This window comes from Aeromonas sobria (assembly GCF_006243315.1).
Classification (GTDB): domain Bacteria; phylum Pseudomonadota; class Gammaproteobacteria; order Enterobacterales; family Aeromonadaceae; genus Aeromonas; species Aeromonas sobria_A.
Window position 1 is genome coordinate 1 of the sequence record NZ_NKWE01000055.1, and the last position, 57,045, is coordinate 57,045.

General features: G+C 59.8%; 50 protein-coding genes, 1 tRNA gene and 1 pseudogene (1 of these 52 only partly in view). 28 read left to right on the forward strand and 24 right to left on the reverse strand.

Features of this window, described 5'->3' with window-relative positions; genetic code table 11:
• Positions 1-424: 424 nt before the first annotated feature.
• The 4 genes from CF137_RS17705 to CF137_RS17720 all read left to right on the forward strand — a co-directional run bounded on the left by CF137_RS17705 (position 425) and on the right by CF137_RS17720 (position 5,178).
• On the forward strand, positions 425-1,423 hold the full coding sequence (locus CF137_RS17705; RefSeq protein ID WP_042018409.1) for a BMP family lipoprotein: 999 nt from the start codon (positions 425-427) through the stop codon (positions 1,421-1,423).
• Between the two features lie 85 nt (positions 1,424-1,508).
• Positions 1,509-3,092, forward strand: a complete 1,584-nt coding sequence (locus CF137_RS17710) for an ABC transporter ATP-binding protein (RefSeq protein WP_068978138.1) — start codon at positions 1,509-1,511, stop codon at positions 3,090-3,092.
• Positions 3,092-4,210, forward strand: coding sequence for an ABC transporter permease (locus CF137_RS17715; protein ID WP_068978139.1), 1,119 nt, complete (start codon positions 3,092-3,094; stop codon positions 4,208-4,210). Before CF137_RS17710 ends, CF137_RS17715 begins: the two co-directional genes overlap by 1 nt.
• Positions 4,211-4,212: 2 nt before the next feature.
• Entirely contained in the window at positions 4,213-5,178 is a 966-nt protein-coding gene (locus CF137_RS17720; protein ID WP_042018403.1) for an ABC transporter permease, read from the forward strand.
• An 87-nt stretch (positions 5,179-5,265) separates the two neighbouring features.
• Here the strand turns inward: CF137_RS17720 and mgtE are convergent, their stop codons facing one another.
• The 6 genes from mgtE to CF137_RS22005 all read right to left on the reverse strand — a co-directional run bounded on the left by mgtE (position 5,266) and on the right by CF137_RS22005 (position 11,863).
• Entirely contained in the window at positions 5,266-6,690 is a 1,425-nt protein-coding gene (gene mgtE, locus CF137_RS17725; protein WP_101318609.1) for a magnesium transporter, read from the reverse strand.
• A gap of 273 nt (positions 6,691-6,963) precedes the next feature.
• Positions 6,964-8,292 carry an HslU--HslV peptidase ATPase subunit gene (gene hslU, locus CF137_RS17730; RefSeq protein WP_101318599.1) on the reverse strand — a complete coding sequence of 443 codons (1,329 nt, stop codon included), beginning with the start codon at positions 8,290-8,292 and terminating at the stop codon, positions 6,964-6,966.
• An 81-nt stretch (positions 8,293-8,373) separates the two neighbouring features.
• The gene (gene hslV, locus CF137_RS17735; protein ID WP_005355550.1) at positions 8,374-8,907 is read right to left on the reverse strand and encodes an ATP-dependent protease subunit HslV; all 534 of its coding nucleotides are present in this window, start codon (positions 8,905-8,907) and stop codon (positions 8,374-8,376) included.
• A 188-nt stretch (positions 8,908-9,095) separates the two neighbouring features.
• A complete protein-coding gene (locus CF137_RS17740) occupies positions 9,096-9,941 on the reverse strand; it encodes an SPOR domain-containing protein (RefSeq protein WP_139720715.1) in 846 nt (281 codons plus the stop codon).
• Between the two features lie 3 nt (positions 9,942-9,944).
• On the reverse strand, positions 9,945-11,690 hold the full coding sequence (gene argS, locus CF137_RS17745) for an arginine--tRNA ligase (RefSeq protein ID WP_139720717.1): 1,746 nt from the start codon (positions 11,688-11,690) through the stop codon (positions 9,945-9,947).
• Positions 11,687-11,863 carry a hypothetical protein gene (locus CF137_RS22005; protein ID WP_157830680.1) on the reverse strand — a complete coding sequence of 59 codons (177 nt, stop codon included), beginning with the start codon at positions 11,861-11,863 and terminating at the stop codon, positions 11,687-11,689. The genes argS and CF137_RS22005 overlap by 4 nt, the downstream gene beginning before the upstream one ends.
• Before the next feature lie 136 nt (positions 11,864-11,999).
• Between CF137_RS22005 and CF137_RS17750 the strand changes: the two genes are divergently transcribed.
• The 3 genes from CF137_RS17750 (at position 12,000) to CF137_RS17760 (ending at position 13,955) form a co-directional block, all read left to right on the forward strand.
• The gene (locus CF137_RS17750) at positions 12,000-12,566 is read left to right on the forward strand and encodes an LON peptidase substrate-binding domain-containing protein (RefSeq protein WP_139720720.1); all 567 of its coding nucleotides are present in this window, start codon (positions 12,000-12,002) and stop codon (positions 12,564-12,566) included.
• A gap of 140 nt (positions 12,567-12,706) precedes the next feature.
• The gene (locus CF137_RS17755) at positions 12,707-13,276 is read left to right on the forward strand and encodes a sigma-70 family RNA polymerase sigma factor (protein WP_068978146.1); all 570 of its coding nucleotides are present in this window, start codon (positions 12,707-12,709) and stop codon (positions 13,274-13,276) included.
• A complete protein-coding gene (locus tag CF137_RS17760) occupies positions 13,269-13,955 on the forward strand; it encodes a ChrR family anti-sigma-E factor (RefSeq protein WP_139720722.1) in 687 nt (228 codons plus the stop codon). The genes CF137_RS17755 and CF137_RS17760 overlap by 8 nt, the downstream gene beginning before the upstream one ends.
• Positions 13,956-14,021: 66 nt before the next feature.
• Here CF137_RS17760 and bacA read toward each other — a convergent pair whose 3' ends face one another.
• The 5 genes from bacA to galE all read right to left on the reverse strand — a co-directional run bounded on the left by bacA (position 14,022) and on the right by galE (position 19,282).
• A complete protein-coding gene (gene bacA, locus CF137_RS17765; protein WP_068978148.1) occupies positions 14,022-14,837 on the reverse strand; it encodes an undecaprenyl-diphosphate phosphatase in 816 nt (271 codons plus the stop codon).
• A 114-nt stretch (positions 14,838-14,951) separates the two neighbouring features.
• A complete protein-coding gene (gene galM, locus CF137_RS17770) occupies positions 14,952-15,941 on the reverse strand; it encodes a galactose-1-epimerase (RefSeq protein WP_162515975.1) in 990 nt (329 codons plus the stop codon).
• Between the two features lie 64 nt (positions 15,942-16,005).
• Positions 16,006-17,154: a galactokinase gene (gene galK / locus CF137_RS17775; RefSeq protein ID WP_139720724.1), complete on the reverse strand. Its 1,149-nt coding sequence runs from the start codon at positions 17,152-17,154 to the stop codon at positions 16,006-16,008.
• On the reverse strand, positions 17,151-18,209 hold the full coding sequence (locus tag CF137_RS17780; RefSeq protein WP_139720817.1) for a UDP-glucose--hexose-1-phosphate uridylyltransferase: 1,059 nt from the start codon (positions 18,207-18,209) through the stop codon (positions 17,151-17,153). Before CF137_RS17780 ends, galK begins: the two co-directional genes overlap by 4 nt.
• Before the next feature lie 59 nt (positions 18,210-18,268).
• Positions 18,269-19,282, reverse strand: coding sequence for a UDP-glucose 4-epimerase GalE (galE, locus tag CF137_RS17785; RefSeq protein ID WP_139720726.1), 1,014 nt, complete (start codon positions 19,280-19,282; stop codon positions 18,269-18,271).
• A 201-nt stretch (positions 19,283-19,483) separates the two neighbouring features.
• On the opposite strand from galE, the gene CF137_RS17790 reads away from it, so the two are divergent.
• From CF137_RS17790 to CF137_RS17815, 6 genes are all read left to right on the forward strand, one after another.
• Positions 19,484-20,491, forward strand: coding sequence for a substrate-binding domain-containing protein (locus tag CF137_RS17790; RefSeq protein ID WP_042018364.1), 1,008 nt, complete (start codon positions 19,484-19,486; stop codon positions 20,489-20,491).
• A gap of 189 nt (positions 20,492-20,680) precedes the next feature.
• Complete coding sequence (locus tag CF137_RS17795; RefSeq protein ID WP_139720728.1) at positions 20,681-23,740, forward strand: beta-galactosidase; 3,060 nt, start codon at positions 20,681-20,683, stop codon at positions 23,738-23,740.
• A gap of 242 nt (positions 23,741-23,982) precedes the next feature.
• Positions 23,983-24,969 carry a galactose/glucose ABC transporter substrate-binding protein MglB gene (gene mglB / locus CF137_RS17800; RefSeq protein WP_042018362.1) on the forward strand — a complete coding sequence of 329 codons (987 nt, stop codon included), beginning with the start codon at positions 23,983-23,985 and terminating at the stop codon, positions 24,967-24,969.
• A gap of 53 nt (positions 24,970-25,022) precedes the next feature.
• Positions 25,023-26,543 carry a galactose/methyl galactoside ABC transporter ATP-binding protein MglA gene (mglA, locus tag CF137_RS17805; RefSeq protein ID WP_101348328.1) on the forward strand — a complete coding sequence of 507 codons (1,521 nt, stop codon included), beginning with the start codon at positions 25,023-25,025 and terminating at the stop codon, positions 26,541-26,543.
• Positions 26,544-26,559: 16 nt separating this feature from the next.
• On the forward strand, positions 26,560-27,570 hold the full coding sequence (gene mglC / locus CF137_RS17810; RefSeq protein ID WP_042012355.1) for a galactose/methyl galactoside ABC transporter permease MglC: 1,011 nt from the start codon (positions 26,560-26,562) through the stop codon (positions 27,568-27,570).
• Between the two features lie 331 nt (positions 27,571-27,901).
• On the forward strand, positions 27,902-28,714 hold the full coding sequence (locus CF137_RS17815) for a Cof-type HAD-IIB family hydrolase (protein WP_204787384.1): 813 nt from the start codon (positions 27,902-27,904) through the stop codon (positions 28,712-28,714).
• 90 nt (positions 28,715-28,804) lie between these two features.
• Here the strand turns inward: CF137_RS17815 and trmA are convergent, their stop codons facing one another.
• Positions 28,805-29,938 (reverse strand): tRNA (uridine(54)-C5)-methyltransferase TrmA, encoded by a 1,134-nt coding sequence (trmA, locus tag CF137_RS17820; RefSeq protein WP_139720732.1) that lies wholly within the window; start codon positions 29,936-29,938, stop codon positions 28,805-28,807.
• A gap of 171 nt (positions 29,939-30,109) precedes the next feature.
• Here trmA and CF137_RS17825 point away from each other — a divergent pair, with 171 nt between their 5' ends.
• The gene (locus tag CF137_RS17825) at positions 30,110-31,252 is read left to right on the forward strand and encodes a DUF5610 domain-containing protein (protein ID WP_139720734.1); all 1,143 of its coding nucleotides are present in this window, start codon (positions 30,110-30,112) and stop codon (positions 31,250-31,252) included.
• An 89-nt stretch (positions 31,253-31,341) separates the two neighbouring features.
• Positions 31,342-31,875, forward strand: a complete 534-nt coding sequence (locus CF137_RS17830; RefSeq protein ID WP_101326480.1) for an ATP--cob(I)alamin adenosyltransferase — start codon at positions 31,342-31,344, stop codon at positions 31,873-31,875.
• 99 nt (positions 31,876-31,974) lie between these two features.
• Here CF137_RS17830 and malZ read toward each other — a convergent pair whose 3' ends face one another.
• From malZ to CF137_RS17870, 8 genes are all read right to left on the reverse strand, one after another.
• Complete coding sequence (gene malZ, locus CF137_RS17835) at positions 31,975-33,804, reverse strand: maltodextrin glucosidase (RefSeq protein ID WP_139720737.1); 1,830 nt, start codon at positions 33,802-33,804, stop codon at positions 31,975-31,977.
• A 5-nt stretch (positions 33,805-33,809) separates the two neighbouring features.
• Positions 33,810-34,658, reverse strand: coding sequence for an HDOD domain-containing protein (locus CF137_RS17840; RefSeq protein ID WP_101318635.1), 849 nt, complete (start codon positions 34,656-34,658; stop codon positions 33,810-33,812).
• An 83-nt stretch (positions 34,659-34,741) separates the two neighbouring features.
• Positions 34,742-35,158, reverse strand: coding sequence for an META domain-containing protein (locus CF137_RS17845; RefSeq protein WP_101326477.1), 417 nt, complete (start codon positions 35,156-35,158; stop codon positions 34,742-34,744).
• 373 nt (positions 35,159-35,531) lie between these two features.
• On the reverse strand, positions 35,532-36,893 hold the full coding sequence (gene yegD / locus CF137_RS17850) for a molecular chaperone (protein WP_139720741.1): 1,362 nt from the start codon (positions 36,891-36,893) through the stop codon (positions 35,532-35,534).
• A 210-nt stretch (positions 36,894-37,103) separates the two neighbouring features.
• On the reverse strand, positions 37,104-38,093 hold the full coding sequence (locus CF137_RS17855) for a 2-hydroxyacid dehydrogenase (RefSeq protein WP_139720743.1): 990 nt from the start codon (positions 38,091-38,093) through the stop codon (positions 37,104-37,106).
• A 74-nt stretch (positions 38,094-38,167) separates the two neighbouring features.
• Entirely contained in the window at positions 38,168-38,638 is a 471-nt protein-coding gene (locus tag CF137_RS17860) for a CreA family protein (RefSeq protein ID WP_101318633.1), read from the reverse strand.
• 72 nt (positions 38,639-38,710) lie between these two features.
• Positions 38,711-39,565 (reverse strand): type 2 periplasmic-binding domain-containing protein, encoded by an 855-nt coding sequence (locus CF137_RS17865; RefSeq protein ID WP_101348320.1) that lies wholly within the window; start codon positions 39,563-39,565, stop codon positions 38,711-38,713.
• 105 nt (positions 39,566-39,670) lie between these two features.
• Complete coding sequence (locus CF137_RS17870; RefSeq protein WP_042018339.1) at positions 39,671-40,057, reverse strand: TraR/DksA family transcriptional regulator; 387 nt, start codon at positions 40,055-40,057, stop codon at positions 39,671-39,673.
• A gap of 490 nt (positions 40,058-40,547) precedes the next feature.
• On the opposite strand from CF137_RS17870, the gene CF137_RS17875 reads away from it, so the two are divergent.
• From CF137_RS17875 to CF137_RS17915, 9 genes are all read left to right on the forward strand, one after another.
• Positions 40,548-41,879 carry a glutamine synthetase family protein gene (locus CF137_RS17875; RefSeq protein WP_101348319.1) on the forward strand — a complete coding sequence of 444 codons (1,332 nt, stop codon included), beginning with the start codon at positions 40,548-40,550 and terminating at the stop codon, positions 41,877-41,879.
• A 284-nt stretch (positions 41,880-42,163) separates the two neighbouring features.
• Positions 42,164-43,525 (forward strand): aspartate aminotransferase family protein, encoded by a 1,362-nt coding sequence (locus CF137_RS17880; protein WP_139720745.1) that lies wholly within the window; start codon positions 42,164-42,166, stop codon positions 43,523-43,525.
• Between the two features lie 53 nt (positions 43,526-43,578).
• On the forward strand, positions 43,579-44,676 hold the full coding sequence (locus tag CF137_RS17885) for a polyamine ABC transporter substrate-binding protein (protein WP_139720819.1): 1,098 nt from the start codon (positions 43,579-43,581) through the stop codon (positions 44,674-44,676).
• Positions 44,677-44,830: 154 nt separating this feature from the next.
• Positions 44,831-45,880 (forward strand): polyamine ABC transporter substrate-binding protein, encoded by a 1,050-nt coding sequence (locus CF137_RS17890; RefSeq protein ID WP_240037872.1) that lies wholly within the window; start codon positions 44,831-44,833, stop codon positions 45,878-45,880.
• 78 nt (positions 45,881-45,958) lie between these two features.
• Positions 45,959-47,113, forward strand: coding sequence for a polyamine ABC transporter ATP-binding protein (gene potA / locus CF137_RS17895; RefSeq protein WP_101326469.1), 1,155 nt, complete (start codon positions 45,959-45,961; stop codon positions 47,111-47,113).
• On the forward strand, positions 47,110-48,015 hold the full coding sequence (locus CF137_RS17900; RefSeq protein WP_139720750.1) for an ABC transporter permease subunit: 906 nt from the start codon (positions 47,110-47,112) through the stop codon (positions 48,013-48,015). The genes potA and CF137_RS17900 overlap by 4 nt, the downstream gene beginning before the upstream one ends.
• Positions 48,012-48,857 (forward strand): ABC transporter permease subunit, encoded by an 846-nt coding sequence (locus CF137_RS17905; protein WP_414731112.1) that lies wholly within the window; start codon positions 48,012-48,014, stop codon positions 48,855-48,857. Before CF137_RS17900 ends, CF137_RS17905 begins: the two co-directional genes overlap by 4 nt.
• Before the next feature lie 45 nt (positions 48,858-48,902).
• Complete coding sequence (locus CF137_RS17910) at positions 48,903-49,607, forward strand: MOSC domain-containing protein (protein WP_139720752.1); 705 nt, start codon at positions 48,903-48,905, stop codon at positions 49,605-49,607.
• A gap of 156 nt (positions 49,608-49,763) precedes the next feature.
• A tRNA-Pro gene (locus CF137_RS17915) sits at positions 49,764-49,840 on the forward strand.
• A 510-nt stretch (positions 49,841-50,350) separates the two neighbouring features.
• Here the strand turns inward: CF137_RS17915 and CF137_RS17920 are convergent.
• Together CF137_RS17920 and CF137_RS17925 are read right to left on the reverse strand one after the other, a co-directional pair.
• Positions 50,351-50,878, reverse strand: coding sequence for an AbiTii domain-containing protein (locus CF137_RS17920; RefSeq protein ID WP_101326464.1), 528 nt, complete (start codon positions 50,876-50,878; stop codon positions 50,351-50,353).
• Positions 50,879-51,001: 123 nt separating this feature from the next.
• On the reverse strand, positions 51,002-51,466 hold the full coding sequence (locus CF137_RS17925) for a thioesterase family protein (RefSeq protein WP_162515976.1): 465 nt from the start codon (positions 51,464-51,466) through the stop codon (positions 51,002-51,004).
• A 184-nt stretch (positions 51,467-51,650) separates the two neighbouring features.
• Between CF137_RS17925 and recQ the strand changes: the two are divergent.
• A pseudogene (gene recQ / locus CF137_RS17930) lies at positions 51,651-53,579 on the forward strand (ATP-dependent DNA helicase RecQ); the annotation flags it as partial.
• Positions 53,580-53,670: 91 nt separating this feature from the next.
• Here the strand turns inward: recQ and CF137_RS17940 are convergent.
• Positions 53,671-53,973 (reverse strand): c-type cytochrome, encoded by a 303-nt coding sequence (locus CF137_RS17940; protein WP_139720758.1) that lies wholly within the window; start codon positions 53,971-53,973, stop codon positions 53,671-53,673.
• Positions 53,974-54,078: 105 nt separating this feature from the next.
• On the opposite strand from CF137_RS17940, the gene CF137_RS17945 reads away from it, so the two are divergent.
• From CF137_RS17945 to CF137_RS17955, 3 genes are all read left to right on the forward strand, one after another.
• On the forward strand, positions 54,079-55,506 hold the full coding sequence (locus CF137_RS17945) for a protein adenylyltransferase SelO (RefSeq protein WP_139720760.1): 1,428 nt from the start codon (positions 54,079-54,081) through the stop codon (positions 55,504-55,506).
• A gap of 10 nt (positions 55,507-55,516) precedes the next feature.
• A complete protein-coding gene (locus CF137_RS17950) occupies positions 55,517-55,804 on the forward strand; it encodes a DUF3630 family protein (RefSeq protein ID WP_139720762.1) in 288 nt (95 codons plus the stop codon).
• Between the two features lie 159 nt (positions 55,805-55,963).
• Positions 55,964-56,638 carry a 7-cyano-7-deazaguanine/7-aminomethyl-7-deazaguanine transporter gene (locus tag CF137_RS17955; RefSeq protein WP_042018319.1) on the forward strand — a complete coding sequence of 225 codons (675 nt, stop codon included), beginning with the start codon at positions 55,964-55,966 and terminating at the stop codon, positions 56,636-56,638.
• A gap of 270 nt (positions 56,639-56,908) precedes the next feature.
• On the opposite strand, the gene rraA is transcribed toward CF137_RS17955, so the two are convergent.
• Positions 56,909-57,045 carry the 3' portion of a ribonuclease E activity regulator RraA gene (gene rraA, locus CF137_RS17960; protein WP_042018316.1) on the reverse strand. 349 nt of this gene lie beyond the right edge of the window, so only the last 137 of its 486 coding nucleotides appear in the window; its start codon lies off the right edge, out of view; its stop codon occupies positions 56,909-56,911.

Here is a 57,045-nt window from a genome sequence, read left to right on the forward strand (position 1 = left end):
CGATGAGGGCTCGCGGGGGCGCCGGTGCGGCCAGTTTTGGCTGGCGCAGCAAGATGAGCGCCGGGAGGTTTCCAGCTGCAGCCAACCCTTGCTCGCGCTGTTTATGGGGATTTTGCGAGCCTGATCACGGGCTGATCGGGGTGAGAGGTGAATAAGTGGGGAAAACGGTTTACAGTAACTTGCTGAACAATAAGCGAAATGTCGTTTGGGTCTTTTAATTGTCAGCATAAAAAACTGAAAAGTAGCTAAAAAACAACTCCTTATAAGGTTATTTGCTTATAATTCAAACCGTTAACGCAAACGTTTTTCCCTTATCATTTGCTTGACCCGCATCGGGGCTGACTTAGAGTAACCCTGCGTGCTAGATAGCCTGTTTTAACAGGCAAGCAAGTTCCCTCACTTAATAACAATCAAGGATACGATCGTGACTAAAGTGCTCAAGCTGGCCACTGTGGCCGCCCTCACTCTGACTGCCCTCTCTGTTCAGGCTGCCGCCGAGCCAGCCGTGATTTATGACACCGCGGGCAAGTATGACAAGTCATTCAACGAAGCCGTGTTCCGTAACGGCGTCGAGCTCTTCAACAAGGACAAAGGGGTCAAAATCAAAGAGTTTGAACCCCAGAACGAAGCCCAGCGCGAGCAGGGTCTGCGTCGTCTGGCCAGCCGTGGCAACACGCCGATCGTGGCAGTCGGTTTCAACATGGGTTCTGCGGTAGAGAAAGTGGCTGGCGAGTTCCCGAACATCCAGTTCGCCATCATCGACATGGTGGTTGACAAGCCGAACGTGCAGTCACTGATCTTCAAGGAGCATGAAGGCTCCTTCCTGGTGGGTGCGCTGGCGGCTATCGCCTCCAAGAGTGGCAAGGTCGGCTTCGTGGGCGGCATGGATATCCCGTTGATCCGCAAATTCCAGTGCGGTTACGAGCAGGGTGCCAAATACGTCAATCCGAAGATCGACGTGCTGCAAAACATGACCGGTTCTACCCCGGCGGCGTTTGCTGACCCGGCCAAGGGTGCCGAGCTGGCCAAGTCCCAGTTCGCCAAGGGTGTTGATGTGGTCTATGCCTCTGCTGGCGGTACCGGCATCGGTGTTTACCAGGCAGCCAAAGACGAAGGCAAACTGGCCATCGGCGTAGACTCCAACCAGAACCACCTGCAACCGGGCACCATGCTGACCTCCATGGTCAAGTCGGTCGGTCTGGCTGCATACAAAACCTGGGATGACGCTGCCAAGGGCCAGTGGAAGCCGGGTATCCAGAACCTCGGTCTGGCTGAGGGCGGTGTGGATTGGGCGCTGGATCAGTACAACGAGAAGCTGATCACCCCGGAAATGAAAGCCAAGGTGGATGCCATCAAGGCCGACATTATTTCAGGCAAGATCAAAGTTCATGACTACATGAGCGATAACACCTGCAAATACTAATTAGATAGTTGCTACGACTCTCAACGCACGACCGGCCCGCACGGGCCGGTTTTTAGTCTTCTTTCATGAAACGCAGGGCTGCATCATGGACCAGACAGATCGCTATGCCATCGAATTAAGAGGTATCGATAAGCGGTTCGGCGAAGTGTACGCCAACAAGCTGATCGACCTTAAGGTTCGCAAAGGCAGTATCCACGGCATTGTCGGCGAAAATGGCGCCGGTAAATCCACCCTGATGAGCATCATTTATGGTTTCTACCATGCCGACAAAGGCGAGATGCTGATCGACGGGAAACCGTTCAAACCCCATGGCTCACAAGATGCGATTGCCGCAGGCGTGGGCATGGTGCACCAGCACTTTATGCTGGTGAACAACTTCACTGTTTTGGAAAACGTCATCCTCGGCGCTGAGAACGGCTGGCACCTCCAGCAGAGCGTGGCGTCGGCCGAAAAACTGCTGGGCGAGCTGGCGCGGGATTATGGCCTCGACGTGCCGCTGCACGAGAAGGTCGAAGATCTGCCGGTTGGCTTGCAACAGCGGGTCGAAATTCTCAAGGCGCTCTATCGCGGTGCCCGCATCTTGATCCTCGACGAGCCGACCGGGGTACTGACCCCGCAAGAGGCGGATCACCTGTTCGAGGTGTTGAAAAAACTGCGGGACCAGGGGGCGACCATCATCCTCATCACCCACAAGCTGCGGGAGATCCTGGCCATTACCGATCAGGTCTCGATTATGCGCCGGGGCGAGATGGTGGCCCACGTTGCCACCAAGGATACCGACAAGGAACAACTTGCCGAGCTGATGGTGGGTCGCAAGGTGCGGCTCAAAGTTGACAAGGGGCCAACCCAACCGGGGGAGGCCAAGCTCAAGGTCGAGGGGCTCAGTTACTTCGACGCCAGCAAGGTGGAGCGGGTCAAATCGGTCAGCTTCGAGGTGCGGGCCGGTGAAGTGGTCGGCATCGCTGGCGTCTCTGGCAACGGCCAGTCCGAGTTGCTCAGCCTGCTTGGCGGCATCATCAAGCCGAGCAAGGGTAGCTTCACCATCAGCAGCCAGAGCGGGATCAACAAGGTGAGCGCAGAGCATCCGGCGGATCCCGAGCAGGTGCGCAATTACGGCCTTGGCCATGTGCCGGAAGACAGGCACAAGATGGGGCTGATCAACCGCTTCGAGGCGAAAGAGGCCTTTATCCTCGGTTATCACCGCCGCCCGCAATACAACCGGGGGTGGCTGCAGAACAAGGAGGCGATCCAGCAGGATTGTCAGGCCAAGATGGAGAAGTGGGACGTGCGCCCGCCTCATCCCGATCACAAGACCGCCAACTTCTCCGGTGGCAACCAGCAGAAGCTGGTGATCGCCCGTGAAGTGGAGCAGAACCCGGATGTGCTGTTGATCGGCCAGCCGACCCGCGGGGTCGACATCGGTGCCATCGAGTATATCCACCAGCAGATCATCGCCATGCGCGACAAGGGCAAGGCGGTGCTGCTGGTCTCGGTGGAGCTGGACGAGATCATGAGTCTCTCTGACCGGATCCTGGTGATTGCCGATGGTCGCATCGTCGGCGAGCTGGATGGTGCCAAGGCTGATGAGCGCACCATTGGTTTGATGATGGCGAACATAGTGCCGGACGAAGTTGCTGGTTTGTCTGGCGTAGCCAAGGAGGCCCACTGATGAGCCAAGTTCGTATTCCTGCCTGGGTCTCCGTGGGCGTCTTGTCTGCGGTCAACATCCTGCTGGCCTTCCTGGTGTCGGCCATTTTGTTCTACTACCTCGACATCAACCCGATCGATGCCGCCAAGATCATGTGGTACGGCGCGTTCGGCACCGGTGAAGGGGTCGGTTTCACCCTCTACTACGCAACCGGCTTTATCTTTACCGGTCTGTCGGTGGCGGTCGCCTTCCACGCCGGTCTGTTCAACATCGGTGGTGAAGGTCAGGCCTATATCGGCGGCCTCGGGGTCGGTCTGGTCTGTCTGACCCTCGGCGATGTGCTGCCGTTTGCCTTGTTGTTGCCGCTCTCCATCATTGCCGGTGGTCTGTTCGGTGCGGCCTGGGCCTTTATTCCGGCCTGGCTGCAAGCCAAACGCGGCAGCCACATCGTGATCACCACCATCATGTTCAACTTCATCGCCGCCTCGCTGATGGCTTATCTGCTGGTGGAGGTGTTCAAGCCGCCCGGCTCGATGGCGACCGAGAGCAAGGTGTTTGCCGAGGCCAGCTGGCTGCCCAAGATGAGTGCGCTGGCGAGCACCTTCGGCATGGAGATGCCCAACAGCCCGCTCAACATCAGCTTTATCTGGGCGCTGATTTGCGCGGCACTGGTGTGGGTCTTTATCTGGCACACCCGCTGGGGTTACGAGATCCGCTCGGTCGGGGCCAGCCAAAGTGCCTCTGCTTATGCCGGTATCTCCTATCCCAAGGTGGTGATCCTGGCCATGGTGATCTCCGGCATGTTGTCGGGCTTCTTCGCCCTCAACGTGCTGCAGGGTGAGCTGCACCAGATCAAGCTCAACTTCGTGGAAGGGTTTGGCTTCACCGGTATCGCGGTGGCGCTGATGGGGCGCAACCATCCGGTCGGCGTCATCATCGCCAGCCTGCTGTTCGGTTTCCTCTATCAGGGGGGCGCCGAGCTCAGCTTCGAGTTCGGGGTTGACCGCAACATCGTCGTGGTGTTGCAGGGTCTGGTGATCCTGTTCTGTGGCGCCCTTGAGCACATGATGCGTCCGCGCATCGAGCAGCTCTATCTGGCGTTTGCCAACCGTTCAGCCGCGCAAGCCAAGGGAGTCTGATCATGTTTGAAATTCTGATCCTGATGCTGGATGCCACCATTCGTACCGCGCCGCCGCTCATTCTTGCCGCCATGGCAGGCATGTTTTGCGAGCGCTCCGGGGTGGTCAACATCGCGCTGGAAGGCAAACTGCTGGCGGCGGCGTTCGCCAGTGGGGCGGCAGCTGCGGTCTCCGGTTCTGCCTGGGTGGGTCTGGGGGCCGGGGTGGGTGTCTCCATCCTGTTCGCTCTGATGCACGGTTTTGCCACCATCACCCACCGTGGTGATCAGGTGGTGAGCGGCATGGCCATAAACATTCTGGCGGCCGGTCTGACCGTCACCCTGGGCCGTTACTGGTTCGATCAGGGTGGCCAGACCCCGGCACTGTCCGGTGATGCCCGGTTCGCCCCCATCGAGTTCCCCTATGCCAAGGAGCTCTATGATGTGCCGGTGATCGGCCAGCTCTACAGCGAGCTGCTCAGTGGTCACTCCCTGCTGGAGTACGTGGCATTCGCCTGCGTACCGCTGGCCTGGTGGGTGATGTTCCGTACCCGCTTCGGGTTGCGGCTGCGGGCGGTGGGCGAGGCTCCGGCAGCGGTCGATACCGCCGGTATCTCGGTGGTGCGGATGCGCTACACAGCGCTGATCATCGGCGGCTTGCTGGCGGGTATCGGCGGCACCTATCTGGCGGTGGCCCAGACGGCGCAGTTCATCCCCAACATGAGTGCGGGCAAGGGCTTTATGGCGCTGGCGGCACTGGTGTTTGGCAAGTGGCGCCCCTGGAGTGCCTTGGCAGCCTGTCTGCTGTTTGGTTTCCTTGATGCAGTCGCTATCCGGCTGCAGGGGGTGACTATCGGTGACTTCGCTATTCCGGTACAGGCCATCGAGGCACTGCCTTACATCCTGACGGTGTTCCTGCTGGCGGGTTTTATCGGCCGCGCAGTGGCGCCCAAGGCGCTCGGCACCCCTTATGTGAAGGAGCGGGAGTAGCGCCCTTTATCGCGATACTCCCGACCACACAGATAGCAGCAGGCCCACTTCGGTGGGCCTGTTTTTTGATGATGCAGAGGTGGCTTGTTACAGCAGGAACAGGGTTGCCAGCCCGAGGAAGATAAAGAAGCCGCCGGTGTCGGTGATGGCGGTGATCATCACGCTGGCCCCTACCGCCGGGTCGCGGCCAAGGCGGGTCATGGTCATGGGGATGATGACCCCCATCAGGGCCGCCACCAGCAGGTTGAGTACCATGGCCAGGGTCATGACGCCCCCGAGCGCAGGATCCTGATACAGCAAGAAAGTCACGAATCCCATAATGCCACCCCACACCAGACCGTTAATCAGGGCCACACCCAGCTCGCGCACTAACAGGAAAGAGAGGTTGCCCGCCTGAATGTGTTGCAGTGCCAGCGCTCGCACTATCATGGTGATGGTCTGGTTGCCGGTGTTGCCGCCGATCCCGGCGACGATGGGCATCAGGGCCGCCAATGCTACCAGCTGCGAAATGGTGTGCTCGAACATGCCGATCACCCGGGAGGCAACAAACGCGGTGCAGAGGTTCAGGGCCAGCCAGGCCCAGCGGGTTTTGACCGCCTTGCCAACCGGGGCGAACACATCTTCATCCTCGCTGATACCCCCCATCCGGCGCAGGTCGGTATCGCTCTCTTCATAGACCAGATCGACTACCTCTTCGACCGTGATACGGCCCATCAGCTTGCCCTTGCCATCCACCACGGCGGCGGAGAGCAGGTCATCCCGCTCGAAGGTACGGGCGGCGGCTTCGTCGTTGTCTTCCGGATCAAAGGTGACCGGATCTTGCGTCATGACCTCCTTGACCAGAGTGGCGGGCTTGTTGAGCAGCACAGTGGTCAGGGGCAGCTCCCCCAGCAGGTGGTTGCGCCGGTCGATGACGAACAGCTTGTCAGTGTTGGCGGGGATCTTGCGACGCAGTCGCAGATAACGCTGCACCGTGGCCAGACTCACCTCGGGGCGGATGGTGATGATCTCGAAGTCCATCATGGCGCCAACGGTATGTTTACCGTAGCGGATCACCTCCCGTACCTGATCCCGCTCTGCGGGGGCCATGTAGGTGAGCAGCCGTCCCATCAGGTTGCGTGGCAGGTACTGGCCCAGATAGATCTGGTCATCGATATCCAGAGTGCGCAGGGCGTGCAGCAGCTCCTTGTCGCTCATGCCGCTGATCAGGCTGTCCCAGACGGTTTCGGATGCTTCTACCAATATCTGGCCACGGCGTGCCTCATCCACCAGTGCCCACAGGGCATGACGCTCATCGGGCGGCAGTGACTCCAGCGCATCGGCGACGTCGGCTGCCGGCAAGTTGTTGGCCAGCCCGCTCAATTCGCTGGTCTGGTCCCGCTGCTCGGCATCTTGTTCGACCTGCGGGTCGAGCAAGCTATCGGTGAGGGCGTCGTCAGTCAGTAGCAGGCTAAGGATGCGGGATCTGTCTTCCGCGCGCTGCCGGGCGCTGTTCTTGATGGGAAGAGACATGGATGAATTCCTGAAAGAGTGGCCAAGGGCGCAATCCCCATAGGATACCAGACTTAAAACAGCTGGTTATGACGATGAGCAGAGTAAAACACGCAGCCCGGTCTGGCGGGGCTCATCAATGGCGCGGTGGGCTGGGGAAAGCCGTGGCTGGAGCTGGCGGAGCTAAAAAGACAAACGCCTCCACAAGGGAGGCGTTTAATATCGCAAAGCGACTGGCTTGGCGGTCGCCACAGCCCGGAACCGGAGTCCCGGGCGGCGCAGTGCTGGCCACTCTTACAGGATGTAGCGGCTCAGGTCTTCGTCTTCGATCAAGGCGCCGAGGTGGGCGTTGACGTAGTCGGTGTCGATGACGAAGGTCGCACCCGATTGCTCGGAGGCATCATAAGAGATGTCTTCCATCAGCCGCTCCATCACGGTGTGCAGGCGGCGGGCACCGATGTTTTCGGTGCGCTCGTTGACCTGCCAGGCCGCTTCAGCCAGTCGGCGGATGCCCTCTTTGGTGAACTCGATATTGACCCCTTCGGTGCCCATCAATGCCTTGCTCTGGGCGGTCAGGGAGGCGTTCGGCTCGGTCAGGATCCGCTCGAAATCATTGGTGGTCAGCGCGGTCAGCTCGACCCGGATCGGCAGACGGCCCTGCAGTTCGGGGATCAAATCTGACGGCTTGGCGATCTGGAAGGCGCCGGAGGCGATAAACAGAATGTGGTCGGTCTTGACCATGCCGTGCTTGGTGTTGACGGTGCAACCTTCGACCAGCGGCAGCAGGTCGCGCTGAACCCCTTCACGGGAAACGTCGGGGCCTGAGCTTTCGCCACGCTTGCAGACCTTGTCGATCTCATCGAGGAACACGATGCCGTTGTTCTCGACGGCGGCGATCGCTTTTTGCTTCAGCTCTTCCGGGTTAACCAGCTTGGCCGCTTCCTCTTCGATCAGCGCCTTCATGGCCTCTTTGACTTTGATCTTCTGCTTTTTCTTCTGGCTCTGGCCGAGGTTCTGGAACAGCCCCTGCAGCTGGTTGGCCATCTCTTCCATCCCCGGCGGGGTCATGATTTCGACCCCCATCGGGCTGGCGGAGAGCTCCAGTTCAATCTCTTTGTCATTGAGCTGACCTTCCCGCAGTTTCTTGCGGAAGATCTGGCGAGTGTTGGAGTTGTCTGCTTTCTCCTCCTCACCCCAGGTATTGCGCGGGTTGGGCAGCAGGGCATCGAGGATGCGCTCTTCGGCGGCTTCCTCGGCACGGAATTTCATCTTCTCCATCTCGGTCTCGCGCACCAGCTTGATGGCGACATCGGTCAGATCGCGGATGATGCTGTCTACTTCCTTGCCGACATAGCCCACTTCGGTGAACTTGGTCGCTTCGACCTTGATGAAGGGGGCGTTGGCCAGCTTGGCCAGACGGCGGGCAATCTCGGTCTTGCCGACCCCGGTCGGGCCGATCATCAGGATGTTTTTCGGGGTCACTTCATGGCGCATCTCTTCATCGAGTTGCATCCGGCGCCAGCGGTTGCGCAGGGCAACGGCGACGGCGCGCTTGGCATCGGCCTGGCCAATGATGTGTCGATCCAGCTCGTGGACGATTTCTCTTGGAGTCATCTCGGACATGATAGGGTTCCTGTATCCGGGGCGGGCAGGGCCCACCCCTTGAAGAATATGGTCGTAGGCTCGTGCCGTTATTTGGCAGCCTTATTTAGCTAAATAGTCCAGCACTTCGATGGTGTGGTTGCCGTTGGTAAAGACGCAGATATCGCCCGCAATTTTGAGGGACTTCTCGACAATGGTCCTGGCATCCAGCTCGGTGTTTTCCAGCAGGGCGATGGCGGCGGATTGGGCGAAGTTGCCGCCGCTGCCGATGGCGATGAGATCGTGCTCCGGCTGCACCACGTCACCGTTGCCGGTGATGATGAAAGATTTGTGTTCGTCGGCCACGGCCAACAGCGCCTCGAGGCGGCGCAGGGCGCGATCGGTGCGCCAATCTTTGGCCAGCGCCACGGCGGCGCGCTCCAGATTACCCTGATGGGCCTGCAGTTTTGCTTCGAAACGCTCAAGCAGGGTGAAGGCGTCGGCGGTACCGCCAGCGAAACCGGCCAGCACCTTGCCGTTATAGAGACGATGAACCTTGCGGGCGTTGCCCTTCATGACGGTGTTGCCAAGAGAGACTTGGCCATCGCCACCGATGACGACCTGACCGTTGCGGCGAACTGAAACTATGGTAGTCACTTTACTTACCTCGCTTGAGCCGAATGACGGCCTGACTGTGCATGGCAAGAAAGATGGGGATGGCAAAGCGGCTTTTCAACCCTGCCTTTTATCGGGATAAATGCGGTAACGGGATGCTGAGGGGGTGAGCGGCGCCAAAAGAGCAGGGCCGGGTGTTGCCACCCGGCCCTGCGTCATTGGTAAGCGGATTACCCTTTCTTGGGAATGCAGCCGCTGATGCCGGAGCCCTGCAACTTGCTGTTGGCCGCGTCGGCGGCCGCCTTGCCGTTGAAGGGGCCGACCATCACCTTGTAGACGGTGCCATTGGCGCCATTGATCACCTGCAAGCTGGAAGAGAGCCCTGCGGTGAAGGCGATGCGTGCTTTGAGCGACTCTGCAGAATCCTGCGAGCGCAAGGCGGCGCACTGCATCATATAGCGGCCATTGTCGGCCGCGGCCGGCTGGGCCGGGGCAGTGGCAGGCTGGGCTTTGGCGGCAGCGGCGCGCTCCCGTTCCAGCTCGGCGCGGATCTCCCGCTCCATCCGCTCCCGGTCGGCCTTGCGGTCGATCGCCTGCTCTTGCGCGCTGGCAACCGGTGCACCCGAGGTGGAGGGAGTGGTCGCCGGATTGGGCAGATAAGGCTTGGGTTGGCCAATCGGAGTACCCGGCTGGGGGATGTCGGTCGGCACCGGTTGCGGCAGCTTGCTCGGTTGCAGGGTCAGGGTCTCTGCCGGTGGTGGTGGCAGCACACCCGGCTGGGTGGGCGGCTCTATGATATCGACCTGCTTGTTCTCCAGCCGCTCGATATAGCTCCACTTCTCCTGTGGCAGCCCGTTATTCTGCGCTTTTGGCTTGTTGGCCTTTACCTGCTCTTCAATGGTGGGGGCGTCGTTGCCCTTGCCATTGATCATGTAAAGGAAGCCGCCAAAGCCTGCCAGCAGTGCTGCGACCAGCAGGATTGGAATAACAGGAAAGCGGCGAGGGGCCGCTTTCTTGGTATTGCGGCCACCCGCCCGACGTCGCGGGCGGCTGCCGACATAATCCCGGGTTGCCATCTATTACATGCGCTCCAGGGTATGGATACCCAGTACGCCGAGGCCCAGCTTGAGCACTTTGGCGGTGGCGGCGCACAGCAGCAGACGGCTCTGACGGCTTGCTTCGTCCACGCCATCCTTGTTGATCGGGCAGGCTTCATAGAAGGTCATGAAGTTGCCGGACAACTCGTACAGGTAGGTACAGAGCAGGTGCGGCATGCCTTTGTCAGCCACGCCGTTGACCGCATCGGAGAACTGGATCAGCTTCTGGGCCAGTACCTCTTCGGCCTCTTCGTTCAGGGTCACGTTGCCGGTCAGCGTGCTGGCATCGATGTTGGCCTTGCGGAAGATGGACTGGATCCGGGTGTAGGCATACTGCAGGTAAGGGGCAGTGTTGCCTTCAAACGACAGCATCATGTCCCAGTCGAAGATGTAGTCGGTGGTGCGGTTCTTGGAGAGATCCGCATACTTCACCGCGCCCATGGCGATGGCGTTGACCACGTTGGCCTTCTCTTCGGCGGAGAGGTCGCTGTTGCGGCTCTCCAGCAGAGCAGCGGCTCGCTCTTCGGCTTCGTTGAGCAGATCAACCAGCTTGACGGTGCCACCGGAGCGGGTCTTGTAGGGACGACCATCCTTGCCCAGCATCATGCCGAAGGCGTGGTGCTCGAGCGGGACGGATTCCGGCACATAGCCCGCCTTGCGGGTGATGGTCCAGGCCTGCATCAGGTGCTGGTGCTGACGGGAGTCGATGAAGTACATGACACGGTCGGCGCCCAGGGTTTCGTAACGGTATTTGGCACAGGCGATGTCGGTGGTGGTGTAGAGGAAACCACCATCGCTCTTCTGGATGATGACGCCCATGGCCTCGCCATCCTTGTTCTTGAACTCGTCCAGGAAGACCACGGTGGCCCCTTCGCTCTCGACCGCCAGCCCCTTGGCTTTCAGGTCGGCCACGATTTGCGCCAGCATGTCGTTGTACATGGACTCGCCCATGATGTCTTTGTTGGTCAGGGAGACATTCAGGCGGTCGTAGTTGATCTGGTTCTGTTCCATGGTCATGTCGACCAGCTTCTTCCACATGGTGCGGCAGTACTCATCGCCACCTTGCAGCTTGACCACGTAGTTACGGGCGCGCTCGGCGAAGGCTTCGTCTTCGTCGTAGCAACGCTTGGCCTGGGTGTAGAAGGCTTCCAGATCCTTGAGCGCCATGTCGCTGGCGTGCTCGTTGGCCATCTTCTCCAGATAGGCGATCAGCATACCGAACTGGGTACCCCAGTCGCCGATGTGGTTGGCACGCACCACCTTGTGGCCGAGGAACTCCAGCGCGCGAGCGGCTACGTCACCAAGTACGGTAGAGCGGATGTGGTGTACCGCCATCTCTTTGGCCACGTTGGGGGCTGAGTAGTCCACCACCACGGTCTGCGGGGTCGGCAACTTCACATTGGCGTTGGCAGAGGTCACCATGGCCTCGACCTGACCGGCCAGCCAGCGCTGGTCGAAGAAGAAGTTGATGAAGCCGGGACCGGCGATCTCGACTTTGGCGATCAGGTCGGAGGCAGGCAGATGCTCGATGATGGCAGTGGCCAGCTCACGCGGGTTCTTGCGGGCCGGTTTGGCCAGCAGCATGGCCAGGTTGGTAGCCAGGTCGCCGTGAGCTTTTTCCTTGCATCGGTCTACTTGCACGCGGGCTTCCAGGTCCGCCGGCAGGATGCCTGCTGACTTGAGATTGGCTACCGTTTGTTCAAGTAGATGATGAATATGCTCTTTCATAACTGACCACCAAGGTTGCGCGTCGAAAAATGACTGATATATAAGGGCGTGAATTTTACCCGCATCGGCCCGAGAAAACTATAGGGATGACCCGCCGCTCGCTGTCGGGCGGATATTTCACTGCTTTTGGCGCCAATATCCGGAAGATTGACCGTAATATGGTGCTTATCCATTTCTACTGCATATCGAAGCGGGTTGTCCAGGCTATTTTCCCCTGATTGTTAAGGGTTTTTCCTTTCCCGATGACGGGAATGATCTCCTCCCTCTGGCCCGGCGTATCAACAGAGGTTACCAACCGAGGAGTTTGCGATGCGACTGGCGCTGTTTCCCCTATCTGCCCACCTGCTGCCCGGCGGCATCATGCCGCTGCGGATCTTCGAACCGAGATACCAGCGGATGATCGCCGAGGCGGGGGAGTCCGGCTTTGCCCTCTGCATGGTGGACCCTCGTCAGCCCGATGCCCTGCGCAACATGCTGCCCATCGCCACCCGGGTCACCATCATCGATTTCGACCAGCTGCCGGACGGCATGCTGGGGATCACGGTACAGGGGATGGAGCGGGTGCAGATAGATGATCTGTGGCAGGAGCCAGACGGCCTGCGCATCGGCGAGGTGACGCCGCTCACGGCCTGGCCATCACAGCGGCTCCATCCCGATCAGCAGCCGCTGGTGGAGGCGCTGCAGGAGGTGTTTGCCGACTACCCCGACTATGCCGCTCTTTATAGCGAGCCGCGCTGGGATGATGGCAACTGGGTGGCGCAACGCTGGCTGGAGGTGCTGCCGATCCCCCCCGAGCAGAAGCAGTTGTTGCTGGTGGCCGCCGACAATCAACCGGCCATGGCCCTGCTCAAGGGGGTGCTGGTGGCCAGCCACTGATTTTTTCTGACCCGCTGATCCGCCAGCGCCGCAAGGTCGTAATAGTCATCACCACAGCACGCTCGACAGCACATCAAAGGGATGGCGCAATGGCATATACTGGCCAACCACACTCGACCATACGCAGGACATCACCCGTGATGGATAACCCTAATGGCGACCTGAAAGCCCTGTTGATCAGGGTGGCAGAGCACGCCGACAAGGCGGCCTTTGCCCACCTGTTCCAGCACTTCGCGCCGCGCATTCGCAGTTACGGCCTGCGCCATCTCGGCAGCGAGGCCAACGCCATGGAGCTGGTGCAGGAGACCCTGCTGCTGGTGTGGCAGAAGGCGCGCCTCTACCACCCCGAGAAGGGGGCGCCGACCACCTGGATCTATACCGTGATGCGCAACCAGTGCTTCGACATGCTGCGCCGTCGTCGCGCCAGCAAGGAGGATCTCTGTGCCGAGGAGCTGTGGCCGGTGCTGGAGTTTCAGGCCGAAGAGGAGCATCTGAGCGGCGGTGAGGATGCGGTGCTGACCCGCCAGATGGCCCACTATCTGGGCACCCTGCCGGAGCCGCAACAGCAGGTGGTGCGCGGCATCTATCTGCAGGAGTTCTCCCAGCAGGAGCTGGCGGAGCGACTCGGCGTGCCGCTCGGTACCATCAAGTCCCGCCTCAGACTGGCGTTACAGAAACTGAAAGAGCAAGTGGAGCAAGGCCATGATTAAAGCCCATCCGACCGACCCAATGCTGCGCGCCTTCGCCGCCGACGAGCTCCCTCTGCCGCTGGCGGTGGGGCTCTCCGCCCACTGTGAACTCTGCCCCGATTGCGCCGCCCGACTGAAAACATTCGAAGAGGAACTGGCGCAGCAATATCTTGACTCGCCTGCAGCGCCTGAGCTGGCCCCCCGCGATGATGCGGCGCTGGATGCCGGATTTGACGCCATGCTGGCGGATATTCTGGCGCAGCCGCTGCCTGAGCCAGCAGCCCCCGAGCTGCCCCGTGCCCAGCCCACCGAACTGGAGGTAGCCGGGCACGCCTACCCCTTGCCACGGGTGCTGGCCCGCTACCGTTCGCCCAAGTGGCGCCATATCGGGGCCATTCGTCAGCAGAGTCTGCCGCTCGACGAGATGGGGGCCCGCGCCAGTCTGCTCCATATCGAGGCCGGTGGCCGCATCCCCGAGCACACCCATCAGGGTTATGAGCTGACCCTGCTGCTGGCGGGCACTATCGAGGATGGGGATACCCGTTACAAGGCGGGAGATTTCATCTGGCGCGATGCCAGCCACTCCCACAGTCCGCACACGCCGGACGGCTGCCTCTGCTACACGGTGCAGGATGCGCCGGTGCAATTCACCAAGGGGTTGTCGCGGTTGCTTAACGGTATCAGCCAGCACCTCTACTGAGCACCATGACGCCATAGAAAAAGGGACCAAGTTGGTCCCTTTTTTCATTCCATTGCTGGCTGCCGGTCAGGCGACAAACACCAGATAGACGGCGAACGCCACGATAAAGCGGTAGATGGCGAACGGGATAAAGTCGATCCGGCGGATCAAGGCCAGGAAGGTCTTGATCGCAAACATTGCCACCACGAAGGCGGTGATAAAGCCCACCGCAAACATCGGGAAGTCGGCCATCGAGAGAAAGTCGCGGCTCTTGTAGAGATCCAGCCCGCTGGCCGCCACCATCATGGGCACCGCCATGAGGAAGGAGAACTCGGCGGCTGCGTGACGGCTGATCCCCATCAGCATGCCACCACTGATGGTGGCGCCGGAGCGGGAGAAACCGGGCCACAGGGCCAGACACTGGAACAGGCCGATACCGAATGCCTGTTTGTAGCTGATGTCATCCAGGGTTTCGGCGGTGACGGCAGGGCGGCACTTCTCGGCGATGATCAGCAAGATACCGCCAGCCACCAACGCGTACATCACGGTCTCCGGGCCAAACAGGTTGGCTTTGATCCAGCTGTGTACGGCGAGGCCGATGACGATAGCAGGCAGCATGCCGAGGATGATATGCACCAGCGACAGGGTGGCGTGATCCTGAGACGGTTTCTGGCCAAAGTGGATGCCAATCAGGCCGAACAGACGGCGCCAGAAGACGGCGACCACGGCGAGGATGGAGCCAAGCTGGATCACCACTTCGAAGGTGGCGGCCTTGGGCCCTTCAAAGCCCAGCAGATGGCCGACGATAATCATGTGGCCGGTGGAGGAGACAGGGAGAAACTCGGTCAGCCCCTCGACGACGCCCAGAATAAAGGCGACCAGCAGGCTATAGGTGTCAGTCATCGAACAGAATCCTTGCTACGTTGATGCAAAAAAAGCCCCGACAGTGAATTCGGGGCGGCTTATCTTGCTCGATTGTGACTGCTGAGGCTATGTAAAAATCGTGAAACCTTTAAGTCAGTCGCGGATAAAACGGTAGCGGGTCTGGTGGTGATAACGCCCGCCCGGCAGCAGCCAGGGGTTGCCCAGCTCGGGTCGATTGGGGCTGTCCGGCAGCTCTTGCGCCTCAAGACAGAAGCCGTCGTGATCCCGGTGCGACTGGCCGCTGCGGTTCGGGGTATTGGTCAGCCAGTTGCCGGTATAGAACTGCAGCGAAGGCTGGTTGGTGTAGACCTCCATCGCCAGCTGCTTGTCGCCCGAGACTACCCGAGCGGCCCATTCTGATGTCGGGCCGTTGAGCAGAAACGCATGATCGTACCCCTTGGCCTGTTGCTGCTGGGGATGACTCAGCCACTCCTGGCCGACAAGGCGCTCGTAACGCAGATCGAATGGCCCCTCCACCGGAGTGATGGCGATCGGCAGACCGCTCGGGTCGCTGGGCAGGAAGTGGTCGGCATTGATGCTGATGAGGTGGTCACGGACATCGCCGCCATCGGCTTGCCCATCGAGATTGAAGTAGGCGTGGCTGGTGAGGCTGACCGGCGTCGCCGCATCCGTGCTGGCCATAAAATCGACCACCAGATCGCTCTGCTCCAGCCGGTACTCCAGGGTTACCCGCAGGTTGCCGGGAAAGCCCTGATCCCCCGCTCGGGAGAGCAACACCAGCTTGACCCGATCCGCTTCCAGCTCCTTGATTTGCCACTGCTGACGATGAAAGCCTGCCTGCCCGCCGTGCAGGCAGTTGGGCGCCTGATTGGCATCCAGTGGCCAGCGCTCGCCATCGCGCACCAGCTCGGCGCCGCCAATGCGGTTGGCAAAGCGGCCCGCCACCGCACCCAGCCACACCTGTTGGGTGGGATAGGCGTCGTCGGCACAGCCCAGCAGCACTTCACGGCGCTGACCCGCTACCGGCAGGGTGAGGGAGGTGAGGGTGGCGCCGAAATCGAGGCCGCGCAGGCGCAGCCCCTCCTCGTTTTCCAGCTCGAATGGGGTCATGGCGCTGCTCATAACTTGCCTGCACCTGTGCTGCCGATCCGGCAGACGTAGCCGTCGGCCTGCATCATAAATGGGCTCATCGTTTTCCCGCCCCCGCGCTGGCGCGGCAGACGTAGCAGTCGGCCTTGCGGCCGGAGAGGGCCGGATACTCAGCCTCAACCGCGGCGATCACCTCGGCCACTTTCTCCGGGCGCAACAGGGCGACCACGCAGCCACCGAAGCCGCCGCCGGTCATCCGTACGCCGCCATCTGTGCCGATCCTGGCCTTGATGATCTCCACCAGACCGTCGATGGCGGGCACTGTGATCTCGAAGTCATCGCGCATGGCGGCGTGTGATTCGGCCATCAGCTCGCCGAGGAGGGTCAGATCGTGGCTGGCCAGCGCATCGGCCGCCGCAAGAGTGCGGGCGTTTTCGCCGACCACGTGGCGGGCGCGGCGGTAGCAGTCCTCATCCAGCCCGGCTTTGCCCGCTTCCAGTCCAGCCAGATCCAGGTCACGCAGCGCCTTGACCCCGTAGTGACGGGCGGCCGTTTCACACTGCTGGCGACGGGTGTTGTATTCGCTATCCACCAGACCGCGGCGCACGTTGGAGTTGACGATCAACACCGCCAGATCCGTCGGCATGGGGATGAGGCGGGTCTCCAGCGAGCGGCAGTCGAGCAGCAGGGCGTGGTCGCTCTTGCCGCTGGCGGAGATCATCTGATCCATGATGCCGCAGTTGCAGCCGACGAACTTGTTCTCCGCCTGCTGGCCGTTGAGGGCTATCTCCGCCTGGCTGATGTCGAGCCCCAGCGCCTCTTTGAAGGCCTGGCCGATAGCCACTTCCAGCGAGGCAGAGGAGGAGAGGCCCGCCCCCTGCGGCACGTTGCCGGAAACCACCAGATCGAGGCCGCGCAGGGCATGACCACGCTCTTGCAGATATTTCACTACACCGCGGATGTAGTCGCTCCAGCGCTGGTCGGCGTGGTGTTCGATGGGTTGGCCGAGATCGAACTGGTCGCGCTGGTTGTCATAGTCGGCAGCGATCACCTGCACCAGCTGGTCATCGCGCAGGCCGATGGCGACGCAGGTCTCGTAGTCGATGGCGCAGGGCAGCACGAAGCCGTCGTTGTAGTCGGTATGTTCACCGATGAGGTTGACGCGACCGGGGGCGCGCACCAGCAGATCGGGCGCTTTGGCAAATTGCTCGGCAAAAACGGTGCTGACGCGTTGGCTGGGGGTCATAGGGCCTCCTCATTGGTTTGGCTGGTCTGGTTGTAGTGAATGGGGCTCAGGGCACGCAGCCGCTCGGCAGCCTGCTCGGGGGTAAGGTCTCGCTGGGTCTCGGCCAGCATCTCGAAGCCGACCATGAATTTGCGCACGGTGGCGGAGCGCAGCAGGGGCGGATAGAAGTGGGCGTGCAGCTGCCACGCCTCGGGGCACTCCGACTTGGGCGGCGCAAAATGCCAGCCCATGGAGTAGGGGAAGCTGCACTCGAACAGGTTGTCGTAACGGCTGGTGAGCTCCTTGAGCGCCACCGCCAGATCCTGCTGCTGGGCCTTGGTCAGGTTCAACATGGAGGGGACGTGCGCCTTGGGCAGCAGCAGGGTTTCAAAGGGCCAGGCGGCCCAGAAAGGGACCACCGCGAGCCAGTGCTCGGTCTCCACCACGATGCGCGAGCGATCCGCCAGCTCCCGCTCCACATATTCGAGCAGCATGGGGCGGCCATGCTCGGCCAGCCAGTCGCGCTGGTGCTGCTCTTCGCGGGCGATCTCGTTGGGCAGGAAGTCGCTGCCCCACAGCTGGCCGTGGGGGTGCGGGTTGGAGCAGCCCATGACAGCCCCTTTGTTTTCAAATACCTGCACCCACTGCCACTGGGCTGACAGCTCGGCGACCTGATCCATCCAGGTGGTGATCACCCCTTCGATGGCGGGCAGCGGCAGCTCGGGCAGGGTCTTGCCGTGATCCGGCGAGAAGCAGATGACCCGGCTGGTGCCACGGGCGGCCTCCAGCTTCAGCAGGGGGTCGCTGGCGCTGTCGGCGGCCGGGGTATCCTGCATCAGGGCGGCGAAGTCGTTGGTAAAGACGAAGGTGCCCTTGTAGTCGGGATTGGTGTCACCGGTGACCCGGGTGTTGCCGGCGCAGAGGAAGCAGTCGGGATCGTGGGCCTGTTTGGGGGCCTGACTCACCTTCTCCACCTGACCCTGCCAGGGGCGTTTGGCCCGGTGGGGGGAGACCAGCACATACTGGCCGGTCAGCGGGTTGAAGCGGCGATGGGGATGATCGACGGGGTTGAACATCATCTCTCCTGAATAAGATATTGAAAAAAGAGTCGTTTATTAACGGGGCGCAGGAGTGCCTACTCCTCGTAACCATTCGGATTGGCCGATTGCCAGCGCCAGCTGTCGGCGCACATGGCGTCGATATTCCGGGTCGCCTGCCAGCCCAGATCGCGCTCTGCCTTGGCCGGGTCGGCCCAGCAGGCGGCGATGTCGCCCGCGCGTCTTGGCTCGATGCGAAACGGCAGCGGCTTGCCGCAAGCATTGGAGAAAGCGGCGACCAGCTGCAACACGCTCTGGCCCTGACCGGTGCCCAGGTTGTAGCTGTGCACGCCACCCTTGCCGACGCAGTGCTGCAGTGCCTTGACGTGCCCCTCGGCGAGATCCATCACATGGATGTAGTCGCGCACGCCGGTGCCGTCCGGGGTGGGGTAATCGTTTCCAAAGACCGACAGGCAGTCGCGACGGCCGATGGCCACCTGAGTCAAAAATGGCATGAGATTGTTGGGGATGCCCTGGGGGTCTTCCCCCATGGTGCCCGATTCATGGGCGCCGACCGGATTGAAGTAGCGCAGCAGGGTCATGCTCCAGTGGGGCTCGGCCAGCTGCAGATCTTCGAGGATCTCCTCGATGATCAGCTTGGATCGTCCGTAGGGGTTGGTGGCGCTGCGGGGGAAATCCTCGCGGATCGGTAGGCTGGCGGGATCGCCATAGACGGTGGCCGAGGAGCTGAACACCAGATTGTGCACGCCAGCCCGTTTCATCGCCTGCAGCAGGATGAGGGTGCCGCCGAGGTTGTTCTCGTAGTAATCCAGTGGAATGCGGGTCGATTCACCGACCGCTTTCAGGGCGGCAAAATGGATCACCGCATCGATCTGCTGTTCGGCAAAGATCCGGTCCAGCAGGGCGGGATCGCGAATATCCCCTTGATAGAATGCGGGCTCCTGACCGCTGATGGCGGCGATCCGCGTCAGTACACTGCCCTTGCTGTTGCCGAGGTTGTCGACCACCACGGGGTTCATGTCTGCCGCTTGCAGGGCCAAACAGGTGTGGCTGCCGATATATCCGCAGCCGCCGGTGACCAGAACGTTCATCTTGCTCTCCACTGAAAACGTGTCTGGAAGGAGTCTAGCGAGGGGGGAGCGAGCAAACTGTGAACTTGCTTGCAAAATTGTGTAAACGATTACACTCCTTTCAAAATAGCCATGGCCGCACATATGTTCTTCATCACTGTTTTTAAAGGGTTTGCTGGTTATAATGCAGCTCTATTGCACAGTGAAATGAGTGAAAACAGCATGAGCACCATCAAGGATGTCGCCCGTTTGGCCAATGTGTCAGTGGCAACGGTTTCACGGGTGATGAACAACTCACCCAAGGCCAGCGCCGCTTCTCGCGAGGTGGTGCAGAAGGCCATGGCCGAGCTGGGCTACACCCCCAACGCCAACGCGCGGGCGCTGGTGAGCCAGACTTGCGACACCATGGGGGTGGTGGTCGGAGACGTGGCAGATCCCTTCTTTGGTGCACTAGTGAAGGGGGTCTCCGCGGTAGCGGTAGAGCAGAACCTTCACCTGCTGATGGGTAACGGTTTTCACAAGGCACGTCAGGAGCGCGAAGCGATCGAGCTGCTGATCGGCAAGCGCTGTGAGGCGCTGGTGGTGCACAGCAAGGCCCTCAGTGACGAGGTGCTTTGCGACTACGCCAATAGAGTGCCGGGTATGGTGCTGATTAACCGCGATATTCCAGCCCTCAAGGGGCGCTGTATCTCCCTCAATAACCGGCTGGGAGCCGCCACTGCGACCCGTCATCTGATTGACTTGGGTCACCGCCATATCGCCTTTATCAGCTCGGATCACGCCATCGAGGATGCCACCTTGCGCCTGCAAGGCTATCAGGACGGGCTGATGGCGGCGGGTCTGGCGGCCGATGCGGAGCTGATCGAGAGCGGTACGCCCAACGAGGAGGGGGGCGAGCGCGCCATGCTCAACCTGCTGGCCAAGGGGCTCAAGGTGACCGCCGTGGTGGCCTATAACGATGCCATGGCCGCCGGTGTTATCTCGGTGTTGGCAGATAACGGTCTGCGGGTGCCGGAAGAGGTCTCGGTAGTGGGCTTCGATGACATCATCTATGCCAGATACCTGAGACCCAAACTCTCAACCATGCGCTACCCCATCGAATTGATGGCGGCCCAGGCGGCCAAGCTGGCGATTCAGCTGGCGGCAGGGGAGAGTGAGGCGACCCAGAGCCGGATCTATACCCCGACCCTGATCAATCGTCACTCGGTGGCACCGGTTCGGGCCGGATAGCCACCTTTTGCGGCCCTGTTCGGGGCCGTTTCTTGCACAGTTATTGTTTTACTGGTTTTTAATCATTTTTACTCCGTTTTACTTAACAAAACGAGTGTAATCGTTTACATCTGTGTGAGCGAGATCGCCGTTCCCTGCGCCATATTTCTCTAGACTGCATACGTTTTCTAATCTGCGGGGAGAGAGTGAATGTTGAGGGAGATAGTGGCGCGTCAGGATTGGCAGACCCAAGCGATTACGTCGGTAAACCGGCTGGCTGCCCATACCCCCATGTTCAGCTGGCGCAGCGCGGCGGATGCCAGAGATGATCGGGCCTCTTCCTCCCGTCTCTTGCTCGATGGTGAGTGGCGCTTCTCCTTCTTTGCCGCCCCCGAGCGGGTGCCCGAGAGCTGGCTGGCGCAGGATCTGGCGGATGCCACTCCCATTACCGTGCCGGGCAACTGGCAGCTGGATGCCGCCTATCCGGCTGCGCGGCCGCTCACCGATGGCCCCATCTACACCAATATCAAATACCCCTTTCCCTGCGATCCGCCGCGGGTACCGACCGAGAACCCCACCGGCTGCTACTCCCGCGAGTTTGAGCTGCCTGCCGACTGGCTGGCCAGTGGCCAGAGCCGGATTATCTTCGACGGGGTGAGTAGCGCCTTCCACCTCTTCTGCAATGGTCGCTGGGTCGGTTACTCCCAGGACAGCCGGCTGCCCGCCGAGTTCGACCTGACCCCGTATCTGCAAGTGGGAAGCAACCGACTGGCGGTGCTGGTGCTGCGCTGGTCCGATGGCGCCTATCTGGAAGATCAGGATATGTGGTGGCTGTCGGGGATCTTCCGCTCCGTCAGCCTGTTGCACAAACCGGCCCGCCATCTGATGGATATGCGGGTGACCCCCGAGCTGGATGCCTGCTATCGGGATGGCCGTCTCAAGATTGCACTGCAGGTGGCCAATGGGGCCGGTCTGTCGGTAGAGGCCAATCTCTATGACGGCAGCGAGCGGGTAGCGACCCTGCGCCAACCGGTCGGTACCCAAGCCATTGATGAGAAAGGGGCTTGCGACGATGGCGCCGAGCTGACGCTCGATGTGGCTGCGCCGCACCAGTGGAGCGCCGAGACGCCCCATCTCTATCGCCTGACCCTGACCTTGCTGGATGAGCAGGGCCAAGCCATCGAGAGCGAGGGGTGCGATGTGGGCTTCCGGGTGGTGGAGATCCGTGGCGGCCTGCTGCGGGTCAACGGTCAGCCGCTGCTTATTCGCGGTGCCAACCGTCATGAACACCATCCCGCCAAGGGGTATGCCATCGATCGCGCCACCATGGAGCGGGATCTGCTGCTGATGAAGCGGCACAATTTCAATGCGGTGCGCTGCTCCCACTACCCCAACCATCCCGACTTCTATCGCCTCTGCGATCGGCTCGGCCTCTATGTGGTGGATGAGGCGAATCTGGAGACCCACGGCATGACCCCGATGGGGCGGCTGGCGCGGGATCCCGCCTGGAGCAATGCCTTTCTGGAGCGAGCGACCCGCATGGTGGCACGGGATTTCAACCACCCCTCGATCATCATCTGGTCGCTCGGCAACGAGTCGGGTTACGGCCCGGCTCACGATGCCATGTATGGCTGGATCAAGCGCAGCGACTCGAGCCGTCCGGTGCAGTACGAGGGGGGCGGGGCCGATACTCCGGCCACCGACATCATCTGCCCCATGTATGCCAGAACCCATCAGGATCAACCCTTCCCGGCGGTGCCCAAGTGGGCGCTGGCCAAGTGGATCGGCCTGCCCGGCGAGCACCGGCCGCTGATCCTCTGCGAATATGCCCACGCCATGGGCAACAGTCTCGGGGGCTACGCCCACTACTGGCAGGCGTTTCGCGATCATCCACGTCTGCAAGGCGGGTTTGTCTGGGATTGGGTCGATCAGGGGCTCGATAAATTCACCTCCGATGGCCGCCACTACTGGGGCTATGGCGGCGATTTTGGCGATCTGCAAAACGATCGCCAGTTCTGCTGCAACGGCCTGCTGTTCCCGGATCGCACCCCCCATCCCGCGCTGTTTGAGGCAAAACGTGCCCAGCAGCCGTTCCGCTTCACCCTGCTTGAGCACACCCCGCTGCGGGTGCGGATCGAGAGCGAATACCTGTTCCGCACCACCGATAACGAGCGGCTTTGCTGGCAGCTGTGCGAGAACGGCCACGTGCTGCAGCAGGGGGAGATCTCCCTCACGCTGGCGCCGCAAGGGGTTATCGAGTTGACCCTGAGCGAGACGCTGCCCGGCTTTGCGGCAGGCTCACTGGCCTGGCTCGATCTGGCCATAGTTCAGCCACAGGCCACCCTCTGGTCACAGGCGGGTCACAAGGTCGCCCGCCAGCAGTTCACCCTGCCGACCCCCCTTGCCCTGCCAGCTCCCGCCGCTGCGGCCACCCTGACCGAGCAACCGGATGGTTGGTGGGTCACTGCCGCAAACAGTCAGTGGCGGCTCGACAAGCAGAGTGGCCGCATCACCAGTTGGCAAAAATCGGGGCAGGAGCAGTTGCTGGCCCCGGTGATTGATCACTTCTACCGCGCGCCGCTCGACAACGATATCGGCACCAGCGAGGCGGATCACGCCGACCCCAACTCCTGGCTTGCCCGCTGGCAGGGCTGCGGCCTCGGCCAGTGGCAGCACCGCTGTTTGGGGATCACGGTCACTGGGGGGGATATCCGGGTCAGCCACGGCTACTTCCACCACGATGAGTTGCTGCTGGTGAGTCACTGGCATCACCGCTTTGCCGACGATGGCGCCATGAGGCTGGAGATAGAGAGCGAGCTGGCGCAGGCGCTGCCTTCGTTGCCCCGGATCGGCTTGCTGATCCATCTGGCCGAGGTACCGGCGCGGGCCGAATGGCTGGGCCGTGGCCCTCACGAGAACTATCCGGATCGCCTGCTGGGCGCCGATCTGGGGCGCTGGAGCCTGCCGCTGGATGCCATGCACACCCCTTATGTTTTCCCGAGCGACAACGGCTTGCGCTGCGATACCCGCCAGCTGCAGCTGGGCAGCATGACGGTGAGCGGGGCGTTTCATTTCAGTGCCAGCCGTTTCAGCCAGCAGCAGCTGGCGACCGCCCGTCACCAGAGCGATCTGGTGGCCGAAGAGGGGCTGTGGGTCTGCCTCGATGGCGCTCATATGGGAGTGGGGGGAGATGACTCCTGGAGCCAGAGCGTGCGTCCTGAGTATCAGTTGGTCGGGCGCCGTTACCGCTGGGGTTGCACCCTTGGTTGAGTCGCTTTTGACAACAGGGCCGCAACGACTAGCCTCAATGCAGAGAGACACTTGAGTCTCAATTCATCACTGATTTATATCTGTTTGAAAATTAAATAAAAATAGCAATGTAACAGAGTGTAATCGTTTTCATTTTGTCGTCACGATCACAGAAGAAATGACAACAAACTGATTACATTACTTGGCGATTGTTCAATTGCTCGCCACCCTACAACACAGATAGATACATCGGAGCACACATAATGAAAAAACTGACCACAGTTGCCGCCCTGCTGATGGGCATGATGGCTGGTGCCAATGCTCAGGCTGACACCCGCATCGGGGTAACTGTTTACAAATATGACGACAACTTCATGGCGGTCGTGCGCAAGGCCATCGAGAAGGAAGCGGCAGCCAATCCGGGTGTAGAGCTGCTGATGAACGACTCCCAGAACGACCAGTCCAAGCAGAACGACCAGATCGACGTGCTGCTGGCCAAAGGGGTGAAAGCACTGGCCATCAACCTGGTTGACCCGGCGGCGGCCCCTGTGGTGATCGAGAAGGCTCGTGGGGAAGATATCCCGGTGGTGTTCTACAACAAGGAGCCGAGTGCTACCGATCTGGCCAGCTATGACAAGGCCTACTATGTGGGCACCGACTCCAAGGAGTCAGGGATCATCCAGGGTCAGCTGATTGCCAAACATTGGAAAGCCCATCCGGAGTGGGATCTGAACAAGGATGGCGTGATCCAGTTTGTGCTGCTCAAGGGCGAGCCGGGCCACCCGGATGCAGAAGCCCGTACCTCCTATGTCATCAAGACCCTGAATGATGGCGGCTTCAAGACCGAGCAGCTGCACATGGATACCGGTATGTGGGATACCGCCATGGCCAAAGACAAGATGGATGCCTGGATCTCTGGCCCCAACGCCAACAAGATCGAAGTGGTCATCGCCAACAATGACGGCATGGCAATGGGCGCAGTCGAGTCACTGAAAGCCCAGGGCAAGAGCGCCATTCCGGTGTTCGGCGTCGATGCGCTGCCGGAAGCGCTGGCCATGGTCAAGAGCGGCGCCATGGCGGGGACCGTGTTGAACGATGCGGCCAACCAGGCTAAAGCCACCTTCGAGCTGACCAAGAACCTGGCTGAAGGCAAAGCGGCGGGTGAAGGCACCAACTGGAAGATCGACAACAAGGTGGTGCGCGTTGCCTACGTTGGTGTGGATAAAGACAACCTGTCTCAATTCGAGTAATTCCCCCCTCCAGGGCAAGGGCGATCCCCTTGCCCTTTTTTCCACCAGATGTGATGGCTGATATGACAACACAGCAACAATCAGAATGGCTGTTGGAGATGATTGACGTCAGTAAGAGCTTTCCCGGCGTCAAGGCACTCGATAATGTCAATTTACGGGTCCGTCCTCATTCTGTGCATGCGTTGATGGGCGAGAATGGTGCGGGAAAATCCACCCTGCTCAAGTGCCTGTTCGGCATTTACGAGAAGGATCAGGGCAAGATCTTCTTCAAGGGGCAGGAGATCAACTTCAGCTCCTCCAAGCAGGCGCTGGAAAATGGCGTCTCCATGGTGCATCAGGAACTCAACCTGGTGTTGCAGCGTACCGTGATGGACAACATGTGGCTCGGCCGCTACCCCACCAAGGGGTGGTTCATCGACCACGGCAAGATGTATGACGATACCAAACGCATCTTCGACGAGCTCGACATCGATATCGATCCCAAGGTGAAGGTCGCGACCCTGTCGGTCTCCCAGATGCAGATGATCGAGATCGCCAAGGCGTTCTCCTACGACGCCAAGATCGTCATCATGGACGAACCCACCTCCTCCCTGACCGAGAAAGAGGTGAACCATCTCTTCAAGATCATCAACAAGTTGAAGGATAAGGGGTGCGGCATCGTCTACATCTCTCACAAGATGGAGGAGATCTTCCAGCTCTGTGACGAGATCACCATATTGCGCGATGGCCAGTGGGTGGCAACCCAACCGCTCAAGGGCATGACTATGGATCAGATCATCGGGATGATGGTTGGCCGTGAACTGACCCAGCGCTTCCCGGAAAAAACCAACCAGCCGCAAGAGGTGATCCTCGAGATCGAACACCTGACGGCGAAGAACCAACCCTCCATTCAGGATGTGACCTTCAACCTGCACAAGGGGGAGATCCTCGGCATCGCCGGGCTGGTGGGGGCCAAGCGCACCGATATCGTCGAGACCCTGTTTGGTATCCGCGATCGCAGCCAGGGCAGCATCAAGCTGCACGGCAAAGAGGTGGCCAACCACAACGCCCACGAAGCGATTCGCAACGGCTTTGCGCTGGTGACGGAAGAGCGCCGCTCCACCGGTATCTACTCCCGGCTCGATATCGCCTTCAACTCCCTGATCGCCAATATGGACAGCTACAAAGGTTCCATGGGGCTGCTCAGCGACAACAAGATGAAGAGCGATACCCAGTGGGTTATCGACTCCATGCGGGTCAAGACGCCAACTCAGCAGACCCAGATCGGTTCCCTCTCCGGGGGCAACCAGCAGAAGGTTATCATCGGTCGCTGGCTGCTGACCCAGCCGGAGATCCTGATGCTCGACGAGCCCACCCGCGGCATCGACGTGGGGGCCAAGTTCGAGATCTACCAGCTGATCCTGGAGCTGGCGAAAAAGGACAAGGGGATCATCATCATCTCGTCAGAGATGCCGGAATTGCTGGGGATCACCGACCGCATCATGGTGATGAGCAATGGCCGGGTCGCCGGGATCGTCAATACCAAAGAAACTGACCAGAGCGAGATACTGCGCCTGGCATCTCTGTACCTCTAGAGACAGGAAGACATTTATGGAGTCGGCTAAAAATTTCAATCTGATGCAGGCGCTCAAGGAAAACGCCATCTATTTGGTGCTGCTGGTGCTGCTCATGGTCATCGTGATCCAGGAACCCTCCTTCCTGAGCCTCACCAACTTCAGCAACATCCTGACCCAGTCCTCGGTGCGGGTCATCATCGCGCTGGGGGTGGCGGGCATCATCATTACCCAGGGGACGGATCTGTCGGCCGGTCGTCAGGTCGGTCTGGCGGCGCTGATTGCGGCGACCATGTTGCAGGCGCTGACCAACGTTAACAAGGTGTTCCCTACGCTGGGGGAGGTGCCCATTCCGGTGGTGATCCTGCTGGTGTGTGCGGTGGGGGCGTTGATCGGCCTAGTCAACGGTTTGATCGTGGCCTACCTGAACGTAACGCCGTTCATTACCACCCTGGGCACCATGATCATCGTCTACGGCATCAACTCCCTCTACTTTGACTCGGTAGGGGCTTCGCCGGTGGCCGGGTTTGACCCCCGCTTCTCCAGCTTTGCCCAAGGGTTTATCCGGATCGGAGGATTCAAGCTCTCGTACCTCACCTTCTATGCGGCCATCGCCAGCGTCTTTGTCTGGGTGCTGTGGAACAAGACCCGCTTTGGCAAAAACATCTTCGCCATCGGTGGCAACCCCGAGGCGGCCAAGGTCTCCGGCGTCAACGTGGCAGTCAATCTGGTGATGATCTATGCGCTGGCAGGTGTGTTCTACGCCTTCGGCGGCATGCTGGAAGCGGGTCGGGTCGGCAGTGCCACCAACAACCTCGGCTTCATGTATGAGCTGGATGCCATCGCGGCCTGCGTGGTGGGTGGCGTGTCGTTTGCCGGCGGGGTAGGGACAGTCGCGGGTGTGATTACCGGCGTACTTATCTTCACCCTGATCAACTACGGTTTGACCTATATCGGGGTCAGCCCTTACTGGCAGTTCATCATCAAGGGCGGCATCATCATTCTGGCGGTGGCGCTGGACTCCATGAAGTACGCCAAGAAGAAATAATGGCCGTGGCTCACCGTCAGGGTGAGCCACCCATTTTCCCCACCAATCGTCTCAGTGGCACCCCCCGCAAGACTTCACCAGCCCTCCGCCGTTATTGATAAAAAATCGCGACTCAAGTGACAAGCATTCCCGCTGAGTTTATCTTCGCTCACCTCGATGGTGACTATTGCGCCGGTTGCCACTGGTTCGGTGGTCACTCAAGATTTGCCCCCTCCTGCATTGGCAGCTAACAGCAGTAGACTTGAGGTTGTCATTTAGGGGCGCCGCCATGGATGTGGTGGCGTTGATTTTTATTGCGATGTATTTATGAATAATGACGACAGGAGCGCTTGTGAGTACGCAGATTAAATTTATTGCCGTCGATATGGATGGCACCTTATTAAATAGCCAGAAAGCGTTGCCAGTGGATTTTTTTGAAGTATTCGCCCTGCTGCAACAGCAGGGGGTGCTGTTTGCTGCGGCATCGGGTCGGCAATATCACAGCTTGCTGGATGTTTTTTCGCCAATCAAAGACCAGATGGTATTTATTGCTGAAAATGGCACTTATGTGGTCTATCAGGGTAACGAGTTACATAGCAGCCTGATTGGCCAGCAAGATGCCTATCAGATGATTACCGCAGTGCGTCAAATCGCGGGCTCTCATCTGGTGTTGTGTGGCAAGCATACCGCCTATACCGAAACAACCTGTCAGGCTGCTCTTGGTGAAATGAACAACTATTATCACTCACTGGTGCAAGTGGATGATTTATTGGCAATTGACGATGAGTTTATCAAGGTCGCCGTGCTTAATTTCAATGGCGCCGAACAGCATGTTTATCCGGTGGTATTCCCGCATTTTGGCGATAGCCATCAGGTGGTGGTGAGCGGCGAAATTTGGCTCGATTTTATGCACAAAGATGCCTCGAAAGGGGCGGCCATTAAAAAGTTGCGAACTGTTTTTGATTTCAACTTCGAGCAGAGCATGAGCTTTGGTGATTTTTTTAATGATGTCGAAATGCTCAAAGAGACCTACCACAGTTATGCCATGGCCAATGCCCACCCTGAAATTAAGAAATTAGCTCGTTTTATCGCGCCGGGTAATGATGAACAAGGGGTTACCCAGATCATTCGGCAACGGGTGTTGCAAGCTGCACCATCCAGATAACCACAAAGCAGGCGCCCCTTTTTTGGCGGCGAGCCACCAGATAGCAAAACAGGGCCATGCGGCCCTGTTTTTGTTTTTCGTCTGCTTGAATCAACCGGCCTTGCGGCGCAGATAGACCCCGGCTTCCATATGATGGGTCCAGGGGAACTGGTCGAACAGGGCGAAACGGGCGATCTCGTGGGTTTCACCCAATACCGCCATGTTGGCCTGCAGGGTCTCGGGGTTGCAGGAGATGTAGAGGATGTTGTCGTACTCCTGCACCAGCTTGACGGTGGCATCGTCGAGACCGGCGCGGGGCGGGTCGACGAAGATGGTATTGCACTGGTAACTCTGGAGATCGACCCCCTTGAGGCGGTTGAACTCCCGCTCGCCACGCATCGCCATGGTGAACTCCTCGGCCGACATACGCAGGATAATCAGGTTGTCGACGCCATTGGCGGCGATGTTGAACTGGGCTGAGTCAACGCTCGGTTTGGCGATCTCGGTGGCCAATACTTTGCGGAAGTTCTGCGCCAGTGCGATGGAGAAGTTGCCATTGCCGCAATAGAGCTCCAGCAGGTCCCCTTCGCTCCCCTTGGTCACAGCCAGCGCCCAGGCCAGCATCTGCTCATTGATGACGGCGTTGGGCTGGGTGAAGCTGTTCTCCACCTGCTTGTAGGTGAGCTGGCGGCCTGCCACATTGAGCTGCTCGATGACAAAGTCATCGCCCAGAGCGATTTTCTGTTTGTGCGCTCGACCAATCAGCCGCAGATCAAACCCTTGGGCGCGCAGGTCGGCTTGCAGCGTCTCGGCGACCTGCTGCCATTCGGCTTCCAGCTTGCGGTGATAGAGCAGGCTGACGATGAGCTGGCCGGACTGGGTCGACAGGTAGTCGATCTGGAACAGCTTGCGGCGCAGCACCGGATGGGGGCGCAGCCCCTCCAGCAGTACCGGCATCAGCTGATTGATCAGGCGGCTGGCGGTCGGGAAGTGCTCAACCCGAATAATCTCTTTGGTTGCCGGGGCATACATGCAGTGGAAGAGATCATCCCCCTCATGCCAGATGCGAAATTCGGCCCGCATCCGGTAGTACTCTGCCGGTGAGGCATGAACCTCCAGCGCCGGGAGGGTGAATCCGGCAAACAGCTCGGTGAGGCGAGCGCTCTTTTCGTCGAGCTGGGCCTGATAGTCGGCAGGGGTTCTTGGCGCCACAGAATCTGCGTCAGCCCGTTGGGATTGGGTCATGATATACCTCACATGCACACCGGCCAGGCCGGATCGAAATCGGGGGAAGGCAACAGGCCACCCAAAGGGTGTGGATTTTAAAAGGCCGCAGTAGATTGTCCAGTATTTTGTGGTCAAGAAGTGTTCAGTCAGGCCGATAGTAGATCTACAAGCATGGTGGGAGGACACATTATGCAGATCGAAGGCATGGGCGCAGCCCAACCCAAGGGAGTGGGTGTCTCTCCCAAAACGCCGCAACAGGCAGAGTCAAAACCACTGAGTCGCGAGGAAGAGGTCTCTTTACACAAGCCGCCCAAATGGGCGCAGGTGCTGATCCAGCAGGCGCTGCAGTTCTCGCTGGAGATCAATGGCCAGGGTTATAAGGCGCCCAAGGTGCAGGAGCCGGAGGTGATCACGCCGGAGACCCTGTTCGACTTTCAGTCGGTGGCGGACAACGTGTTGCAGTTTGTCACTGGCCGACTTGGCGCTGCGCGGGCCGATGGCAAATCCGATGAGGATCTGACCGGCATGATGGAGCAGGCGCGCAAAGGGGTCGACAAGGGGTTCGGTGATGCCCGCAAGCAGCTCGGCGACTGGGCAACCGACAATGAGGATATCAAGACGGGTATCGATCAGAGCTACAAGTTGATCCAGAAGGGGCTCGACGAGTTCGAGAAGGAGTTCTTCGGCAAAGTCTCCCCGACCGACATGGGGGCGGCCGAGATGGCCAGCCGCCAGCAGGGCTACCTGGAGATCCAGACCAAGGATGGCGACAAGGTGGTGCTGCGCTTCAACGACAGCTGGCAGAGCAAGTCCCAGAGCAGTGAGAGTGGCAGCCAGTTCAGCCTCAAGTCGAGCCAGAGCTTCAGCTTCTCGCTGGAGGGGGATCTCAGCAGCGATGAGATGGAGTCCATCGGCAAGCTGGTCAAGGGGATCGACGAGCTGGCGGGGAATTTTTTCTCCGGCAACTTCGAGGATCTGCTGGATAAGGCGAGCGAGCTGAAACTGGATGACAGCCAGCTGGCGTCTTATTCCCTCAAGCTCAAGCAGAGCGTCAAGCTGAGCCAGACCTATCAGGGGGCGCACTCCCTGCAGGATCTGATCAAGCCGTTTGCCGACTACCTGCCCAAGCTGGATCAGGTACAGAAACAGGCGGATACCCTGCTGCCAGCATCCCAGCAACAGGCGCTGACCCCTGCCGTGCTGGCCGCCAGAGGGGAAGCGGACCCGCTACAGGTCGATCGCTTCACCAGCTTCAACCAGCGGATGCTGGAGGCGCTGCGGATGATTAACCAGTTCCAGCCATCAACCGAGCCCGCCAGTAAGAACGCCTGAGCCACAGCGCGTAACGCAAGTAATGACCTGCCGTTTGCCAGCCCTTCCCGGGGCTGGCAAACTGGCCTTTTCTCCAATCCGGTTGCCCCATGAACCCCAAGAAGCCAAGAGACAAGCGCGAGCTCTGCTACCCCTTTATCTTCGAAACCTCGCTCAAATGTGATTTTGAAATCGCCACAGACGAGCTCTGCTGTCAGGTCGGGGCCGTGTTGTCACACCTTGCGCCGGATGCCGACACCGAGCCCATGCTGGCGGATCTCGCGGTGTTGCAGCGGCTTATCTACAACCTCAACGGCTCGGTGCGCGGCAAGCTGGGGATTTTCGATGCAGACCTTGAGTGGCTCAAGGCCCGTTACGACCACTACAACGAGGCAAGTCGCGGCAGCGTCACCGGTTTCGTACTGCCGCAGGGGCCCCAGCCCATTCCTACCCTCCACCTGTGTCGCTGCGCCAGCAAGAAGGTGGTGCGGCTGCTGGTCCGGCTGGAAGAGAGCGGGGTGGCCTTCGATCCCATTCTCTATCGCTTCGCCAACCTGCTGGCCAACTTCTTCTTCGTGTTGACCGTCTACCTCAAGCAGCGCTGGCAGGTGCCGGAAGTGCCTTACGTCAGCATCAACTACTGATTGCGGCAGGCAAGGGGCCAGACGCCGTCGGGGATTGAACGGAATAAAAAACCGGAGCCTTGCGCTCCGGTTTTGCGTTTCAGTGTGTCAGTCGCCCACTCAGCTGGAGATCAGCACTCTGGCCGAGTTGGCCGGGATGGTGAGCTGTACCTCGCCCTGCACCACTTCGAACTTGTCGCCGTTGAAGGCGTCGGTGAAGCGGCTGGCCGGGCTGGCGGTCTGCCACAGCGGCAGGCTGATGGTGCGCGGCTCGCTCGGGTGACGGTTGCAGGCAACCACCACCTGATCGCTTTGCAGAGTGCGGGCGAACACATAGCTGTGGGGCCCGGCATAGAGGGTCTGGATATCGCCACGGCGCAGGGAGGGGCGCTGGCGGCGGATCTGGATCAGTCGGCGGTAGTAATCGTGCAGCACGTGATCCCAGGCGGTGGTCTCCCACGGGAAGCAGCGGCGGCAGTCCGGGTCGTTGCCGCCAGAGAGTCCCACTTCGTCGCCGTAGTAGATGGAGGGTGTACCGATATAGGTGAGCAACAGGGTCGCCGCCAGCCGCATCCGCTGTTTGTCTTCTCCCAGCAGGTGGAGGAAGCGGGCGGTGTCGTGGCTGTCCAGCAGGTTGAACTGGGCCAGCTGGTTCTTGAACGGGATGTGGGCCCGCGCCAGCTTGAGCCAGCGGTCCAGCTCTTCGGCGCTGATCTTGATAGGGTGGTAGGCGATATCCTGCCCCGCCAGGAAGGCGCGGATCGGGTGGGCGAAGCCATAGTAGTTCATGGCACCGTCCTCCTGATCCCCTTGCAGCCACTGGCTCGCCTCGAAGAAGTGCTCACCGAGCACGTAGGCGTCCGGGTTCTCCTGCTTCACCGCCCCGCGAATGGCCCGCACATGGCTGCGGTTGCCCTCGGCGGTGCCGCGCTCCCCCAGCATGTGGATGACGTCAAAGCGCCAGCCGTCGATATGGTAGGGCGGCCGCATCCAGTAGCGCAGGATGGCATCATCAGCCCGATAGATGGCGTCCTGCACCTGTTCGCTGGCAAAGTCGAGCTTGGGCAGGCTGCGAATGCCCTTCCAGCTGACGTAATCCCCTTCGCTGTCAAAGGTGTAGAAGCTGCGCCACGGCGAGTCCGGGGTGCTGTTGGCCCCTAGCGGCGGGCAGAACCAGGGGTGCTCGGTCGAGGTGTGGTTAACCACCGCATCGAGAATGATCTTCATGCCGCGCTGGTGCAGGTTGCGGGTCAGCTCGGCGAACTGCTCGTTGCTGCCGAGGTGAGCATCGACCTTGAAGTAGTCCTGAGTGTCGTACTTGTGGTTGCTCGGCGAATCGAAGATGGGGTTGAGGTAGAGCGCCGTCACCCCGAGGGATTGCAGATAGTGCAGCTTGGCATCAATGCCAGCCAGATCGCCGCCATAGAATTCACAGGCGCCGTGCCCCTCGTCGTGGCGGCTGACCGGCTCCCCCCACCCTTTGCTGATCACCGCCTTGCCGCGGTACTCATATTCGTGATGCTTGACGCTCAGCGACGGGTCGCCATTGCAGAAGCGGTCGGGGAAGATCTGGTAGAACACCTGATCCTGCACCCAGGCCGGTGGCTGGTGCAGGCTGTTGAAGCGAAAATGCTGCTCGCGCGGTGGCATGGCAGGGCTGACGCCCGCGCCGTGCAACCACCACTGCCCTTCGTCGGTGAGGCACTTGAAGCTGTAGAGGTGGGTATCCTGCCCCTTGGCCAGTGGCAGGGTGGCCTGCCACACCTGCAGCCGGTCGCGGGTCGAGACCGCTGTCATCGGGATCAGGTACTCCTCGTTGTCCGGCTCGTGGCGTAGCCACACAGTGCGGATCGGGGCGTCCAGTTCGCTAAAGAGGGTGAGTTGCAGTGCGTCGGCGCTCTCTTTGAACCAGGGCGCCACCTGGGGATGAAACAGAAACGGATGGGTCATGATGCTTATTGAGTCAGAAGATCGGCGAGGGCATTACCCTGTTCGTGAAGCGTTTCGAGTTGGCCTGCCAGCGACTTGGGATCCAGTCCCAACTGGTCGGCGAGCGGTTTGGGGAAGCGGGCAATGATGGCCTGGGCTGGTACCCCGGCATTCCAGGCGAAGGAGATAAACACGGCGAGGCGGATCAGCACCGCCTCCTTGCTGACCGGATCGTGGGAGAGCGGGTCAAGCTGCTGGGAAATGGCATCAACGAAGGCCTCGGAGAGGTTCCAGCGTCGCGCCAGTTCGGCGCCAAGCTGGGAATAGTCGTAGCCGAGCATCTCCCGCTGGGCCTCCACCCGGCTACTGCCGTTCTGGATCGACATATTGATCAGTTCTGCCTCTTCCGGCAGGGTGCTCTGGATCAGCAGCTCACCGATGTTGTGGATCAGGGCGCAGGTAAAGGCGGTCTCGGGATCCAGTGCCTTGGTCTCTTGCGCCAGGGTCTTGGCAATGGTGGCGACCTGAAAGGTCTCGGTCCAGAACTTGTTTTTGTTGAAGCTGGGAGGGGCTTTGAAGCTGCCGATGATGCCGGAGGCAACCACCACCGAGCGCAACCGGTTGAAGCCAAGCCGGATCACCGCTTGTTCGATGGAGGTCACGTCGTTGCCCCGGCGCAGGGCAGCCGAGTTGGCCATCCGCAGCACCTTGACGCTGATCACCTGATCCATGGCGATTTTGGCCGCAATCTCGTCGATGCGGGCATTTTCATCATTGAAGCTCTGCATCAACTCGTGCAGCAGCTGGGGAATGGTGGGGAGTTGTTTGATCTTGTCAAACAGGCGATCCATCGACATGGCTGAGGCAGCCTCCATTGCGAACTCTGCCTCATAGTGTGCCACAGCCGGACAACATGTTCCTGTTTGTGATGCGGCTTTGTGATGGGTATTTGTTACGACTAAAAGACCCAATCGCGCAAGGTGTATTCCAAGCGGTGCTGTTTGCCCTGCAAGATCAGGGTCTGGCTGGTACCGCTCAGGGTGGCGCCCTCGGTCAGGGTGGTGAGCACGGCCTGTTCGATGGTGTTCAGCGGCGGCATGCAGGCCATCTCGGTGCTGCCCATGCTGGTGACCCACAGCCGGTTATTTTTCAGATGGCCCTGACCGAAGTAGCGGTTGCAACCGGCGATGCCGTTGACGGTGAAGTGCTCGCCGATCTCGAAATCGGGGGGATTGTCGCGCAAGGCGGCGACCGGTTCGCCATCCAGCTTGCTCAGAATCCAGTGGTGATGTTGCAGATCCTGCCGGACAAAGGCGGTTGAACTACAGCCCGCGAGCAGCAGCAGGGAGAGCAGCAGGGATAGCAATCTGGGCATGAGGGGGCTCCGGTTGGTGGAGTGCCCAGAATACCCTGTTTGCTGGCTGTGGCGCAGGGGGCGAGAGGGGATGCCCGACTGCTTCTGTCGCCCCTTGTCCCGCACCACTGTCGCGAAATGGCAACACCCGGGCGGATGTTGCCATCGGCTTGCTTATTGTGCGAACAATCGCTCGGCATAACGGGCAAGACCCGAAGCGACTGAACCGAAGTCATTACTCCCTCAAGCGGGGAGTGATGGAGCTGCTTGCGGCATCTCAGGGATCAGTTGGCGAACAACCGCTCGGCATAACGGGCGAGGCCCGCAGCAATGGAACCGAAGTCATCACTCCCTCAAGCGGGGAGTGATGGAGCTGCTTGCGGCATCTCAGGGATCAGTTGGCGAACAACCGCTCGGCATAACGGGCAAGACCCGAAGCGACCGAACCGAAGTCATCACCACCCTCGAGTGGAATGGACGGGAGCTTCTGGCGGATAAAGCTGGCGATCAGCGGCGAGCGGGCGCTACCGCCGGTGACGAAGATGCGATCCGGCTGCACACCGGCATTGGCAATGGCTTCATCCATCAGCTCGCCAATTTTCTCCAGCAGCAGGGCAGAGGCGTTGGCCAGCTGCTCGCGGGTCAGCTCCGCTTCCAGCCCTTTTTCCAGCTCGGCCAGCGACTGGCGATTGAGCGGTTGCTCCGAGAGGGCGATCTTGCCCTGCTCGGCACGCCATACCAGCTGGTGGCTCAGCTTGTGTGCCCGCAGGCTGGCCAGACGACCCAGCTTGCTGCCGGGTTGGCTGTCGAGCTGCAGATCCTGCAGCTGGCGGGCGGTGTCGAGGCTGTAGAAGCGGCTCTGGGCGCTGACATCGTTGATGGCGGCGGCGTCCCAGAACAGCGGGTGGGGCAGCGGCTTGCCGGTCTTGAGGGTCTCGTGCATGCCGAGCAGCGGCATCATGCCTTCCACTGTCAGGCGGATGTCGAAGTCGTTGCCGCCGATCCGCTGGCCGCTGTGGCCGAGCAGGTCGCCGCTGCGATCCAGCTGGTCACGGTAGCTGGGGCCCATTCGCAGCATGGAGCAGTCGGTGGTACCGCCGCCGATATCCACCACCAGCACCACGGCGTCTTCGCTGAGGCGCGCCTCGAATTCAAAACCGGCAGCCACCGGCTCATAGAGGAACTCCACCTGCTCAAAACCGGCCAGACGGGCTGCCTCGGTCAGGATGGCAATCGCCTGCTGGTTGCTCTCTTCCCCTGCCAGACCCTGGAAGTTGACCGGACGGCCGATCACCGCCTGGCGGATCGGGGCACCGAGCTGCTGCTCCGCCTGCTGGCGGACGTGGAGCATCATGGCGCAGACGATGTCCTCAAACAGGGCGATCTGGGGGGCCTTGAGGCCATAGGCGCCGAGGAAGGATTTCGGCGACTTGATGTAGTAGCCGTCGTCCGGCTCTTCCAGATAGCGCTCCAGCGCGGCGCCGCCGAAGCTCAGCTCGTCGATCAGCCCCTCTTCACGCATCTGGCGACGTACTGCCTGGGCGCGGGTGACCACGGGGCCACGCAATTTGAGGTACTCCGCCTGCTGAGCGGGTGCCAGCCCTTCGGCCAACAGGCCGGCGATGGCATCCCGGTGGGGCGCATGCAGGGTGGAGGGGAGGTAGCGGGATGCGCCGAGATTGAGCAGCCTGGGGCTACCTTGTTCCATCACGGCCACGGCACAGTTGGAGGTGCCGTAATCAAATCCGATAAACATGGGTGCCAGACTCCAGAGTAAAAAAGGAGGGCTGGCCTACCCGAAGGTGCCGGGTCTCACCACCCGACGCACAGTCGGAGGTACCGTGAGCAAATCCGATCAACATGGGCGCCAGACTCCTGAATAAAAAAGGGGGGCTAGCCTACCCGAAGGCGCCGGGTCTCACAACCCGGCGCACAGCAATGAAGAACAGGATGAAGGGATGAGCCCTTATTCCACTTCGTTGTCGGAGCGGCCCTGGCGCTCGATGGCGCGGATATTGCCGAGGGTGGTATCGGCGATGGCGTGCAGTGCCTCGCGGGTCAGGAAGGCCTGATGGCCGGTAAACAGCACGTTGTGGCAGGCCGACAGACGGCGGAACACGTCATCGGTGATCACCTCATTGGACTTGTCGGCGAAGAACAGATCTTCCTCCTCCTCGTAGACATCCAGCCCCAGCGCGCCGATGCGGGAGGTCTTGAGCGCCTCGATGGCGGCGTTGGAGTCGAGCAGGCCGCCGCGGCTGGTGTTGATGATCATCACCCCGTCCTTCATCTTGGCGAACGCCTCCTTGTTCAGCAGATGGTAATTCTCGCTAAACAGCGGGCAGTGCAGGCTGATGACGTCGGATTGACGGAACAGGGTATCGAGATCCACATACTCGGCCCCCAGCTCGATTGCCGCCTGATTGGGGTAGGGATCGCTCACCAGCAGGCGCATGCCAAAGCCCTTGAGGATGCGCAGGGTCGCGATGCCGATCTTGCCGGTACCGATAATACCGGCGGTGCGGCCGAACATGTTGAAGCCGACCAGCCCCTCCAGCGAGAAGTTGGCATCGCGGGTGCGCTGATAAGCCTTATGGATGCGGCGGTTGAGGGTCATCATCAGCCCCACCGCGTGCTCGGCCACCGCTTCGGGGGAGTAGGCGGGCACCCGCACCACTTTCAGCCCCAGCTCTTTGGCGGCGGCCAGATCCACGTTGTTGTAACCGGCGCAGCGCAGGGCAATCACCTTGGTGCCGTTGGCGGCCAGCTCGGTCAATACCTCGCGGTCGGCGTCGTCATTGACGAACAGACACACCACCGGAAAGCCGTGAGCCAGTCGGGCCGTTTTGGCCTCCAGCCGCACATCGAAAAACTCCAGATCGCAGCCGTACTGGCTGTTGGCCTGGTTGAAATGCTCTTTGTCATAGCTCTTGGTACTGAATACGGCGACCTTCATGGTGTGTGCTCCGCAGCGTGTGTGTCGTTAAATTACAACAAAATAGGTCAGCTATCACCGGACAAACCGGCAGGTCATTGTCCCCACGGCATGATGGGAACGGCGCTGACTGCACTCTTGTACGAACCATCCACCAGTTTGGTGCTGTAAGTCAGGTAAACCAGTGCATTGCGTTTTTTGTCGTAAAAACGCACCACTTTTTGCTCCTTGAACACCAGCGAGGTGCTGACATCGAACACCTCTTCCCCCGCTTTCAATATTTCGGGCAGAGTGATGGGGCCAATCTGGTGGCACGACAGGGAGGCGTGGGAGGGATCTTCCGCCAGCCCCAGTCCGCCTTTTACGCCACCGGTCTTGGGGCGCGCCAGATAGCAGGCGACCCCGTCGATGCGCGGGTCATCAAAGGCTTCTACCAAAATCTTGTGGTTGGGGCCTAACAGCTTGAAAGAGGTGCTCACCTCACCGATGGGGTCAGCCTTGTCCGCCATGGCGGGCATCGCCAGTAAACAGCTCGTCAGCAGCAGCGACCCTTGTAATCTGTTCATGTTGTTCCTCGCCAGCAGGTTGCGGACCTCAGCAATGGGTTGAATGGGCGTGATAATCATCATCCAGCGCCATCACTGAGGTGGATAGTCCCAATATTGGGCCGGAATGCTTTTTAGCAATGGGGTCATGTCCGGATTGGGCAGCGCTATGGTGACCCGTTGGTCGAGGTTGGCGCTGGCCAGTGCTTCGCGGATCTTCGGATTTTCATGGAAGAACTGCATAAAGCTGCCATCGGCGTAGGCCCGCTCCAGCCCGGTCTGGATCGCCTTGGCCAGCTTGGGGTATTCGGGGCTGACGAAGAAGAACTGGGCAAAGGGGTAGCGGATCAGCAGGTGTTGCTCGATGGCGAGGTTGGGATACTGCGCCACCAGTTCGCTGCGCTCGGCGTAAATCTCCACCAGCGAGCGCGGGAAGAAGTCGAGCTTGTCGCCGTCGTTGATCAGCCGAAACAGATTGCTGTAACGGCCGGCGTAGGTGGCAATGCCGGCATTTTCCAGAATTTTGTTATCGGCCCAACCCACGCCTTGCGCGGCTTTCAGCTGTTTGAGGTCGGCCAGGGTATTGATCTGGTTGAACTTCTCTTGCGCATCGGCGTGGATGAACGACAGCCGCAATCCTTCCAGGCCGCGAAACAGCGGAATGGGGACGGCGATCAGGGAAGATTCAAGTGCGCTGGAGGTACCCATCCAGAAGACGTTGATGGTCTTGCCCTTGCTCAGCTGTTGCTGGAGGGTGAACTGGTTGAGATCGAGTTCGACAGGCTGGATGCGAAAGGGTTGCCCGGCACGGGTCAGCGCCAGTTCCAGCAGTTTGAGCTGGTACTCTTGATCGAGATTGTTGATGGGACGGCTGGGGACTTTCACCGTCAAAACCTGTGCTTGTGCCAGCAGTGGCAGACACAAACACAGTTTGATGAGCCATTTCACGCGCAGTTCTCCTGTCGATTCCGGGACGTGCCCGGAGTCTAACAGAACTTGCCACTATCTTGCTGACGAGGGTTCGCCAGAGACCAGTGACAGTGCCTGGCGGGATCAGGCGACGCGGCGGAACACGTGGGTATCGTTAAATTCCTTGGTGCTCTGGCATTCGACACAGAAACGGGATTCCGGACGGGCATGCAGCCGCTTGAGGGAGATCTCGTCACCGCAAGATTCGCAGTAACCGAAGTCCCCTTCGTTCATACGCTTTAACGCGCCCCGTAACTTGCGCAGGTGCAGCTTGTCGTGCTCGATGCGGTTCAGCTCCAGACGGCGGGCTTCCTCGATACTGGCACGGTCAATTTCATCAGCCATCTCGTTGGTGTCGGTGGCGATGGCCTGGCTAGCCTGAGAGCTGAGGCGTTCTTCGAGTTCGACGATCTGTCGCTCGATCTGCCCCTTGTAAAAGGCCAGTTGGTCTTCAGTCATGAAATCACACATACGATTAACTACCAGTCAGTTTGCTAACCCAATAATCCCTGTTTATGGGGGCTGTCTGCCTACAGACCAAGCCCTTGTATCCCGATTTGCACTTGTTTCGTGCAAGAGAGTGCAAATCAGGGCGGGCCTTGTACCAAAAAAATGCAGCCAAGCAAAGCAAATAGCATAAGGATTGTGCGCCCTTGCAAAAAAATGGCCCATTCTGGCGGGGAATTGAGCAGGTTTTGCCATCCGGCACCCCAGGTGTTGGCATTCGCTTTGCAGTTAATGGCGTGGTGGTTTAACACCCGCTCGGTCGGACAGTATGTGTTTAGTATTTGGTGCCGACCTGGTCATTATATGCGCCGTTATTTATAGTTTTTTAAACACGCCCGCTTGACATTGCCCTTGATGGCGGGCTTTTATGGTGATGTTGATTACAATTTTATAACAAGGGTGTTCCATATATTAGACACCCTTGCCAATGGCAACCGTAAAGTCGGGGTTTAACATGGACAGTATCAAAGGCTGGATGGAGAGCAATCGCATCACTGAAGTGGAGTGCCTGTTCCCGGATTTCACCGGCAATGCCCGGGGCAAAATCATCCCAGCCAACAAGTTTTTGCGCGAGGGGGGCATGCGGCTGCCCGAGGTGATTTTCACCCAGACGGTGACCGGTGAATATCCGGATGATGACAGCATGATCGACCCGCTGGAGCGGGACATGCAGCTCTATCCTGACCCCAACACCATCCGTTTTGTCCCCTGGGCGCTGGAGCCCACTGCGCAGGTTATCCACGACTGTTTTGACATCAACGGCAAGCTGATCGATATAGCGCCACGCTCAGTGCTGCGTCGGGTTCTGTCATTTTACGAGAAGCAGGGCTGGAAGCCGGTGGTGGCCCCCGAGCTGGAATTCTATCTGGTCAAACGCAACGAAGACCCCGATTATCCATTGGTGCCGCCGATCGGTCGCAACGGTCGCCCGGAGACCGCTCGCCAGTCGTTCAGTATCGATGCGGTCAACGAGTTCGACCCGATTTTTGAAGACATGTATGACTATTGCGAGGCGCAGGAGCTGGAGGTTGACACCCTGATCCACGAGTCGGGTGCCGCCCAGATGGAGATCAACTTCCTGCATGGTGATGCCATTGATCTGGCGGATCAGGTGTTCCTGTTCAAGCGCACCATGCGTGAAGCGGCCCACAAGCACGGTATCTATGCCACCTTCATGGCCAAGCCGATGAGCGATGAGCCGGGCTCCGCCATGCACATCCACCAGAGCCTGGAAGATGCGAATGGTCGCAACCTGTTTGGTACCGATAGCGGCGGCAACAGCGAGCAGTTCATGCACTTTATCGCCGGTCTGCAGAAATACACCCCAGCGGTGACCGCGCTGCTGGCCCCCAACGTCAACTCCTACCGCCGCCTCACTTTCGGTGAGAGTGCGCCGCGCAACGTCCAGTGGGGCGTAGAGAACCGTACCTGCGGCCTGCGGGTGCCCTTCTCCGACCCGAGTGCTCGCCGGGTGGAAAACCGCTTTGCCGGTGCCGATGCCAACCCCTATCTGGCGCTGGCGGCAACCCTGGCCTGCGGCTACCTCGGCATGATGGAGAAGCTGGAGCCGCTGCCGGAGATGAAGTCGAGCGCTTACGAGCTGCCCTATAGCCTGCCCCGTTCGCTGGAGGAGGCGCTCAGCCATCTCGAGCAGTGCGAGCCCATCAAGGAGATGCTGGGTGAGCGCTTTATCCGTGCCTTCGTTGCGGTAAAACGCAAAGAGTATGAAACCTACTTCGGGGTGATCAGTCGCTGGGAGCGGGAGTTCCTGCTGCTCAACGTCTGATCCCGGGGCGTGCCAGCCCCTGTAACGGAGAGGCCAGAGTCGGCCTCTCCGGTCCCCGTATCTAAGACATCGGAAACGAGTCAGGTGGCGGCATGCCACCTGTGAGTGGCTGCGAACGTGCCAGCCCTCCTGAATATTTGACGCCAGAATCCTGCTAAATCGAAGGCGCAGGGGAGCAATACATGCAGCTGACACCCGTGAGTGGCAGTGACTGCGGATATGCCAGCCCTCCTGATGAATTGACAAAATAATCCTGCTAAATCGAAGGAACCGAGGAGCAATACATGCAGCAGACAACCCGTGAGTGGCAACAGCTGGATGCCAGCCACCACCTGCACCCCTTTACCGACTTTCAGGCCCTGAACAAGAAGGGCTCGCGCATCATCACCAAGGCCAGCGGCGTCTATCTGGAAGATTCCGACGGCCACCGCATTCTGGACGGCATGGCGGGCCTGTGGTGCGTCAACATGGGCTATGGCCGCCAGGAGCTGGTGGATGCCGCCACCCGCCAGATGCAGCAGTTGCCTTACTACAACCTCTTCTTCCAGACCGCTCACCCGCCAGTGATCGAGCTGGCGACCCTGCTGGCCGAGGTGACGCCTGCTCATCTCAACCGTGTTTTCTTTACCGGCTCCGGTTCCGAGTGCAATGACACCGTGCTGCGGATGGTGCGCCACTACTGGGCCAGCAAGGGGCAGCCTGACAAGCAGGTGATCATCAGTCGCCACAACGCCTACCACGGCTCTACCGTGGCCGGTGCCAGTCTCGGTGGCATGAAGGGGATGCATGCTCAGGGCGGCCTGCCCATTCCCGGCATAGTGCACATCGATCAGCCCTACCACTTCGGCGAGGGGCAGGGGATGAGCGCCCACGAGTTCGGGCTGGAGCGGGCCCGTCAGCTGGAGCAGAAGATTCTGGAGCTGGGGGTGGACAAGGTGGCCGCCTTTATCGGCGAGCCGATCCAGGGGGCGGGCGGCGTCATCATTCCGCCCGACAGCTACTGGCCGGAGATCCAGCGGATCTGCGATCACTACGGCATTTTGCTGATCGCCGACGAGGTGATCTGCGGCTTTGGTCGCACCGGCCACTGGTTTGCCAGCGAAGGGTTTGGCATCAAGCCGGATCTGATGTGTCTGGCCAAGGGGATCACCTCCGGCTACCTGCCGCTCGGCGCCGTCATGGTGAGCGACCGGGTTGCCAAGGGGCTGGTGGAGGAGGGGGGCGAGTTCAACCACGGCTTCACCTACTCGGGCCATCCGGTCTCCTGTGCCGTGGCGGTGGCCAATATCCAGCTTATGCAGAAAGAGAGCATAGTTAAGCGAGTTCATGATAGCATCGGCCCCTATTTGCAGCGCCGTTGGGCTGAGCTGGCCGATCATCCGCTGGTGGGGGAAACCCGTGGCCGCGGGCTGGTGGCCGCGCTGGAAATCGTCCAGGACAAGCAGACCAACCAGCGTTTCCCGGCTCAGGCAAATGCGGGGATGACTTGCCGGGAGTTCTGCTTTAACAATGGCTTGGTGATGAGGGCGGTAGGCGATACCATGATCATATCGCCCCCCTTGGTCATCACCGAGGAACAGGTTGATGAATTGGTCGATCTGGCCAGGCGCAGTCTGGATCTGACAGCCGCAAAGCTGAAAGGTTGAGGTGGGTCGGGCAGGTCGGCCTGCGCATACAATTTGCTTAGGAGACAAGGATGATGTCTTTCAAAACAGGAGTGATCGCGGCCTCCGTGGCGCTGGTCATGGCAAGTACCGGAGCAATGGCTGAAGAGAAGGTGCTGCACGTCTACAACTGGAGCGACTATATCGCGCCGGATACCCTGGATAACTTCCAGAAGGAGACGGGGATCAAGGTGGTCTATGACGTATTCGACAGCAACGAGGTGCTGGAAGCCAAGTTGCTGGCGGGTAGCTCGGGTTACGACATTGTTGTGCCATCCAACCCTTTCCTGGCCAAGCAGATCAAGGCAGGCGTGTTCCAGAAACTGGACAAGTCCAAGCTCTCCAACTGGCAAAATATGGACCCCAACCTGCTCAAAGCGCTCGAGCCGAGCGATCCGGGCAACCAGTACTCCATCCCCTATCTGTGGGGCACCATCGGCTATGCCTACAACGCCGAGAAGGTGAAGGCCGTGCTGGGTGCCGATGCCCCGGTCAACTCCTGGGATCTGGTGTTCAAGCCGGAGAACATGGCCAAGCTGAAAGAGTGTGGCGTCTCCTTCCTCGACTCGCCGACCGAAATGCTGCCGGCTGCCCTGCAATATCTGGGCTTCAAGCCAGATAGCCAGAAACCGGACGAGTTGAAGCAAGCCGAGGCGCTGTTCCTCTCCATCCGCCCCTATACCGCCTATTTCCACTCCTCCAAGTACATTTCGGATCTGGCCAACGGCAACCTCTGCGTCGCGGTCGGTTACTCCGGTGACTTGCAGCAATCCAAGGCGCGGGCGGCAGAGGCCAACAACGGCGTCGCGCTGACCTACACCATTCCGAAAGAGGGGGCTGGCAGCTTCTTTGACATGCTCGCCATCCCGGCGGATGCCAAGAACGCCGAGGCGGCCCACACCTTCATCAACTATCTGATGAAGCCGGAGGTCATCGCCAGTATCACCAACGTGGTGCAGTTCCCGAACGGCAACAAGGCCGCCACCCCGCTGGTGGATGAGGCGATCCGCACCGATCCGGGTATCTACCCCGATGCGGCGACCCTGCAGAAGATCTACACCTTCCCGGATCTGCCGGCCAAGGTGCAGCGGGTGATGACCCGCAGCTGGACCAAGATCAAGTCCGGCAAGTAAGTGACGAGTGCCCCTCCCGGTCCGCGGTTCGGCCGGGAGGATAGTGATGCCATCCAACTGGATGGGCCGCGCGAATGGATGCGCAGACGGTTAACCACTGAACAGGAGAACTGACCCCGTGAACACAACCAAGTCGATAACCCTCGCGCTGACCATGGGATTGGTGAGTGCCGCTCAGGCGGAGCCTGTGTTGCACTTCTACAACTGGTCAGACTATATCGGCGAGACCACTCTCAGCGATTTCCAGCAGGCAACCGGGATCAAGACCGTCTATGACGTGTTTGACTCCAACGAGACGCTGGAAGGCAAATTGCTGACGGGGCGGACCGGTTACGATTTGGTGGTGCCCTCCAACAATTTTTTGGCCAAGCAGATCCAGGCGGGAGCCTTCCAGAAGCTGGATAAATCCCTGCTGCCCAACATGGCCAACCTGGACCCCGTGCTGCTCAAGCAGCTCGACAAGGTGGATCCGGGTCATCAGTACGCGGTGCCCTATCTGTGGGGAACCAATGGCATCGGCTACAACGTCGACAAAATCAAGGCGGTGCTGGGGGTCGACAAGATTGACTCCTGGGCCACTATCTTCGAACCGGAAAACATGGCGAAACTCTCTCGCTGCGGCGTCGCCTTCCTCGACTCTGCCGACGAGATGATCCCTGCCGCCCTCAACTACCTCGGACTCGATCCCAACAGTCATGCGACGGGGGATATCAAGCAGGCCGAGGCGCTGCTGCTCAAGGTGCGGCCCTATGTGGCCTACTTCCACTCCTCCAAATACATCGGTGATCTTGCCAATGGCGACATCTGCGTGGCGGCCGGTTTTTCCGGTGACATCCTGCAAGCCGCAGCCCGCGCCGATGAAGCTGGCAAGGGAGTCAAGATCGCCTACAGCATTCCGAAAGAGGGGGGCAATCTGTGGTTCGACATGATGGCGATCCCGTCCGATGCCACCAATGTCAAAGAGGCGCACGCCCTCATCAACTACGTCCTCCAGCCAGAGGTGATCGCCAAGGTCAGTGACTATGTGGGCTACGCGAATCCCAATGCCCGGGCGGGCGAGTTCATGGCGGAGGCGGTGCGCAACGATGAGGGGGTGTATCCACCTCAGGCCGTGCTCGAGCGTCTCTATGTGCAGCAAGCACATCCTCGCTCGGTACAGCGTTTAATCACCCGGAGTTGGACCAAGATCAAGTCCGGTACCTAACCTTGGTGCCCGTTCGGGGGTGCCAAATCGCTTTTATGAATCGGCCACGAGGTCGGTATCACGTTGGAGAGTTTGGTAATGGCGATAGCCTCCAGTGCCTATAAGAAAGCCCTTGAGGGCAGTCAGCAGCGCAAAGAAGTGCTGGTGAAAATTGATCGGGTAAGCAAGCAGTTCGATGAAACGCTGGCGGTCGATAACGTATCCCTCAACATCCACAAGGGGGAGATCTTCGCCCTGCTGGGGGGGTCCGGTTCCGGCAAATCAACCCTGCTGCGGATGCTGGCCGGTTTCGAGCGCCCGACCGAGGGGCGGCTGTTCCTCGACGGGGTCGACATCACCGACATGCCGCCTTACGAGCGTCCCATCAACATGATGTTTCAGTCCTACGCCCTGTTCCCCCATATGACGGTGGCGCAGAACATCGCCTTTGGTCTCAAGCAGGATGGCCTGCCCAGAGCCGAGATCGATGCCCGGGTGGAGGAGATGCTCAAGCTGGTGCAGATGACCCAATACGCCCGTCGCAAGCCGCATCAGCTCTCCGGTGGCCAACGCCAGCGGGTAGCGCTGGCCCGCTCGCTGGCCAAGCGTCCCAAGCTGCTGCTGCTCGATGAGCCGATGGGGGCACTCGACAAGAAGCTGCGTTCCAAGATGCAGCTGGAGCTGGTGGAGATCATCGAGCGGGTCGGGGTTACCTGCGTCATGGTGACCCACGATCAGGAAGAGGCGATGACCATGGCGGAGCGGATCGCCATCATGCATCTGGGCTGTATCGAGCAGATCGGCAGCCCGATGGATATCTACGAGACTCCGGCCAGCCGGTTGGTGTGCGAGTTCATCGGTAACGTCAACCTGTTCGACGGCCTGCTGGTGGAAGATGAGCAGGACCACGCCATCATCGCCTGCGCCGATCTGGATCAGCCCATCTATGTGGGCCACGGCATCAGCTCCCGCGCCGAGAACAAGAAGGTGACCTACGCCCTGCGGCCGGAAAAATTGTTGATGAGTTTGCAAAAGCCGGAGGAGATCGAGCACCCGGACTTCAACTGGACCACGGGTGAGGTGTATGACATCGCCTATCTGGGTGGTCACTCGGTTTATCACATCAAGTTGCCTTCGGGCAAAATCGTTCAGGCTTTCATCGCCAACGCCGAACGCCACGGCAAGCGGCCAACCTGGGATGACCAGGTGTTCCTCTACTGGGAAGATGACAGCGGCGTGGTGCTGCAATCATGACGTTCGTGCAACAACTGAAGCGGGTCGGGGGGCGCCGGCTGGTGATCGGCATCCCCTTCTTCTGGCTGTTCCTCTTCTTCCTGCTGCCCTTCATCATTGTGGTGAAGATCAGTTTCGCCGAAGCGGATGTGGCGATCCCCCCTTATACCGACGTGGTGAGCTGGGCCGACAATCAGCTCACTATCCTGCTCAACATGGGCAACTACCTGCTGCTGCAGGAGGATGATCTCTACATCGCCGCCTATCTGGGCTCCCTCAAGATGGCATTCATCAGCACCTTGCTCTGTCTGCTGATTGGCTATCCGATGGCCTACTCCATCGCGCGGGCCAACAAAGAGACCCAGACCGTGCTACTGCTGCTGATCATGATGCCGACCTGGACCGCCATTCTGATCCGGGTCTATGCCTGGATGGGGATCCTCAGCAACAACGGCCTGCTCAACAGCTTCTTGCTGGGGATCGGGGTGATCGACGAGCCGCTGCAGATCCTCAACACCAACCTGGCGGTCTATATCGGCATCGTTTACTCCTACCTGCCGTTCATGGTGCTGCCGCTTTACGCCAATCTGGTCAAACATGACCAGAGCCTGCTGGAGGCAGCCTCCGACCTGGGCGCCCGCAACCTGACCCGGTTCTGGCAGATCACCGTGCCCCTTTCGAAGAACGGCATTATCGCTGGCTGTATGCTGGTGTTTATTCCTGTGGTGGGGGAGTTCGTTATCCCGGAAATGCTGGGCGGCCCGGAGACCCTGATGATCGGCAAGGTGCTGTGGCAGGAGTTCTTTAATAACCGCGACTGGCCGGTGGCGTCTGCGCTGGCGGTGGTGATGCTGGCGGTGCTGATCATTCCGATCATCCTGTTCAACCGTAATCAGGCCAAAGAGCTGGAGGGTAAGGCATGATGAGACGTTTCGGTTTTGCCAAACTGATGCTCTGGCTGGGGCTGCTGTTTATCTACCTGCCCATGGTCATCATGGTGATCTACTCCTTCAACTCCTCCAAGCTGGTGACGGTGTGGGGTGGTTGGTCGCTCAAGTGGTACTTCGGCCTGCTCGACAACAAACAGCTGATTGGGTCTGTGTTCCGCTCGCTGGAGATCGCCTTTTACACCGCGATTGCCGCAGTGGCGCTGGGGACGGTGGCGGCCTTCGTGCTGACTCGGATCCCCCATTTTCGTGGCCGTACCCTGTTTGGCGGCATGGTCACGGCGCCGCTGGTAATGCCGGAGGTGATCACCGGTCTGTCACTGCTGCTGCTGTTCGTGGCGATGGCCCAGCTGGTGGGCTGGCCCGCCGAGCGGGGCATGCTGACCATCTGGATCGCGCACACCACTTTCTGTACTGCCTACGTGGCGATCGTGGTGTCGGCGCGGTTGCGGGAGCTGGATCTCTCCATCGAGGAGGCGGCGATGGATCTTGGCGCCAAGCCGTGGAAGGTGTTCTTCCTGATCACCATCCCGATGATTGCCCCCTCGCTGGCGGCAGGCGGCATGATGTCGTTCGCCCTGTCGCTGGATGACCTGGTGCTGGCGAGCTTCGTCTCCGGCCCGGGTTCCACCACGCTACCGATGGAGGTCTTCTCGGCGGTGCGACTCGGCGTGAAACCGGAGATCAATGCAGTGGCCAGTCTGATCCTGCTGTCGGTATCGCTGTTTACCTTCGGTAGCTGGTATCTGATGGCCAGGTCGGAGAAGCGTCGTCGCGCCGAGATTGCCATGACTATCCAGATGCAGGCCGTGGTCTGACGGCATGATAAGATCCGCCTACTCTCGTCAACCTGGAGGATGAGCATGCGGATCTCCCTTTTTGGCGGTCGCGGCACCGAGCTGGTGCCCGGCCTCACCAGCGCCATTCACAAGCAACCGATCTCTGCGCCAGTGCGCTGTACCTTTGCCGGTCTGGAAGGGGATGAGCAGTGTGACCAGCGCCACCACGGTGGCCCGGATCGGGCGCTCCACTACTATCCGGCCGATCACTACCTCTGGTGGCAGACCTGGCAAACCGCGCTGGGCTTGCCTTCGCCACGTACCCTCTGGCAACCTGCCGCCTTTGGCGAGAATCTATCCGGCGTCGGGCTGACCGAGGCACAAGCCTGCATCGGCGATGTCTATCGACTCGGTGAGGCGCTGATCCAGATCAGTCAGCCGAGATCCCCTTGCTTCAAGCTCAACCAGCGCTTTGGCTATGGCCAGCTGTCGCAGGTGATGCAGCTCAATGGCCGCTGTGGCTGGCTGCTGCGGGTGCTGGAGGAGGGGGGGATCGCGCCCGACGCGACCATGGAGCTGGTGGATAGACCCTATCCCGAACTGACGGTGAAGCGCACGGCTGACATCCTGTTCAATCAGGTGCGCAACGAAGCCGACCTGCTGTTGCTGCTGGAAAATCCGGCCCTCTCCCCCAACTGGCGCCAGCATGCAGCCGACTGGCTGGAGCATGGCACTGTGGCGGACTGGCAGCGTCGCTTGCTGGGACCGGAGTCGATGCGGTTAGGTTGAGTCCTGGATGCCAGTATGTCACCGTCAGGATACCGCAGGGTAAACAGGCTGATCCGGCGTGTGCTTGGTGAGCATCTGGTCGCTTTTTTCTGAGCTAAATGCAGAAAAGACTTGTGTCAGCACGGTCCTTTCGGTAAATTCCCGTCCCGCAGACATCGGTGTGTAGCGCAGCTTGGTAGCGCACTTCGTTCGGGACGAAGGGGTCGGAGGTTCGAATCCTCTCACACCGACCAAATTTGAAAAGGCCGCTCAATAGAGCGGCCTTTTTGCATCTGCTTTTTACCGTTTTTTACCATTTCCCCTGCTGACCTGCTGACCTGCTGACCTGCTGACCTGCCGATAGCCCAAGACTCTACGAGCAATGATTGTCCGTTAGTGTTGTGGGTTCACGGCGCGCGGCGCCAGACTTTGCTTATCCGTTATCCGTTATCCGTTATCCGTTATCCGTTATCCGTTATCCGTTATCCGTTTCAGATTGCGATGGCAACCCACTTTTTCTCGGTAGGGCGGGATAGAGGGGCTATAAGTTGGTGGGATATGGAATGGATTGTGAACCGTTGGGTTATAAGCAGAGGGGGCTTATTGCGCATGGGGCTGTCGATAGTGGGGTGGCTGCGGACATTAAAAGGGCCACCGCTCGGTGGCCCATCGGTGGAGTCTGATCCTGACTCCGGCACTCTAAATTGTGGCAATCTCGCTATGGGTCTTGTCTATGGTGCCCTCCTTGCGCGCCAGGCGCTTACTCAAATATGCCAGTGCTGATGCCGCAATGCCTTGAAACTGTGTTGAGGCAGCAAGGCCGCGTGCTTGGGGTACTCACTAATGAAATGTTCTATTCCCTCCATCAGTTGTGCACGTAATGAACTCACTGGCTCATGCCAGGCTTGCAGGCATAAATGGCCGGGGATCAACTGCTCCTGATAATCTTCCAGCAGTTGCTCTGGCCAGGGTTCAACGCCGGAATCGCGTTGCAGTAAATAGTGGGCGGCGGGTTCACGGGCATAAATGAACTGAATTTGGGCCATATCGCGTTGGCATAGCGTTTGACTGTTGATATGACAGGTCAAATATTTTCCCGTTTTCAGATCCAAAAAATGTCCGCGTTGCCGACAGGGGACGATGCGATACCAAGGCAGGGGTGAGGAGAGAGAATACCCCTCAAGCTCCTGTTCCAACCAGTGGCGACACTCGGGTGTCTGCACCTCGTTGAGCATGTACTCGAGCTGTGTCAACAAGGTTCTGGATGGTTTGATGGCCAGTTTCGCACTCATCGCCTGCAATTCCCCTCTGCACACAATCCCGACTATGAGTATGGACCTTGTTCGGCCAGAGGGGGTAAGGAATCGAATGATTAAAAGTGGATTAGCAGCACGGTTTTTATGCACTAACTTGGTTCAACCCACCAGATAGGTACCGGTGCCGAAGGCGATGTGGGTGCCCTCTTCGTTGTGCAGCTCCATCCGGGCTACCGCGACCTTGCTGCCAGCGCGAATGATGTGGGCGGTGGCGATAAACTCGTTACCACGCCCCGGGCGCAGATAATCCACTCGCAGATCTATGGTGCCGAGGCAGGAGAAGCGCTCCTTGAGATAGCTGGGAGAGAACTCCTCTAGATCATCAATGCAGGAGGCGGCGACTATCATGCCGCCCGCTACATCCAGCAGGCTGGCGGTGACGCCGCCGTGCAAGATATTGTGAAAGGGATTGCCGATCAGCTTGTCATCCATCTTGATGCGCAGTTCCACCTTGTCGAAGTCGTAGTGGGTCACCTGCATGCCGATCAACTTGTTGAACGGCATCCGCTCGGCGAACAGATTGGCAATGCCACTCAGTGCCATCTTCTTCAACATCTGTTTCATTCTTTGATACCGATCCCTGTCATCAAAGCCGAGTAAAAACTCCAGCCAGTCTGCAACAGTTCCTTAACAGTCGCAATGGCTGGTTTATTGTGAGCGGCGGCTGCTTTAGAATGGCGACCCCAAAGGAGAGCCCATGACCGCGATTGCCGAAATCCTGCAAGATTCTCAGCCAGAGAGCCCGCTTGCCCTGCTGCAGGCGGTCTTCGGCTACCAGCAATTTCGGCCGGGCCAGCTGGAGATTATCGAGCAGATAGTGGCGGGGCGTGATGCCATGGTGCTCAAGCCGACCGGTGGTGGCAAGTCACTCTGCTTCCAGATCCCGGCGCTGCTGCGGCCAGGGCTCGGGGTGGTGGTCTCTCCGCTGATCTCCCTGATGAAGGATCAGGTCGATAGCCTGCGCGCCAACGGTGTGGCGGCGGTCTACATCAACTCGGCCCTGAGCCGGGAGGAGATGATCCAGAACTTCGCCGCCATGCGCCGTGGCGAGATCAAGCTGCTCTATGTCTCCCCCGAGCGACTGTTGCAGCATGAGTTTATGGATCGGCTGGCCGAGCTGCCGCTCGGTCTGTTCGCTATCGACGAGGCCCACTGCGTCTCCCAGTGGGGCCACGATTTCCGGCCTGAGTATGCGGCCCTCGGGCGGCTCAAGCAGTGGTTCCCGCAGGTACCGGTGGTGGCGCTCACCGCGACCGCCGACGAGGCGACCCGCAGCGACATGCTGCATCGCCTTGAGCTGAACGATCCCTTCATTCACACCGCCAGCTTCGATCGCCCCAATATCCGCTACAGCCTGGTGGAGAAGTTCAAGGCGGCCGAGCAGCTGCTGCGCTACGTGCATAGCCAGAAGGGCAACTGCGGCATCGTCTACTGTTCCAGTCGCAATCGGGTGGAGGAGGTGGCCGAGCGGTTATCTCGCCACGGCTGCAAGGCGGCGCCCTATCATGCGGGACTGCCGCTCGAGCAGCGCCAGCAGACCCAGGATGCCTTCCTCAAGGATGATGTCGAGATCGTGGTGGCGACGGTGGCGTTTGGCATGGGCATCGACAAGCCCAACGTGCGCTTCGTGGTGCACTACGACATTCCGAAGAATATCGAATCCTACTATCAGGAGACCGGCCGCGCCGGTCGTGATGGCACCCCCGCCGAGGCGCTGCTGCTCTACGATCCCGCCGATATCGGCCGGGTGCGGCGCCTGCTCGACAACATCGAGAATCCCCAGCAGTTGCAGGTGGAGCAGTACAAGCTCAACGTGATGGCCGCGTTTGCCGAGGCGCAGACCTGCCGCCGTCAGGTGCTGCTCAACTATTTCGGCGAGTACAACGACAAGCCGTGCGGCAACTGCGATATCTGTCTCGATCCGCCCAAGAGCTATGACGGCACCGAAGATGCCCAGAAGGCGCTCTCCTGCGTCTGGCGGGTGGGGCAGAATTTCGGGGTGGGCTATGTGGTGGAGGTGCTGCGCGGCTCGCTCAACCAGCGCATCAAGGATCATGGCCACGACAAGCTCTCGACCTATGGCATCGGCAAGGATCAGAGCCACGAATACTGGATGAGCGTGATCCGCCAGTTGATCCACAAGGGGCTGCTGACCCAGAACATTACTCGCAATCTGGTGCTGCAGCTGACCGAAGCGGCCCGCCCCGTGCTGCGCGGCGAGACCAAACTTGAGCTGGCGGTGCCCCGCTTGCAGCCTATCTCCAGCCGCAAGGAGAAGCGCAACGGCCTGCTCGACAATGCCAACTACGACAAGCGGTTGTTCAAGGAGCTGCGCGGCCTGCGCAAGCAGATCGCCGAGGACGAAGAGGTGCCGCCCTACGTGGTGTTCAACGATGCGACCCTGGTGGAGATGGCTCAGCTGATGCCGATGACCGAGGACGAGATGCTGGCCATCAACGGTGTCGGCCACCGCAAGCTGGAACGCTTCGGCGAAGCCTTTATGGACCTTATCATCGACTACTGCCGCAGGTAGATAGTAACTCGGGTGGAGATGGGATCAGCGGCGATGCCTATGACCGAAGACGAGATGCTGGCTATCAACGGTGTCGGTCACCGCAAGCTGGAACGCTTCGGTGAAGCCTTTATGGACCTTATCATCGACTACTGCCGTCGCTAGGGTCGATTAGGCAGCCTAATCGACCGCAAAAGGCGGAGGCTTGTTTGACGATGTGGCAGGGTGAGGCGCCCGTTAGCCGGGCGCAGTCAGGTCACTTCAGGCTGGCGTAGAAGGCCGCCAGATTGTCGATATCCGCATCGGTCAGCGGCGCCATGAAGGGGGCCATCAAGGGCTCTTTGCGGGTGCCATCCTTGAAGGCTTTCAACTGTTTCACCAGATAGGCGGCATTCTGACCCGCCAGATGGGGATAGTTGGGGATCATCGCCTTGCCTTCCACGCCGTGACAGGCGGCACAGACCGCTGCCTTGGCTTTTCCGGCCTCGATATCCGCAGCCTTGGCCTGATGGCCCCACGCCAGTGCCAGCAAGGGCAGGGCATATACCCATTTTTGCATCTTCTTCTCCTTGAATTGAAAAATGATGGTTGCCAGTTAGCGCAAGCATGGCTGACGGCAGTATAAAGAGTGACACGAGCATACGCAGGGACGAATGGCACAACCATGAAGCTGATCAACACTTTTGCGACCGAGTTGCCCTGGGCCTGTGAGTCCGTGGTCCCCCAGCCGCTGCAGCAACCCCAGTTGCTTCATCTCAACCGGGCTTTGCTGGATGAGTTGGGGCTGGGAGGCGTCAGCGAGGCTGACTGGATCGCCTGCTGTGGCGAGGGAAAACTGCTGCCCGGCATGCAGCCGGTGGCGCAGGTTTATGCAGGTCATCAGTTCGGGGGTTATAGCCCGCGGCTTGGGGATGGTCGGGCGCTGCTATTGGGTGAGCAGCTGGCCCCTGATGGTCAGCGCTGGGATCTCCACCTGAAGGGGGCGGGTAAAACACCGTTCTCCCGTTTTGGCGACGGCCGCGCCGTATTGCGCTCCAGCATTCGCGAGTATCTCGCCTCAGAGGCACTCCATGCCCTTGGCATCCCCACCACCCGGGCGCTGGTGTTGGTGGGCAGCAGTGAGCCCGTCTACCGCGAACAGGTCGAGATGGGCGCGACCGTGCTGCGTACCGCCCCCAGCCATCTGCGCTTCGGCCATATCGAGTATTTCGCCTGGAGCGGGCAGGGGGAGAAGATCCCGCCGCTCATCGATTATCTGCTGCGCCACCACTTCCCCGAGCTGGAGAGTGGAGCTGAGCTGTTTGCCGAGGTAGTGCGCCGTACCGCGCGGCTGATTGCCAAATGGCAGGCGGCGGGCTTCTGCCACGGGGTGATGAACACCGACAACATGTCGCTGCTCGGCCTGACCCTGGATTATGGCCCCTACGGCTTTATCGATGCTTATGTGCCTGATTTTGTCTGCAATCACTCGGATCCGGCGGGCCGCTACGCGCTGGATCAGCAACCTGCGGTCGGTTACTGGAATCTGCAAAAGCTGGCGCAGGCACTGGCGGGCCATGTAGACGGTGACGCGCTGGCAGCGGCGTTGGCTCAGTACGAACAGCAGCTGATGCTGCACTACTCCGAACTGATGCGGGCCAAACTCGGGCTGGCGGTGTGGGAAGAGGATGACCCGGCACTGTTCCGCGAGCTGTTCCGGCTGCTGGCGGCCCACAAGGTGGATTACCACCTGTTCCTGCGTCGTCTCGGTGAGGTGACGGGAGAGGGGGGCTGGCCTGCGTCTCTGCTGGCCTTGTTGCCTGATCTACACCTCTGGCAGGAGTGGCTGGAGCGCTATCGGGCGCGGTTGGTGCACGAAGGAAGCGATGATGCGGTGCGCAAGGGGCAGATGGATGCCATCAATCCCAAGTATGTGCTGCGCAATGCGCTGGCCCAGCAGGTGATCGATGCCGCCGACGCAGGCGACATTCAGCCGTTCGCGCGGCTGTTCACCGCCCTGCAGCGCCCCTATGATGAACAACCCGAATATGAGGATCTCGCTACCCCGGCTCCAGCATGGTATTGCGGTGGCGAGCTCTCCTGCAGCAGCTGAGAGACAGGGAATGAGTTGGCAGATCAAACAGATAGATAGCGAAGCTGGCGTGGTGACGCTGGATTGCCCAGCGCTCGACTGGGACAGGTTTCCGGTGTTGGCGCACGCCTTGCTGCGAGAGTGGGAGTTACAGCCGTTCGAACAGGATGCGGGCGCCGACCGCCACAGCTGGCTGCTGGAGTTTGAAGGGAGTCAGTTCAGGCTGGAGTATGAACACTATAGCGGTTGCTGGCTGGAGGCGGTGCGCCCGGCAGATCGGGAGGTGCTGCTCTGGCTCGCCAGGCAACACAAGGGGTAACAATCGCCCGCAAGGCCTGTTCTGCTACTGACCAATCCGGGTGAGCTCAATCGCATAGAGATTGAACTATCGGTTTTGGGGCGTATAATCTCGCCCCTCGATTATCGCCAATGGTGGCGGTATGGGTTCCCTAACCCCATTAACCAAAAAGGTCACAAAATGAATCTGACCCCTGCGCAGTACCAAACGGCGCTTGTTCGCCTGTCGTTGTTCCACATCCTGATCATTGCCAGCAGCAACTATCTGGTGCAGCTGCCGATCACCGTATTTGGCTTCCATACCACCTGGGGTGCATTCAGCTTCCCGTTTATCTTCCTGGCCACTGACCTGACGGTGCGGATCTTCGGTGCCGGTCTGGCGCGCAAGATTATCCAGACCGTGATGCTGCCTGCGCTGGTGGTCTCCTATGGACTCTCCGTGCTGTTCTTCGAGGGCAGTTATCAGGGTATGGGCAATCTGGCCGAGTTCAACCTGTTTGTGGCGCGTATCGCGCTGGCCAGCTTTATGGCCTATCTGGTGGGTCAGTTTATGGACGTGGTGGTGTTTAACCGGCTGCGACTGATGAAAGCCTGGTGGGTTGCCCCGGCGGCTTCCACCCTGTTCGGTAATCTGGTCGATACCATCGCCTTCTTCAGTGTGGCCTTCTGGCGCACCACAGATCCTTTCATGGCAGAGCACTGGGTCGAGATCGCAACCGTCGATTACGTATTCAAGTTGCTGATCAGCCTTGGTTTGTTCGTGCCGCTCTACGGCGTCTTGCTGCGTTACCTCAGCCGCAAGCTGGTGGGCGAGGCCGGATTATCCAGCCTGCAAACGGCGACCCGACAAGCCTGATGAGATTGACCACCCTTCGCGGTGGTCAATTTTTTTGCGTTTTCTGCAAATAGCGCTTGCTCATTTAAATGAGAATGATTATTGTTAACTTGTTTTCCGGGAAAGACTTCATTCGTTCCAACGTGATGGACTTCTTGTGAAGGCACGACATTGCTCACATTGCTTCCAGTTAAGGGCCAGTTTATCTGGCCCTCTTTTTTTGTCATTTTTCAGCAAGTTGCAGGCATAAAAAACGGGAGCCAAGGCTCCCGTCGTCACTCTGTCTGTGGCTTACTCGATATCGAGGGCCTCGGGGGAGAGGATCACCCCTGTGGTATCGGCGTAGAGGTGGTCGTCAGGCAGGAAAGTCACGCCACCGAAGTTGACCGGCAGATCGGTCTCCCCCACATCCTTGCTGTCGGCTCCGA

Excerpts from the sequence above, each read along its gene's own strand:
- CF137_RS17900 (WP_139720750.1), top strand. The coding sequence starts at position 47,110 with ATGACGTTCGTGCAACAACTGAAGCGGGTCGGGGGGCGCCGGCTGGTG.
- trmA (WP_139720732.1), bottom strand. The coding sequence starts at position 29,938 with ATGACCCAATCCCAACGGGCTGACGCAGATTCTGTGGCGCCAAGAACC.
- CF137_RS17950 (WP_139720762.1), top strand. The coding sequence starts at position 55,517 with ATGAGTTGGCAGATCAAACAGATAGATAGCGAAGCTGGCGTGGTGACG.
- CF137_RS17885 (WP_139720819.1), top strand. The coding sequence starts at position 43,579 with ATGTCTTTCAAAACAGGAGTGATCGCGGCCTCCGTGGCGCTGGTCATG.
- malZ (WP_139720737.1), bottom strand. The coding sequence starts at position 33,804 with ATGACCCATCCGTTTCTGTTTCATCCCCAGGTGGCGCCCTGGTTCAAA.
- CF137_RS17825 (WP_139720734.1), top strand. The coding sequence starts at position 30,110 with ATGCAGATCGAAGGCATGGGCGCAGCCCAACCCAAGGGAGTGGGTGTC.
- argS (WP_139720717.1), bottom strand. The coding sequence starts at position 11,690 with ATGAAAGAGCATATTCATCATCTACTTGAACAAACGGTAGCCAATCTC.
- mgtE (WP_101318609.1), bottom strand. The coding sequence starts at position 6,690 with ATGTCTCTTCCCATCAAGAACAGCGCCCGGCAGCGCGCGGAAGACAGA.
- galM (WP_162515975.1), bottom strand. The coding sequence starts at position 15,941 with ATGAGCAGCGCCATGACCCCATTCGAGCTGGAAAACGAGGAGGGGCTG.
- CF137_RS17780 (WP_139720817.1), bottom strand. The coding sequence starts at position 18,209 with ATGTTCAACCCCGTCGATCATCCCCATCGCCGCTTCAACCCGCTGACC.
- CF137_RS17875 (WP_101348319.1), top strand. The coding sequence starts at position 40,548 with ATGGACAGTATCAAAGGCTGGATGGAGAGCAATCGCATCACTGAAGTG.
- CF137_RS17760 (WP_139720722.1), top strand. The coding sequence starts at position 13,269 with ATGATTAAAGCCCATCCGACCGACCCAATGCTGCGCGCCTTCGCCGCC.
- CF137_RS17830 (WP_101326480.1), top strand. The coding sequence starts at position 31,342 with ATGAACCCCAAGAAGCCAAGAGACAAGCGCGAGCTCTGCTACCCCTTT.
- CF137_RS17870 (WP_042018339.1), bottom strand. The coding sequence starts at position 40,057 with ATGTGTGATTTCATGACTGAAGACCAACTGGCCTTTTACAAGGGGCAG.
- CF137_RS17840 (WP_101318635.1), bottom strand. The coding sequence starts at position 34,658 with ATGGAGGCTGCCTCAGCCATGTCGATGGATCGCCTGTTTGACAAGATC.
- galE (WP_139720726.1), bottom strand. The coding sequence starts at position 19,282 with ATGAACGTTCTGGTCACCGGCGGCTGCGGATATATCGGCAGCCACACC.
- CF137_RS17790 (WP_042018364.1), top strand. The coding sequence starts at position 19,484 with ATGAGCACCATCAAGGATGTCGCCCGTTTGGCCAATGTGTCAGTGGCA.
- yegD (WP_139720741.1), bottom strand. The coding sequence starts at position 36,893 with ATGTTTATCGGATTTGATTACGGCACCTCCAACTGTGCCGTGGCCGTG.
- galK (WP_139720724.1), bottom strand. The coding sequence starts at position 17,154 with ATGACCCCCAGCCAACGCGTCAGCACCGTTTTTGCCGAGCAATTTGCC.
- CF137_RS17925 (WP_162515976.1), bottom strand. The coding sequence starts at position 51,466 with ATGAAACAGATGTTGAAGAAGATGGCACTGAGTGGCATTGCCAATCTG.
- mglA (WP_101348328.1), top strand. The coding sequence starts at position 25,023 with ATGGCTGATATGACAACACAGCAACAATCAGAATGGCTGTTGGAGATG.
- CF137_RS17795 (WP_139720728.1), top strand. The coding sequence starts at position 20,681 with ATGTTGAGGGAGATAGTGGCGCGTCAGGATTGGCAGACCCAAGCGATT.
- mglC (WP_042012355.1), top strand. The coding sequence starts at position 26,560 with ATGGAGTCGGCTAAAAATTTCAATCTGATGCAGGCGCTCAAGGAAAAC.
- CF137_RS17940 (WP_139720758.1), bottom strand. The coding sequence starts at position 53,973 with ATGCAAAAATGGGTATATGCCCTGCCCTTGCTGGCACTGGCGTGGGGC.
- CF137_RS17740 (WP_139720715.1), bottom strand. The coding sequence starts at position 9,941 with ATGGCAACCCGGGATTATGTCGGCAGCCGCCCGCGACGTCGGGCGGGT.
- CF137_RS17715 (WP_068978139.1), top strand. The coding sequence starts at position 3,092 with ATGAGCCAAGTTCGTATTCCTGCCTGGGTCTCCGTGGGCGTCTTGTCT.
- CF137_RS17880 (WP_139720745.1), top strand. The coding sequence starts at position 42,164 with ATGCAGCAGACAACCCGTGAGTGGCAACAGCTGGATGCCAGCCACCAC.
- mglB (WP_042018362.1), top strand. The coding sequence starts at position 23,983 with ATGAAAAAACTGACCACAGTTGCCGCCCTGCTGATGGGCATGATGGCT.
- CF137_RS17845 (WP_101326477.1), bottom strand. The coding sequence starts at position 35,158 with ATGCCCAGATTGCTATCCCTGCTGCTCTCCCTGCTGCTGCTCGCGGGC.
- CF137_RS17890 (WP_240037872.1), top strand. The coding sequence starts at position 44,831 with ATGGGATTGGTGAGTGCCGCTCAGGCGGAGCCTGTGTTGCACTTCTAC.
- hslU (WP_101318599.1), bottom strand. The coding sequence starts at position 8,292 with ATGTCCGAGATGACTCCAAGAGAAATCGTCCACGAGCTGGATCGACAC.
- CF137_RS17955 (WP_042018319.1), top strand. The coding sequence starts at position 55,964 with ATGAATCTGACCCCTGCGCAGTACCAAACGGCGCTTGTTCGCCTGTCG.
- CF137_RS17905 (WP_414731112.1), top strand. The coding sequence starts at position 48,012 with ATGATGAGACGTTTCGGTTTTGCCAAACTGATGCTCTGGCTGGGGCTG.
- CF137_RS17720 (WP_042018403.1), top strand. The coding sequence starts at position 4,213 with ATGTTTGAAATTCTGATCCTGATGCTGGATGCCACCATTCGTACCGCG.
- CF137_RS17920 (WP_101326464.1), bottom strand. The coding sequence starts at position 50,878 with ATGAGTGCGAAACTGGCCATCAAACCATCCAGAACCTTGTTGACACAG.
- CF137_RS17750 (WP_139720720.1), top strand. The coding sequence starts at position 12,000 with ATGCGACTGGCGCTGTTTCCCCTATCTGCCCACCTGCTGCCCGGCGGC.
- bacA (WP_068978148.1), bottom strand. The coding sequence starts at position 14,837 with ATGACTGACACCTATAGCCTGCTGGTCGCCTTTATTCTGGGCGTCGTC.
- CF137_RS17910 (WP_139720752.1), top strand. The coding sequence starts at position 48,903 with ATGCGGATCTCCCTTTTTGGCGGTCGCGGCACCGAGCTGGTGCCCGGC.
- CF137_RS17710 (WP_068978138.1), top strand. The coding sequence starts at position 1,509 with ATGGACCAGACAGATCGCTATGCCATCGAATTAAGAGGTATCGATAAG.
- CF137_RS17855 (WP_139720743.1), bottom strand. The coding sequence starts at position 38,093 with ATGAAGGTCGCCGTATTCAGTACCAAGAGCTATGACAAAGAGCATTTC.
- CF137_RS22005 (WP_157830680.1), bottom strand. The coding sequence starts at position 11,863 with ATGGATAAGCACCATATTACGGTCAATCTTCCGGATATTGGCGCCAAA.
- CF137_RS17755 (WP_068978146.1), top strand. The coding sequence starts at position 12,707 with ATGGATAACCCTAATGGCGACCTGAAAGCCCTGTTGATCAGGGTGGCA.
- CF137_RS17860 (WP_101318633.1), bottom strand. The coding sequence starts at position 38,638 with ATGAACAGATTACAAGGGTCGCTGCTGCTGACGAGCTGTTTACTGGCG.
- potA (WP_101326469.1), top strand. The coding sequence starts at position 45,959 with ATGGCGATAGCCTCCAGTGCCTATAAGAAAGCCCTTGAGGGCAGTCAG.
- CF137_RS17945 (WP_139720760.1), top strand. The coding sequence starts at position 54,079 with ATGAAGCTGATCAACACTTTTGCGACCGAGTTGCCCTGGGCCTGTGAG.